This window comes from Vibrio sp. CUB2 (assembly GCF_001557945.1).
Lineage (GTDB): Bacteria > Pseudomonadota > Gammaproteobacteria > Enterobacterales > Vibrionaceae > Vibrio > Vibrio owensii.
On the sequence record NZ_LNRB01000007.1, the window covers coordinates 173014 to 230684 of the forward strand.

The window sequence follows — 57671 nt, forward strand, 5'->3', positions numbered from 1 at the left end:
GCTTATTGGTAACCACTGACAGGTGCACTTTTTCATCTGGAGAAACCACCAACGCAACTGGTTTTGAGACATCACGGTGGTCATCGAATAGGTAGCTATGGTCATACCCTTTGGCGGCAATCTGCTGATCATCTTGCAAGAAGTGCTCTGAAACTGGTTTTTCACTTCTAAAGTCAAATCCAGTTCCTTTCACATCTTGCAATTCACCAAGCGGAATACCGACCTCAGAGGTTGGTAAGTATTGGCTTGCAACGATGGTTAAGCGATGCGAACGACAATCTAAGTCCGCTTCTGCCCCCAACAAATTAAAGTAGGCATGGTTGGTCAAGTTTATCGGTGTCGCTTTATCTGTCTTAGCAAAGTACGCAATGCTCACTTGGTTATCATCAGTCAGCGTATACGTCACTTGCACTTCTAGATTGCCCGGAAAGCCTTGGTCGCCATCTTCAGACAACAAAGAGAACGTCACTTGCTGATTCGAGTGAGACTCAATCTTCCACCGACGTTTATCGAAACCTTCTTCACCACCATGCAGACAGTTACCCGCTTGGTTAGTAGACACTTGAAATACTTCGCCATTCACTTCAAAAAGACCATTGGCGATGCGGTTTGCGTAGCGACCAACAGTGACACCCATGTAACACTGTTGCTGCATGAAACTCCCCATCGTCCCCACTCCGAGAAGCACTTCACGCAACTCCCCATTCGCCAAAGGTAAACGACAACTCAGCCATGTCGCGCCAATATCCATAAAGGTAACGCTCATGCCTGTGTTATTTTTCAGTTCGACCACGTTGGCAGGCGCACCATCAAAGGCGGCCTGCTGTGTCATCGTGATAGTTAATGGCTCAGTCATCTCTCGCTCCTACTGCGTCTTAAAGCACTTTGAACTTAAAGCAATTTTGCACTTAAAGTACTTCGACTAAACCAGCGCCGTTTTTCGCTTGGCACACGTAGATGGATTCTTTTAGACCCGTTGCTGCTTGGTACTTCGCTTCTACCGTTGCTTTCACTTCGTCAACCAATGCTGGCGGTACAATTGCAACGATACAACCACCAAAACCACCGCCCGTCATGCGCACGCCACCTTGCTCACCAATCACTTCTTTCACCATCTCAACTAACGTATCGATTTCTTTAACTGTGATTTCGAAATCATCACGCATAGAAGCATGAGACTCGGCCATCAGTTCACCCATACGCTTCATGTCGTGTGCACGAAGTGCTTGCGCCGCTTCTACCGTGCGGTCGTTTTCTGTGATGACGTGACGAGCACGTTTTGCGACCATTTCGTCTAGTTCAGAGACTTTCTCGTTAAACTGTTCAATGGTCACATCACGCAGTGCTTTCACACCGAAGATGCGCGCCGCTTCTTCACACTGCTCACGGCGCGTGTTGTATTCGCTGTCTACCAAACCACGTTTTTTGTTTGAGTTGATGATCACCACGGCCATGTCTTCAGGCATTGATACCGCTTCGGTCTCTAGGCTGCGACAATCCAACAGCATCGCGTGGTTTTCACGACCTTCTGCCGAAATCATTTGGTCCATAATGCCGCAGTTACAACCAACGAATTCGTTCTCAGCTTGTTGGCCGTTTAGCGCGATTTCTGCTTGGCTAATTTCTAGGTTGAACAGCACTTTGAACGTTTGTCCGATCACGACTTCCAACGCTGCCGACGAGCTTAAACCCGCACCTTGAGGCACGTTACCGCTAACAGAAATATCCGCACCAGAGAATTGGTAACCACGAGCAAGAAGACACTTCACCACACCGCGAATGTAGTTCGCCCACATTTTGTCTTGTTGGAATGTGATTTCTTGCGTGATGTCGAATTCATCAACTGCGTTGCCGTAATCCACAGAAACTACACGCACTAGGTTGTCTTCACGCTTCGCTGCCGCCACAACGGTTTGGTAGTTGATCGCACATGGCAGTACAAAACCGTCGTTGTAGTCAGTGTGCTCACCAATCAGGTTTACACGACCAGGCGCTTGAATAATGTGGCTTGGCGCGTAACCCAGCACTTGTTCAAAAGAGGTTTTCACATTTTGGATTAGATCAGACATAGGGGCGTTCTCTTAAATTATAAATTTGGCATTGGTGTAACCGGTGTTAAGTCCTGATTTCCAGTTTCGTATTCGCTCGGTCTAGTCCTCCCCCTTAATAAGGGGGAGTTAGAGGGGGTTAGCCCTCCACTCACAAATAAAAGAGAATTTGACCGAGTTTTAGCTAAAACCAGCGATAACTCCGGCTATTCATTAATTGGTTTATTGCTCTTTGTAATGCACATCGCTTAGGTCACGCAGACGCTGCGCCGCTTGTTCTGCGGTTAGGTCGCGTTGGCTTTCTGCCAACATTTCATAACCAACCATGAACTTACGAACCGTTGCACTACGTAGCAGTGGCGGATAGAACAATGCATGCAGTTGCCAATGGTCGATATCGGTACCTTCTTCAAAGAACGGCGCGTAATGCCAGCCCATTGAGTAAGGGAAAGAGCATTGGAATAGGTTGTCGTAACGGCTGGTTAGCTTTTTGATTGCAACCGCAAGGTCATCACGTTGCTCATGGGTTAGCTCACTCATTCGACGAATGTGCGTTTTAGGCAGTAGCATGGTTTCGAATGGCCACGCCGCCCAGTAAGGAACAACAGCAACCCAGTGTTCGGTCTCAACCACGGTGCGTGAACCATCTTTAAGTTCAGCTTGCACGTAATCCACCAGCAAGTTGCTGCCATGCTCTTGGTAGTAAGCTTTTAAGTTGTGTTCTTTGCGCTCGATTTCGTTTGGCAAAAAGCTGTTTGCCCAGATTTGACCGTGTGGGTGAGGCTGAGAACAACCCATGGTCTCACCTTTGTTCTCGAATGCTTGAACCCAAACGTAGTCTTTACCCAACTCTTCGATTTGATCATTCCACGTGTCAATCACGCCACGGATTTTGTCGACCGGTAGCTCAGGCAAAGTTTTGCTGTGATCAGGCGAGAAACAGATCACTCGGCTCAACCCGCGTACACCTTGCGTTTTGAACAGTGGGTTGTCTGATTCAGGCGCATCTGGAGAGTCCACCATCAGTGCTGCGAAGTCATTTTGGAACACGTACGTGCCTTGGTAGTCTGGGTTTACATCACCAGAAATACGCTCGTTGGTTGGGCAAAGGAAACACTTCTCGTCGTAGCTTGGTAGCTCATCAATCGCAGGTTTCTCATCAGCGCCACTCCAAGGACGTTTTGCACGATGCGGTGACACCAAAATCCACTGACCCGTTAGTGGGTTGTAACGACGGTGTGGGTGATCCACTGGGTTAAATTCAACATTCGACATCTTACTTACTCAACTTTTAAAATTTCTTTCATCTGCTTTCCCCAATGAAATTGGAAAGTGCAGGCAACAACGTTGCAGCTTCAATTACGCAGGGGAATAGCCTTGCGGGTTATTTGACTGCCATTTCCACGTATCAGCTGTCATTTCCGCAACACTGCGCGTCGCTTTCCAGCCAAGGTCTCGCTCCGCTTTATCTGTACTTGCCCAGCATTCTGCAATGTCACCCAGGCGACGAGGACAAAGTTCGTAAGGCACTGGGTTACCGCAAGCCGCTGCGAACGCTTCTACCATTTCAAGCACGCTAGAGCCTTTGCCCGTGCCTAGGTTGTAAATGTGCAAACCAGCTTTTTCACCTACCGATTTCAGCGCTGCGATATGACCGTCTGCCAAGTCCATCACATGGATGTAATCACGCACGCCCGTACCATCTGGTGTTGGGTAGTCATTGCCAAATACCGACAGTTTTTCGCGGCGGCCTACTGCCACTTGCGCGATAAATGGCATCAAATTGTTCGGGATGCCCTGAGGGTCTTCACCCATAGTGCCCGATGGATGCGCACCAACTGGGTTGAAGTAGCGCAGCAAAGTCACGCTCCAGTCGTTTTCAGCATTGAACAGGTCGCTTAAGCACTCTTCCACCATGTACTTGCTGCGACCGTATGGGTTCGTAGTCGCCCCCGTTGGAGAGTCTTCCGTAATCGGCACAATGTCAGGATCGCCGTAAACCGTTGCCGATGAGCTAAATACAATACTTTTCACGCCCGCCTTACGCATGCTGCGCGCCAACACCAATGAGCCATTCACATTGTTGTCGTAGTATTCCAATGGTTTCGCGACAGATTCGCCCACCGCTTTCAGGCCAGCAAAGTGAATCACAGCTTGAATGTCATGCTTGGCAAATACTGAGTCCAAAAAGGCTTCATCGCGAATGTCGCCTTGGTAGAAAGCCGGTTGCTTACCGGTTAGCGCTTCAATGCGGCTTAACACTTCCACTTTGGCATTACACAAGTTGTCGACAATGATTGGCTCCATACCTGCTTCAATCATCTGGACACATGTGTGACTGCCGATGTACCCCATACCGCCTGTGACAAGAACTTTCACTTTTGCTTCTCCACTTTTGCTGCTCGATGCTTGGAAATTGGTTGAGCCTGCTCACCAAGCAAATTCGCTCATCTCTTAACTGGCTAAAAGTCTACCAATCAAAACCGATCCAGATCCGTGATCAAACTCAAATAGTGTAAACGTTTCCACAAAATTACATCACGATTTAAAATCAATAAAAATAAAGAAAGTTGTGTTGAACTAGAAGAATGAGAAAGATTTATGACACTTACATGTATAAACGTTTACACAATGTAAGAAAAACACGGTGATTCACGCAAACCAGAAAGATGATTTTCCGCAATCGATACCTGACATTGCTCTTACAAAACGAGAGATAAAGCCCGCTACAGTAGCCCCGCCCCAAATGTAACCTTTTGTAACAAGACTCGAATCGCGTCTTTTCCTTTTATCGGGGCATGCAAAGAACAAAAACAAATCTGAAGGGCCCTCATGCTACGCAAGCGAAACGAATTTCGAGACCACAACCAAGAAGTGCGGTTGTTTAAGAACCGTGCCATCGTTGCCTTCCTCGGCATGGTTATTTTGCTGGGTGGATTGGTCGCGAACCTGTACAACTTGCAGGTTAACCACTTTAAAGATTATCAGACTCGCTCTAACGACAACCGAATCAAAATCCTGCCTATCGCGCCAACACGTGGCTTGATCTACGACCGAAATGGCGTATTGCTGGCGGAGAACCGCCCGGTTTACAACCTTGACATGATCCCAGAGCAAGCAGGCGATCCGGATGCTCTGATTGAAAAGTTGCGTCATTACGTCGACATCACTCCAGAGCAAGTCGACGCTTTTAAAAAACGCTACAAGCACACACGTCGATTTCGCTCTGTCACCATCATGAATGAGCTGAATGACGAACAAGTCGCGCGCTTTTCTGTTCATCAGCATGAGTTCAATGGCGTGTTTGTCACTGCCGACCTCAAGCGTTTTTATCCTTACGGCGAAAAACTGACGCACGTACTAGGTTACGTTTCGCACATCAACGACCGAGATTTGCGTCGCCTTGATGAAGAAGGCAAAGCGCAGAACTATCAAGCAACGCAAAACATCGGCAAGTTGGGCGTTGAGCGCTACTACGAAGACCTTCTCCATGGCACCAAGGGCTACGAAGAAGTCGAAGTAAACAGCCGCGGCCGTGTCATTCGCACCATCAAATACGTACCGCCGATTCCGGGTAAAGACATCGTGCTAAACCTTGATATCGAGTTACAAGAATACGTCTACAAAGAGCTCGACCATCGCCAAGGTAGTGCTGTGGTGCTCGACCCACGAGACAACAGCGTACTCGCGATGGCATCTAGCCCAAGTTATGATCCCAACCCATTTGTGAACGGCATTTCCAGCAAAGCGTACCGTTCACTATTGAACGATCCTGCTCACCCCTTGGTTAACCGCACTACGCTTGGTGTTTACCCTCCGGCATCCACCGTGAAACCATTTATGGCAGTGGCGGGGCTTGAGGAACATGTGATTACGCCAACGACGGTGCGTAACGATCACGGTTCTTGGCGTATTCCGGGCTCGAAACCGAATTCAAAAGCATGGCGAGATTGGAAACGTTGGGGCCACGGTAATGTTGATGTCACCAAAGCGATTGAAGAATCCGTGGACTCCTTCTTCTACCAAACTGCCTTTGACCTTGGCATCGACCGCATCTCGAAATGGATGAACAAGTTCGGCTTTGGCTTGCCAACCGGCATCGATATTTATGAAGAGAGCAGTGCGAACATGCCGACCCGCGAGTGGAAAGTCGCACGCCACCGCACGCCTTGGTATCAGGGTGATACTGTGCCTATCGGTATAGGTCAAGGCTATTGGACAGCGACGCCAATGCAGATCGCCAAAGCGACTTCATTCCTTATCAACCATGGTGAAATGAAAGCACCTCACCTACTTAAAGCCGTGATTGAACATGGTGAAGAGTTTGAAAACCAAGTCGACGTTGCACCGAAAGATCTGCCGCCAATTGAAGGTGTGCCTGATAAATACTGGGACATTCCAATCAACGCGATGCGCTTGGTAAACAATGGCGCACATGGTTCTGGCCGCCGCGCATTCAAAGGCGCAGAGTACAGCAGCGGTGGTAAATCGGGGACGGCGCAGGTATTTGGCTTGCGTAAAGACGAAGTCTACAACTCGAAAAAGCTTGCTAACCACCTGCTTGACCATGCGTTGTTCACTGCCTTTGCACCGTACGACCATCCAAAATACGTAGCGACCGTTGTGATTGAGCACGGTAACGGTGGTTCAAAAGTCGGGGCACCATTCATTCGCCATGTGTTTGATCACTTGCTTGTCGACCCAGATAAAACCAAAGGTAAAAAGTCTTAGGTTTAACCTTATCGCCTTACCACTCGTGTTAAGTGGTAATGATAAATTACAAAGTCCGAACGGATTGTCCTAGCCGTTCGGGCTTTTGTTTGCTTAAAAATTCCGCTTCTCGCGGTGATCGCTTCATTTCATTCCTCGCACAGTTTTACTAAAAATTTGTGCATCCATAAGTAGCTGTTTACAATGGTGGGATTATTGCTTATCTCACTGGGACAGTGAGCTTTGCCAACGGGAAGTGAACATGGCAACACTAAAAGATATCGCTACAGAAGCGGGCGTCTCACTTGCAACCGTCTCACGCGTGTTGAATGACGATCCGACTCTGAGCGTAAAAGAAGAAACCAAACACCGCATCTTAGAGATTGCTGAAAAGCTGGAGTACCGCACCAGCAGTTCGAAAAAAGCCACCAAAGAAGCGAAACAAAAACACCACTTTTTAGCTTTGTATAACTACAAGCAAGAAGCAGAGGTGAATGACCCCTACTACCTGTCGATTCGTCACGGGATTGAAACCCAGTGCGACAGGTTGGGCATTACATTAACCAACTGCTACGACAGCGTCATTGATGTCGAAACGCAAAAGATCACCGGTATCCTTTTGGTTGGTAAGACCGATAAAGCGATCATCAATAAACTACCTAAGCGCCTCGCAGACAGCATTTGTTATATCGACTTCTCAGACAGCGACAGCGTGTACGACAGTGTTGATATCGATCTGGCTCGCATCAGTAAGCAAGTCGTCGATTTCTTCGTCGAACAAGGTTATCAGCGCATTGGTTTCATTGGCGGACAAGACGAGCCCAACACGGCGGACATTCGTGAAAACGCGTTTGTGGAATACGGCAACCTAAAAGGTGTCGTATCAGAGAACGACATTTACCGCGGCGATTTTTCTAGCCTCTCGGGTTATGACTTAGCCAAAGCGATGTTAGCAAAAGGCGACTTTCCGACAGCACTCTTTATCGCATCAGACTCGATTGCAATTGGGGTTTTACGTGCCATCCATGAGTTCGGTTTGAACATTCCACAAGACATTGCTCTTATCAGTGTGAATGACATTCCAACCGCTCGCTTTACCTTCCCACCGCTCTCTACTGTGCGAATTCACTCAGAGATGATGGGCATACAAGGGGTAAACTTATTGGTAGAAAAATACCGCGATGGTCGTGCGCTGCCATTGCAAGTTCACGTACCAAGCAAACTCAAACTGCGCGGCACGACTAAGTAATTCTCCCTCTTAACTCCTATTTTATAAAGCACTGAATCCTCAGTGCTTTTTTATTTCCTTTCTCTAAATCCCCGTCACTTTTTACTCGTTTTACCCAGCAAATAAGCTTGGGATGCTATTCCTTTACGCTGATCACATCTTGCTCACCAATCACGTATTAAAACGTGATCAAGTTAAAGTTAAACGTTTTCACCAATTTATTTTAGTAAAGCTTTTACTAATATCTTTCCCAGATAACTCATAAGCCTTTTCACAATACATCGGCTGCATTTCTTTTGGGCAGATTCGACGCTGACGATACCGCGTCGAAATGACCAAGCTAAGCCGAGGGGAGAACAAACGTGAACAACTGGGAAAACTTCCTCCACCTACATGAGAACCGTATGGCACCACGTGCTTACTTCTTCTCATACGATTCAGTTAAAAACGCACAAACGTTCCAACGCGAGCTAAGCAGCCGCTTTAAACTGCTGAGTGGTCAATGGACATTCAACTACTTCACTAACCCGCTTTTGGTGCCTGAAGCGTTTTACTCTCAAAAAATGGAAGACTGGGGACGCATTACCGTTCCAAACATGTGGCAAATGGAAGGCCACGGTGACCTTCAATACACTGACGAAGGTTTCCCATTCCCTATCGACGTACCGTTTGTCCCAACCGACAACCCAACTGGCGCATACCAACGTACTTTCACGCTTGGCCAGCAATGGGACAACAAACAAACCATCATCAAATTTGATGGCGTTGAAACTTACTTCGAAGTTTATGTAAACGGTCATTACGTTGGCTTTAGCAAAGGCAGTCGCTTAACTGCTGAGTTCGACATTTCTTCTTACGTTCAACAAGGTGAGAACTTATTGTCTGTGCGCGTCATGCAATGGGCAGATTCGACTTACATTGAAGACCAAGATATGTGGTGGACGGCGGGTATATTCCGTGATGTTTACCTTGTCGGAAAAGAGCACGTTCACGTCCAAGATCTGACTGTTCGTACTGATTTCGCCGACGATTACCAAAGTGCTACTTTAAGCTGCCAAGTTGAGCTAGAAAACCTGTCTACTACGGCTGTATCTGGTTACACGCTGGAATACGCACTACAAGACAAAGGTAAAGTGATTGCCAGTGGTCAATGTGATGCACTGACTATCCAAGACAACAGCCAAACAAGCTTTGCCATTGATGTAGTGAACCCAACCCATTGGACAGCGGAAAATCCATACCTATACCAACTGTTCATCACACTGAAAGATGCACAAGGCAATGCGATTGAGGTGATCCCACAGCGCGTTGGCTTCCGCGACATCAAAGTACGTGATGGTCTGTTCTACATCAACAACCAATACGTGATGCTGCACGGTGTGAACCGCCACGATAACGACCACCTAAAAGGTCGTGCAGTTGGCATGGAGCGCATCGAGAAAGATCTGATCTTGATGAAGCAACACAACATCAACTCAGTTCGCACCGCGCACTACCCTAATGACCCACGCTTCTACGAACTGTGTGACATTTACGGTTTGTTCGTAATGGCAGAAACCGACGTAGAAACCCACGGCTTCGCGAACGTTGGCGATCTAAGCCGCATCACCAACGATGCAGCATGGGAAAGTGTGTTTGTAGACCGCGCAGAACGCCACGTTCACGCCCAAAAGAACCACCCTTCCATCATCATGTGGTCACTAGGTAACGAGTCCGGTTACGGCTGCAACATCCGCGCAATGTACGACGCAACCAAAGCGATTGATGACACCCGTTTGGTGCATTACGAAGAAGACCGCGATGCAGAAGTCGTCGACGTAATTTCTACCATGTACTCACGTGCGCAGCTCATGAATCACTTTGGGGAGCACCCACACGAGAAACCACGCATCATTTGTGAATACGCACACGCAATGGGTAATGGCCCTGGCGGTCTAACGGAATACCAAAACGTGTTCTATGCGCACGACCACATTCAAGGTCACTACGTATGGGAATGGTGTGATCACGGCGTATTAACACGTGATGAAAACGGCCAAGAGTTTTACAAATACGGCGGTGATTACGGCGATTACCCGAATAACTACAACTTCTGTATGGATGGTTTGATTTACCCAGATCAAACACCAGGACCGGGCTTGAAAGAGTACAAACAAGTCATCGCTCCAGTGAAAATTCAAGCCGTAGAAGGTACGACAAACACCTTCACCGTAGAGAACAAATTGTGGTTTACCAACCTTGATGATTACACCATCACGGCAGATGTCCGAGCGGAAGGTGAAACGCTGCGCAGCGTGCAGTTTAAGGTCGAAGAACTTGCTGCAAACAGCGCGCGTGAAATCACAATTAATCTGCCAGAACTGGACGAGCGTGAAGCCTTTATCAACTTCACCGTGCGTAAAGACAGCCGCACTTTGTACAGCGAAGCGAACCACGACATCGCGGTGTACCAATTCCAACTGAAAGAGAACACAGCAAGCGAAGCCGAATTTGTTAGCCACAATGCACAAGCGTTAGTCACCACGGAAAGCCGCTTGGAACATGTGATTGAAGGCCACAACTTCACTCTGACCTTCTCTAAAGTCAACGGTAAACTGACCTCTTGGCGCGTCAATGGTGAAGAGCTGATTCAATCAGAACCTAGATTGAACTTCTTCAAACCAATGATTGATAACCACAAACAAGAGTACGAAGGTTTGTGGCACCCAGCGCACTTACAAATCATGCAAGAGCACTTCCGCACGCTACAAATCGAAGCAACGGATGATTCGGTTTCGATTACGACCACCAGCATCATCGCGCCACCGGTGTTCGATTTTGGCATGCACTGTACCTACCGCTACCAAATCAACGCACAAGGTCATTTGAATGTGGAACTGAGCGGCGAGCGCTATGGCGATTACCCGCACGTTATCCCTGTGATTGGCTTGGATTTGGGCATCAATGGCAACTTTGACCAAGTGAGTTACTACGGTCGTGGCCCTGAAGAAAACTACCAAGACAGCCGCCAGGCGAACTTGATTGATGTCTACCACAGCACAGTAGCCGACATGTTTGAGAACTACCCGTTCCCACAAAACAACGGCAACCGCCAACACGTTCGTTGGGCGTCACTGACGAATCGCCACGGCACGGGGGTGTTGGTGAAACCACAGCAAGAAATCAACTTCAGTGCTTGGTTCTACACCAACCAAAACCTGCACGAAGCGCAACACACCATTGAGCTAGAAAAGAGCGGCTACATCACGCTCAACCTTGACCATCAAGTGATGGGACTGGGCTCAAACTCATGGGGCAGCGAAGTGCTTGATTCATACCGCGTGTACATGGACGAGTTCCGTTATGGCCTAACACTGATGCCACTTCAAGCGGGCGATTGCAGTGCGCAAGCCATGGCAAACCATGATTTCGACAATGCATTCTTCACTCAACCAAATACTCAAACAGCAAACGAGGCGTAATCCATGATCGTGTTAGACAACTTAGAACAATTCAAAGTCGTGTACCGCGACGGTCGTAAATGGAACCGCTGCGTGGAAGCGATTGAGAACATCGCCAACATCAAAGACGGCGTGATGTATTCGATTGGTGACTCTCTGGTTTACATGATTGAAGACGACACAAAACAAACCGACCTGTTTGAAGGTAACCGCCGCTACTTCGACGTGCATTACTACCTAGAAGGTCGCGAAACAGTGGAGTTCGCCGACAAATCCGATTTACGCCTAGAGCAAACATATCGAGATGAAACTGACCGCGAATTTCTCTCCGGTCAAGGTGAGACTCGTGAGCTTTGTGAAGGCCAAGTTGCAATTTTTGATAACGATAAAGCGTACCGCTTCCACGGTGACAACCGAGTAAGAAAAGTGGTGCTCAAAGTGACCATCGAAGATGGCTATTTCCTAAATAAATAACGGCTTACAGGCAAGGCCAGACAACGCGTCTGGCCTAACAACAAAATAATTAAATAAACCCAAAGTAATTCAGATCACAGATCAGTTGTAGACCTCAGCATTCCGACGCGATTACGAATAGTATTCGCCCAAGGATGATAAAACGGTCAATAGCACTATTACTGAGTTACGAAGGGAATTGACGTGATTCATCGGAGGACTCTATGTCTGAATCTATGCGCGGCACCATTGGCAAATTCGCCTTGCTGTCGATGACATTTGCGGCGGTATTTAACGTCCGTAACATCGTGAACAACAACATTGAGCTTGGCCTTAGCTCTGCCCCTATCTTCCTTTTCGCGACGATCGTTTACTTCATTCCATTTGTATTCATCATTGCAGAGTTCGTTTCGGCGAACAAAAACTCTGAGTCAGGCATGTACGACTGGCTTAAACAACCGCTTGGTTCTAAAGCCGCTTACCTCGGTTCGTTCCTATACTGGTTCGTGAACCTATTCTGGTTTGTGTCTCTGCTACCAAACGTGATTGCTTACGCGTCTTACGCGATGCTTGGTTACGAATACACTTTCTCACCAATGGTGACGTCGATTATTTCGATCGTTCTGTTCGCAGCGGCGACCCACATTTCAACCAAAGGCGCATCTTGGTTGGGCAAAATTTCTGAGCTGGTTGCTTACGGTGTGTTTGCCCTATTCGGCATTTACGTTCTCGGTGCGCTAATGGCATTAGGCGGCGACACCTACACGCCAGCAGAACCAATCACGCTAGAAGCAATGAGCCCAACCATTAACTGGGCGACGCTAGGCATTATGTGTTGGATCTTCCAAGCAGCAGGCGGTGCAGAAACCGCAGCGGCTTACCTGAAAGATGTAAAAGGCGGCCAAAAAGCCTTCATCAAAGTGATCATCATGGCAGGCGTCTTGATTGGTGCGATGTACGCTATTGGCTCACTTTTGGTGAACGTGTTCGTTCCGCGTGAAGACTTAACATACGCTGGCGGCATGGTAGAAATCTTTACCGGTATGGCGCAATACTTCGACATTTCAACAGCATTGGTTGGCCGCTTCGTTGGTATCATCTTGTTCATGGCGATGTTTGGCTCAATGATGATGTGGACTGCAGCACCAGTAAAAATTCACTTCTCTGAAATTCCAAAAGGTGTGTACGGCGAGAAAACCACAGAGCTAAACGAACATGGTGTGCCAGTACGTGCAGCATGGTGGCAATTCGCGTTCGTTGTGGTGATGCTGATCGTCAACGGCTTTGGTTCAGAATCCGTGCAAGACATGATGAACCAAGCGATCAACCTAACGGCAGGTACGGCGATGCTACCACCAATCTTCATCATGATCGCGTACTTTGTATTCCGTCTAAAACACGACGATACACCGCGCGACTTCCGTATGGGTTCACGCAAAGTGGGCATGAGTGTGGTGTCGGTACTGATTGTAATCTTTGTGGTGAGCATGACCGCATCGGCATTCCCAACAGGCGTTGACTTGGTACGTGCGTTCTTCATCAACGTGTTTATGACTGCCGTCTTCTCTGCTCTGGCTTGGTGGTGGATCTCTCGCTTTGAAAAGAAGCAAGCTATCAAACAACAAGCAACGCAAGAAAAGGTACAAGAACCAGTAACGCAATCATAAATAAGCATTAATTCCCCTATTATTCAAAGAGCATCCTCGTGATGCTCTTTTTGCTTTTGTCCTGCTTCCCCTGCAAACCACCGCTCTTCAAACACGTTCTAGGGCGTAATCACATAGCAAAAACCATCATTCCCTCTTCCTATATAAACGCTCTCAATCCATAAAAACAACAAGTAAAGCTTTACTAAATATCGATCACAATTTAACTATAGAGCATTTAATCAAATACCATTTGATCGATAAAATTGATCCCAAGTTTGCACACGAGCTGATCCTAAAGCCTTTAGAGCACCCCCATATAAATTCAGCCACGTCAGCAAACCATAAATCCTACTCAATTAAGAAGTGATTAAAATGAAGACTTGTTTTACTAAAACTGTTTTGTCCGGATTGATTCTTACCGCTGTCAATGTCCATGCATCTGAAAGCCAAGCTGACCATAGCCCTACTCAACCTCCAAAATCCGACGCAGAAGTCAGCTTCGACTTTTACGGCGAATTAGGCGTTGGTGGCCATATCGCGTTAGAAGGCGAAAACAAAGGCCGCTACGCAGACGGCACTTACATCGAGGGTGGCCTCGCGGTCCAATACGGTAACTGGTTCGGCCTTGCGTATATGGAAGGTTGGACGGTTCAAGCCGATGATGATGGCAATGCTTGGGCGACAGGCCATGGTTGGGGAGGCTTCGAGGGCGGCTTCAACCGTTTCTATGCTGGCTACCGCACCAATGGCAACACCGAGTTTATGATTGGCCGTATGGACTCTTCTCTGGATGACGTTCAATGGTGGGGCGATGCGACGGTCGAATATGGCTACGTGATCTCCAATACAAGGGACGTGTTCTTGGGCGCTAAGATCCAAAACCTTGAAGGTAAATTCCGCTACAGCATTTCAGCCGCTCCTGAGTCGGACTTCTCTGAAGATGATTCTTGGGTCAACTTTGGTAAATACGACCGCTTTGCTGATCAATGGATCGATAAGAACGCCATGGTCAATGGTTACATCCAATACGACATTGCCGAGCACTTAACACTTATGGGCGGCGCAGAAGTCCGTAACAACGACGGTGGTGAACTGTTCCTCATTGGCGCGGAATACAAAAACGTTGCCGCGCGTGTATGGCACGACACCGATAAAGGTAACCAAGTTTCAGACGGCAGCGAATCAGGCTTTATGACCAGTGCATGGTATGAAGCCGCTCCGGGCGTCTATCTATCAGCGGCCTACAACTACGCCAATTTTGAATCAGACACCGCTGAGGATGAAATCACTTCTTACATCAACGCCGGCGTGTGGTGGGAATACGCCAACGGCACATGGGCAACCGCATTTGATAGTCGCTTTGCTGTCGGGGATGACAACGTGACGGGCGATGCTCAAGTTTTCGCAATGCAATATTTCTACTGGTAAACCGAGGAACCAAACATGACTTTACGTAAAACCCTAATTGCTTTAGCCGTTGGTTCAGCGGTGACACTCTCTGGTTGTAATACCGTCACAACTTCTGAAGCACCGTTGCAAGCGAGCGAGTTTAAGAATGTGATTGACCGTACTGGCTCTCCAGAATACATGCGCGATTACGACTTTGATGACCACCAGCGTTTTAATCCATTTTTCGATATGGGCGCATGGCACGGACACCTATTGCCTGACAATGCAGAAGGTATGGGTGGCTTTCCTGGTACGGCGCTTCTGACCGAAGAATACATCAACTTTATGGCCAATAATTTTGATCGCTTAAGCGTGTACAAAGATGGCAAAAAAGTCGCCTTCGAAATGGAAGCGTACAGCTTGCCGGGCGCATTGGTGCAAAAGCTAACCTCTGATGATGTCACTGTGGAGATGACGCTGCGCTTTGCTTCTGACCGCACTTCTCTGTTGGAAACCAACATCACCACAGACGCCCCAGTTGAGCTTGTATGGGATGGTCAACTGCTTGAGAAGTACCACGCAAAAGAAGGCAAATCCCAATCAGATAAAACCATTGATGAGCAATATCCTGATTACACCCGCACTATCGTCGCGACGGATGACGGTTTAAAAGTAACATTCGGCAAAGTGCGTTCAACATGGGATCTGCTGACCTCTGGCGAGTCTGAATACCAAATCCATAAGTCCATCAACATGAATACTCAGGTGGATGGTCATCAGTTTACTTCGACAGCGAAGATTGACGGTTCAACCAAGATTTACACCACCTATTCTCATGTCCTGACAACAAAAGAAAGCCAAGCTGAACAAACGAAGATTCAAGACATTTTGGCAAACCCAGAGGCTTATCTTTCGGCTTCTGAGCAGCGTTGGGAAGACTATCTAACCAAAGGCTTAACCAACCCACACGCCACACCAGAGCAAGAACGCGTGGCGGTGAAATCGATGGAAACCTTGAACGGTAACTGGCGCGGTGTCGCAGGTGCGATGAAGTTTGATTCGGTAACCCCATCCGTGACCGCTCGTTGGTTCTCAGGTAACCAAACTTGGCCTTGGGATACATGGAAGCAAGCTTATGCGATGGCGCACTTCAATCCAGATGTCGCGAAAGACAACATTCGTGCGATGTTCGCTTATCAAATTCAAGCAGACGATCCTGTTCGCCCTTGGGATGAGGGTTATGTACCGGATCTATTAGCTTACAACTTAAGCCCAGAACGTGGCGGCGACGGAGGCAACTGGAACGAACGTAATACCAAACCAAGCCTTGCTGCGTGGGCGGTCATGGAAGTGTACAAAACCACAGGCGATAAAGCATGGATCGAAGAGATGTATCCGAAGCTTGTGGCGTATCACAACTGGTGGCTGCGTAACCGCGATAACAACGGCAACGGCGTTCCTGAATACGGCGCTGCGGTAGACAAAGCGCACAACACGCTAGAAGGTGAAATGTACTTTACGGTGGTTCGCGGCGAAGAGCATGAAGCGGTGGTGGGTAAGAAAGCACTGGCGAAAGTGATGGCAGAGGGTAATTACGATTACATCGAAAGCCCAGCACAAACCGCCGCTTCTTGGGAGTCTGGACGCGATGACGCAGCGGTATTTGGCTTCATCGATAAAGAACAGCTGGATACTTACGTTGCCAAAGGCGGTAAGCGCAGCGATTGGGATGTGGAATTTGCGCAGAACCGCGCAGAAGACGGCACCTTACTGGGTTACTCACTGCTACAAGAATCCGTCGACCAAGCGAGCTACATGTACAGCGATAACCAATATCTGGCCGAAATGGCGGACATGTTAGACAAAGAAGACGAAGCACAAGACTTCCGAGCGAAGGCAAAACATCTGGCGAACTACATCAACACTTGTATGTTCGATGAGTCCACGGGCTTCTTCTACGACATTCGCATCGAAGACAAACCACTAGCAAATGGCTGTGCGGGCAAGCCGATTGTCGAACGCGGTATGGGACCAGAGGGTTGGTCCCCTCTATTTAATGGTGCGGCGACTCAAGCTCATGCCGATTCCGTCGTGAAAGTGATGAAAGACAGTAATGAGTTCAACACGTATGTGCCACTGGGTACGGCTGCGCTATCGAACCCAGCCTTCGGCCCTGATATTTACTGGCGCGGACGCGTATGGGTCGATCAGTTCTACTTCGGCTTGAAAGGTATGGACAGATACGGCTATCGTGACGACGCCATTGAGATGGCAACGGCCTTCTTCCAGCATGCGGACGGCCTAGTGCAAGATGGCCCGATTCGTGAGAACTACAACCCACTGACGGGCGATCAACAAGGCGCACCAAACTTCTCATGGAGCGCGGCGCACCTATACATGCTGTACAACGACTTCTTCACTGAGTAGAAATTACTCGCCAACTACAGGGAGTCTTCGTTGCTCCCTGTAATCAATTCTGCCACCAGCTGACGCAGCCAAACCCCTTTATCCTCGTTGTTACGGCTGGTATGCCACAACATGGCGATATCAAAATCCGCTACCGCAATCGGCGGCTGGACGCTCACCAAGTCGTCCGAAAACCCTTCCGCTTGCGCCATTTTCTCCGGCACTATCGCAACCAACTCACGCTGTTTAAGCAAGTTTCGAATCGTAAGGAAGTTACGTGAAGCAACGGTGACTTTTCGCTTCAAGCCATGCTCAGCAAGCTTTTTGTCTACTTGTGTACTCAAGCTACCATCAGGGCTCACGAGGGCTTGTTCAATATTGGCAAAAGCGTGAATCGACAATTGTGTTTCGCCTTTCAACACTCGCTTATCACACAGACATACGTGCTTTTCTGTGTAGAGGAACTGGCTCTCAAAGTTATCGTCGAGTACCGGCATACTGCCGATGATGACATCTAACTTATCGTGCTCCGTGATCGCCACGTAATTGCTGCGGTTGACGTTAATAAAGCTGATTTGGGCTTCTGGCGCACGCTTGCGGATTTCATCATAAAGCAATGGGGCGAAGATGAATTCGGCGTAGTCGGTTAAACCAATGCGACACACGCCAGCGTAGTTTTCTGGTTGGAAAGCGGACTTAGTTAGTAGGTCTTTGGCAATCGAGTCCAATAAATGATGCACCGTCGGCGCAATATGATGCGCGTGCTCGGTTGGATCCATCTTATGGCCTTTACGCTCAAACAATGGATCATCAAACAACACGCGCAAACGCGACAAGCTGTGGCTCATGGCAGACTGACTGACAAAGCTTTTCTCGGCCGCCAAACTCACACTGCGATAGCGATATAGGTAAGAAAAGGTCACCAACAGATTTAAGTCGATATTGCGCCACTGGATGTCATCTTTCACAGAACAAACCTCATCCCATTTCATTCATAGATGAAATTAAAACTATTAATTTGAGTCATCTTAGTACATTTCTTACAGTAGATGCAGTTTTATTGGAGATTTAACAGGCTCAACATGTTTACCATTTTTAAAACCTTTTTTTGGCTTGGTTGGATCAGTTTCGGTGGCCCTGCGGCGCACATCGGTTACTTCCGCCAAACGTTCGTTGAAAAGCTCAAATGGATTGATGACAGCGAATACGCACAGATCGTGGCTTTGAGCCAATTCTTACCGGGCCCTGGTTCTAGCCAAGTTGGCTTTGCTCTGGGTTACAAACGCGGAGGCTTAGGCGGCGCATGCATGGCGTTTCTTGGCTTCACGCTGCCTTCCGTGATCATCATGTTGGCGCTTGCGATGGTAAGCAGCCAGATCACCGATACGGCGCTGTTCCAAAACATCGTTCACGGCTTGAAGTTGCTTGCGGTCGTTGTGGTGGCGGATGCGACTTGGGGAATGTACAAAAACTTCTGCCAAAGCAAACTAACAGCCGGCTTGTGTGTGGCAACCGCGATTGCGTTATTGGTTGCACCGAGCATCGCAACTCAAATGCTGGTACTTGTAGTAGCGGGCTTGATTGGTACTCAATATCTAAAGAAAGAATCCTCAGCACCTGCCGAACCATTTAAACCAACCATTGCACCATTGGCACTGTTCGCAGTACTTCTGATTGGTTTGCCGTTTGTGGCTCATTCCCTGCCAATGCTTGGATTGTTTAGCGACTTCTTCCAAGCGGGTAGCTTAGTGTTCGGTGGCGGTCACGTGGTACTGCCGCTATTGCAAAACATCGTTGGCGATCAACTCAGCCAAGACGCGTTCCTAACGGGCTACGCCGCAGCGCAAGCAGTACCGGGACCGATGTTTACCTTCGCGACTTACATTGGTTACGAGCTATCTGATACACCTATCCTAGGTGCGCTAGTCGCAACATTGGGTGTGTTCTTACCGGGCTTCTTATTGCTGCTTGGCGTGCTAAAGAACTGGCAAGCGCTGGCTGGTAAACCTGCAGTGTCAGGCGCAATCAACGGCGTAAACGCATCGGTCGTTGGTTTGCTACTAGCTGCACTTTACCAACCGGTATTCAGCAGCGCTGTGGTTGCACCAATTGATATCTCTCTTGTGATAGCTGGCTTCTACTTACATAAGAAACTTAACTTGTCGGTGCTTTGGATGATTGTGTTCTTTGTCGCGGCAGGCATTGTGACTGGCATGATGTAATCACATCGCTAAAACAAAGACAAAAAAACAACGCCCGCTTCCAATTGGAGGCGGGCGTTTTTAATTCCATCGAGTCAGTAGTTAACACCTATTCCGTTGCTGATGCTTTTTCCTGTTCATCCGCTGGAATGTAAACATCTGCTCTACGGTTTTTAGAACGACCCGAAGAAGTATTGTTGGTGGCAATCGGCTCAGATTCACCAAAGGATTTAAGCGTGGTTTTCTGTTCGCTCACCCCGTAATAGTGCAGCTCACGAGCGGTGCTTTTGGCTCGATTATGACCCAAGGTTTGGTTATAGGCTTTGGTGCCTATCCAGTCAGTATGCCCTTCCACGGTGACTTGATAGTTCGTTTGAGCAAGCTGACGAGCAACACTGCTCAAGACATCTCTCGCGAGCGGTGTGAGGTTAAAACGATCGAACGCGAAGTGAACCCGTGCAATCAATTTACCCTTATCCGTGACTTCACCACTGAATTGCGCTATACCCAAATTAGAAATATACGTCAGGCAATCATTCGGGTTAGTGAGCAGTGATGAGTTCTTCATCAGCGCCCACTTCAGTGCGGGGTCATTGCTGGTATCGGTGACTTGCCAGTAGCCATCCCGATGCGATGCCACCCCCGTCACCTCGCCAACCTGAATAGAGTGCGAGTATTCATAATAAGACGTTCCGCAGTATTCGGTCACTTTTGAACTGACTTCACTGGCATTCGCACTAACGGCCGTGAAACCTGCCACCAGCATCCCTGTTATTAGTATTGCTTTGGTCATATCTATCACCCATATAGTCTCGATACACCATTACCACGAGAGCCTTTCTTGATTAGTTCTTCGATTTTCTTAATAAAATCTTCCGTCTCTGTTACATCGATGATGTCTTCATCCGGATTCAACACACAATCTTGGAAGCCACTTTGCGAAGATGCGCTGAAGTTCACGCCAATGACGCCAATGTACAAATTGCCATTCTCAGTTTGGAAGTGTTCACGCGCCTTATCGCACATACCTTGATTGACTAATCCCGGAAGGATTTGTGTATAAGGAAACTCCATCCCATCACTGATCACAATCAGCATTTTGAGGCGATCGTTGTACTGTTGAGTCTCTTCGGCATCATTGCCATTTGGTCGTCCACCTTCCATGATTTGCAAGCCACGCAGCATGCCTTGGTAGGCGGCAGTGTTACCACCTGAGTTCATGGTTTGCACTTTCTCAAGCTGTGTCTTATCAGCCGTTAGAGGAATAGTGAAGAAACCGTTGTTCCCCGTCATCGTCATGCTACCGTTGTACAAAGAATTGTTATTGGAACGGAAATGGAAGTTGAAACTTGGATTAGAAACCTTATTGTCGAACATATGATTAACTGACTTGGTGTAACCAATGTACTCCGGAATCTCTAAGCGGTTATTGTTGAAATTCACCACGTGAGACACACGTTTAGCGTGATTGCTTTCCGAATTTAACTGGTTTGGACAATTCGTCACATCTGCCGCGCAGTTTTCAACATAAGTTTCAGAATAAGGAGACCAAAACGACCAGTCCACCTGCTCATATTTGATGGGCGACACGCTACTTTGATAATCATCTTTGTATCGCAGTTGACTCGTTGCGTATAAGTTATCGTTAATCTTTTCTTGTACACGAAGATTAAATGGAATGACGGCTATTCGATTGAGTACTTCCGTATCCCCCTCTCTAGGAACCAAAATCCGGTTAGCAATTTCCTCTACCGCGTCCTTCAATAAATCGATTTTGACTTGTCCTTGCCAGTTGTTGTTCATCGATCCTGAGAAATCGGTTACCAAAACCAAATCAATGATTTTGTCGCCCAAGTAGAATGGATATTTTGCAGCAATGGCTTCACCAGCTAGGTTTTCAGTAGATTCAAATGACGGAATAAAATTATTGGAAAACCATGAGTTATGTGTCGTCACCGCTTGTACTGAATACTGGATTTTCTCCGTATTGTCGTTTGCTTCTGTTGGCTCTTCATAGGTTCTGACCGTCGTGATATCGACATGGGTCGCATCACGAACATAGGCGTTAACGTATAGAGTCGCTAAAGCGTCAGCTTGGTGTGATTTATCATCAATTGTGACAGCCAAAGCAGCCGCTTGCGCAGAGTCTCTCAGTCGACTGGTTTCTTGAATATATCTCGTCCCTTCGACAGAGAAATACGTCATCCCAACAACAGGAATCAAAGAAAGAGCAAACCAAATCGCTGCAACGCCTTGGTTTTTACGTGGGCTAGAATATTGTGTTTTAGGGCCTTTCATACTTACCTCCCTATCACAACAGAACTGGAAGTGATGGTGATTGTCGGTGAACTCGAGTCTCCCCAAACCTGCGCAAACCAAGAGTCATTCTCTTCACAGAGCGTGACTTGATATAAAGAGAAAATATTGCCGTTTTCGACGGGCGCAAGATCACTTCTGGTGGTGATACTTGGCGCATTACAACTCAAATTAGTGTATTCATCACTCGTGAACTCATTTAAAACAGCACGATCGTGTAAGGCTTCTATTTTTATCGCCACACTGTTGGCTGTTGTGTTCATCAATCTAGCTGCGAGTGTTGTCATATCACTGGCATCATTCGCATTTAACTCAAAGCGTTCATCGTAATAACGAGTTCGCTCTTTTAAGATATTGGCGAGTGAAAAACTGGTTCTATCCAAATCAGCACGCACTAGTAACTTATGGCTAAGGTCGGTCATGAAATAGAAAATCATGATTAGCCCGACTAATACAAAAGCTAATTCAATAGCAAAAGCCCCTGTTTGACGGCGACGAAAGTTTGGAGTTTTCATTACTCTTCCTCCCACCCTTCATGCTCTAAATTCAACATGGTACTTCGTGTGATTGCCGTTGGGTCTGAACCAAACAGATTTAAAACCGGCGTGTAGTTGTACGTGAGCGTAATTTCTGCAACAGCGTACCCTATCCCACTTTGTGCCATTTGGTCGTCATCGAAACTCACATCAGAGATCAGATCGGCATATGTTAAGTAGTATTTCCCTGAGAGCTGGAAGTTCTCCGCTGGCGTTAAAAAGCCCCACAGTCGATCAGGCTCCTCCATCGCAGTATTGAGCGTTTGGTTGTACTGATCGTATGAGCTTTGCCCCTCGAAAACCGTGGTATTTCGAACCGTTTCACGAAGTGCATACTCAACCATGTTGGTCACATAAATGCGGAACCCCATTTCGAATATCATCAACGTTGTGATGATAAGAACAAGCGATCCCAACGCAAATTCTACACTTGTCACCCCTTGGCATTTTGAATGTCCGTACTTCATATCAATTACCTACTTACTGGTAGAGCGTCCTTGATATTTCCATCATTTGAGCATCAGTAAACGAGCCCTCAAGTACCGCTCTGGCTTGATGAACATCCCCAAGTTTAAATAGCGCGATGGCGAGATTAGCTTTGACTTTTTCATTGCTCGGGTTTTCTCTGTAAACAGGAGCTAGCAAAGTCACGACTTCCATATAATTGCTCTGCGCTAAATCCACCACTGCTAAATTGTTCTTAATGACAACATCGTTGTAGCCTTTAAGACGGGCTTTGTTGAACGCTCCTTTCGCTTGTTCAAATTGGTCAAGCATGCAATACGAAACCCCAAGCATCACATAGATGTCCGCACTAGAGTTGCCAAGCTCTATAGAGCGCTGATAACGATTCACCGCTAATTTATCTTCGCCATCTTTATTGTGAATCTGGCCTCTGAGCTGAAGCAATTGCCAATTTCTTACACCGCTATCAAGCAAATGGTCGGCATAAAACTTTGCCGATTCTAAGTCCCCTTTATCGAAGTACACCTTGGCAAGTTGCTGTGTAATCTCTTCGCTTTCAGGCGCCTCTTTTAAGTTGTCTTTGTAGTGCGCAATCAAACCATCATGGTTATCAACACGCTCCATATTCGCTACCATGTTTTCTTCGCTGGCTTGATTCGAAGTACAACCAGACAAGACAGCAGTTAACGACGCGAGGACCAGAGTTATTGTTTTCATTTAGCTTCCTCCAACATTCCATTCGAGCTGCATAATGCCCGGTGCGAGGATAAGAATAACGATAGGGAACATGATGAGAAGAATGAGAGGAACACTCATTTTGGCGGACAGTTTCCCCATTTTCTCTTCAATAGTAAGAAGTTGAATACGACGCATATCCTCTGCTAAATCACTGAGAATATTCGCGACAGATGTACCATAGTGAATGTTCTGAATAATCGTCAGGACAAAACTTGATACTTCAGGCGCAGGAAGCCGCTCTGATAAGTCATGAAGTGCTTTTTCTATCCCATGAACTTTCCCTGATTCAGAGGTTTTTTTAATCTGGTAACACAAATCTGCGTCGAACGTTTGCAACTCTTTTGCTAAATATGCAAAGGATGCTTCAATCGTCATACCGGTTTGAACGCATACGGACATCATGTCGAGAAGGTATGGTAGGTTGCGTGAAATCTTTCTCACCACCCATTTCTTACGAAGAGCCAACACCGCATCAGGCACAATAATCGCGCCCACAACAGCAAGCACAAAATATGCGACTTTATTGCCCTGAGTCGTATCCATTAACATGATAAGGAAGAAAGCAACGGCGATAATGGCGATCTTCATTGGGAAGTAATACTTAGCAAAATCCTTGTTGTAATAGCCCGCATTTTGTAATTTTTGCTCTAAGTCTTTGCGGTGCTCTTTACCAAACTTAACTAAGAAAGAATTGAACTTGGTTTTTACTTTTCGCTCTTCTTTGTCGATCAGAAAACGGTCAAGACGTTTGTTTTTCTTGTGGTCGCGATACATTTCCCCTACGAGAAATACGAGTGCTACAAAAATGAGGCCGATACTGGTCATAAAGGTCATCACTTCACCCCCTTCACCAATAGCCAAATGATCAACAAACCAAGCACTTCACTGCCGACTACGTAGTAAAGAATGAGGTTACCTTCAGGATCATGCAGGATGTAGTCGATATTGGCTGGTGACACTTGGCTCAATATCACCGCAAAAGTAAGCGGGATTGCGGCAACGACTTTGGCTGAAATCCGCGCTTCCGCGGTCATCGCCATTTTCTTCGTTTCCATTGTCCTTGCATCCACAAGAATTCGAATGAGTCTTGCTAACACGCCTTTTAATTGGCCACCACGATTTAAGTTGGCTCGAATGGTCACTGTAAAAAAGATGTACTCTGGGTATGGGAAAGCTTTACAAGAACGAAGTAGAACCTGCTCTGCATTTTCACCAAGCTTCAAACGTTCACCCATCTCCCTGAACTCACGTCCAACTTCTCCATCCATATTGTCACCAACAAAGCTGAATGCCTGCATGAGACTTTCACCCGCAGTAACCGCACTCATCAAAATGTTCAACGCATCAGGGAAAGTTCGCTCGAAGTTCTTTCTACGACGATTTTTCAGCATCAAATAGCCCCAAAATAGCAGCAAAACAAACATGATTGCGGCCAGCGTGAAGGAGCCTAAGAATAGGAATTTAAAAACGACGTAATAAGAGAGATAGGCAGATAAGCCAATAAAAATAGCAATAATGATGTTTGCTCTAGGCCCAAGAACTTGAAGTGTTGGAGAAAGCGTATGCTTGAATCTCTGCCATCTTTTTTGCTCAATCAAAGAACTAAAGCGAATAGCACTTACAGCCTCGTCTTCTACTTCCGCTTCAGGGAAGAATTGATTGATCTTACTCTTCTTATCACTAACAAAGAGTAACAACGCAACACCGAAAAGAAGCAAAGAGAACCACAACATTATTCCATCACTCCCTTAAACGACAGCATCAACTCATCGTAGAGGCCATAGAAGTGTGCTTTTTTAACCAACTCCGAGCGCTGCATGATCCCTTCAGTAACGAACTTGCCTCGAACACTCTCCCCGTACCCCACTTCGTCATATTGAAAACGGAAAATCTCTTCCATCACCACACTATCGCCCTCAAGACCAACGATTTCCGAGATACTGGTTATTTTTCTTGAGCCATCACGAAGTCGACTCACTTGCACAACAAGCTCTATTGCACTCACAATCGCTCGTCGAATCGCATCTAGCGGCTGATTTAAGTTCGCCATCATCACCATAGATTCGACACGTGAAATAGCATCGCGGGGTGAGTTAGCGTGAAGTGTCGACATCGACCCTTCGTGACCCGTATTCATTGCCTGAAGCATCTCAAACGCTTCGGCGCCACGACACTCACCGAGTATGATTCGATCTGGGCGCATACGAAGGGCGTTTATAACTAAGTCACGTTGGGTAACTAAGCCCGTATGCTCCACACTTTCTGCACGGGTTTCGAGACGGACAATATTCGGTTGTTGTAAACGAAGCTCAGCAGCATCCTCAATGGTCACAATACGTTCATCATCACTGATGTATTGAGAGAGCGCATTGAGCAAGGTGGTTTTACCTGAGCCCGTACCACCAGAGATCAGGATATTCATTCGGCAGCGAGAGGCGATGGAAAGGACTCGACCAATATCCATAGACATCGAACCGAACTCCACCAGCTCTTCTAGGCCAATGTTTTGTTCACGGAATTTACGAATAGAAATTGAAGTGCCATCTAACGCGATAGGAGGGATAACGATGTTTACACGACTACCATCTTGCAAACGGGCATCAACCGTTGGTGACAACTCATCAACACGACGTCCAATTCTTGCTGCGATTTGCTTAGCAATGCTGAGAACTTGAGCCTCATCGACAAACGTGATTTCAGATTTTTCGAGCTTACCGTGCTTCTCAAAAAATACATTATTGGCACCGTTCACCATAATATCTGTAATTGCTTGGTCATCGACCAATGACTGAATCGGCCCTAATCCAAACAACTCATCGAGCATGCTTTTTACTAAGCTCGATTTCATCATAGAGGTAATAGGACGCTCAAAATTGCTAGCTAACACATCAACAGCATTACGAATCTGCCCCTCTAGATCCTGACGACTCAAACTTTGGATAGCCTCAACATCCAAAGCTTCGAAGATCTGGGTTCGGAATGTGATGTATAAATCTTTATTAGAACTCATCCTGCCCCCATCCTTGCAAACCAACTAGTCGAACGATTGGTAGTCTGTCCGTTTATCAAGCGAGTCAATTTTTCAATCGTGGTGTTTACACTTTTGTCATGCTTGTGAGCTCGTTTTCCTTCGATAATCAAGTGCGATAGGGAGCGGCAATAAGGCATGTTTAGATTCACCTCCGAGCCCAAGTATTTCTGTAAGTCTCCCTGATCAATAACAAAGGTACTCTCTGGTCGGTGATGATTCGCCAGCGTAATCATGCGAACACGCTTACTCATGGAGATCTGCTTGTTCTCTAGTTGTGTGATAAACGCTTTCGCATTTCGTACAGAGGACACTGATGGCTCAAACACCACCACGACTACATCAAAGTTTTCAATCAACATATGAGGGTCAACTTTGAAATCAACGCTGCCTGAAAAGTCTTCGACGATGAAGTTCGTATTGCGGCTCAGCAACTCGCAGAGCGTGAGGTTATAACTGAGGATGTCCTCTTGACTTCGATCTCCTCTAAGAGCAAGTAGACGAAGGTTTTTTCTGATCTTGGTGAGATAGCTGATCGCGCCATCTGTATCTAGCTCATGGATGGGTACGGAGTATTCATCAATCGCTCTGGAACGAAACTCCTCCAATGCGAGTAAGACATCAATGTTGCTATCGTTGTATTGATGATCGACCAAGATCGTATCGATCTCTTGTGATGAAAGTTTTGAGCTCAGCTCGGTAGAGATCAGTGAAGTACCAATCCCACCTTTACTGCCAACCACCGCGACTCTCTTGGCTTTACGCTGCTTGCTCACACCAGAGTAGGTTTGCAAATTACGATGCACATTCATCACAAAGTCAGCAAACTCGTGTTTGTTAATTGGCCAGAAGAGATAGTAAAAACCCATATCCTTGAGCTTTCTTAAGGTGGAGATGGAATCTTCTTGTCCAATGACAATGATGCCTTTGTGCGTTGGTAAGTGACTGGCAAATTCTTGTGCATCAGCAACGATATCGGTTGACTGGTTGAGCTCTAAAATCACAATATTGCCGCTTTGCTCGGAATAAAAAGTCGATGATACAGCAGACTGCTTGATACATTTTGGCTCATTCCAGCCTTCAAACTGGAACATTTCCCTGACCAAAGAGGCGCAGTCTTCCGATTGATAAAGCAATGCACATCCCGTTGGGCCATCGGTAGTATCAATAAGGTTTGGTTTGTTCGCTTTGAGCGATTTTCCTAAGTCAAACATTTACAAACCCTCCACGATTCTTTCTTTGTGAGCGATTTGCTTACTTCTCGCGACTTCTGAGAAACAGTTACGACTCATGTTTTCTTGCTCGATTTGAGAAGGAAGACATGTCTGAGTGACTAAGTCGTGATAAGTAATGGTCATTTTAATATCACTGCCAATCGCAGAGCTTTTGTTGAGTGAGAAATGCTCTGCGCTTAATGGTAATGTCGGCCTTGTTGCTAATACTTTATCAAGCACCTTTTTCGACTTAGCGTTGCGGTATTCAATGGTGTAAGAGGCTCCAGAATCAATCTCTTCTACCGCATCAAACAGTTGGTTAAGTTTCTCTTCGCTCTGCTGACTTGTTTTAACTGTAAATTCATAGACGTGCGTTTCTGGGTAGACAAGCATTTCAGCCCCTTTACCATTAAGAAAACGTTCCGCACATCCCATCAATAACGCGCTCAAAAAGAGCATCACTAATAGCTTACTCATTGAATAAACCCTCCTTGTGATAGCAACTTAATGGTTGGATCATTCCCACTATTGGCATCCTCTCCTTCCGAAATTTTCAGCCAACGGCGTAGAGTAGAAGTCTTATTCATGTAAGGTAGTTGAATGTCTTTTCGCTTCATTGGTTTCACCAAATTCACGGTTGCGACGATAATAAGTTCCGTTCTGCGTCGGTCAGTTGATGATTTTCGGAAAGCGGCACCAAGCACTGGTATATCGCCAAGCAACGGAATTTTTTGTAGTTCCTCAAGATCAGAACTACTCATCAAACCACCAAGCACAAAGCTATCCCCATCACCCAACTCGATCGTGGTCAATGCTCGTCTTGTTGCAAATTGAGGTACTTCAATACCAGCCGCTCGGATATACCGTTCAACCTCACTCACTTCAGGCATGAGTTGCATGCGTATTTTCTCTTCATGCAGTACTTTGGCGGTTAGATCGAGTTTGATACCAAACTCTCGAAAGGTAATGTTGACATTATTGTTGGTGGTAACAATCACAGGGACTTCACCACCAACCAAGAAGCTGGCTGACTCACCAGAAATAACGGTAAGGTTTGGCTCGGCAAGGACTTGGGCTACATTTTCATTGCCCAAAGCGGTGATTAAGGTTGTCAGATCTGCCGCATCAAATTGTTGGAACAAAAACTCACCAACGTCAGCACCAACACTGGACCAATCAACACCCACAGTTTGAGCAAAGGTTTCTGTCACTTGAGCGACAGAGATTTTCACGTTGACTTGCTGAACAGTCGCCACCTCCAGCATTTCGATAATTCCTTCCCACGTCATATTGCGGTGGAAGATCATGCTTTGTGGTTCGTCAATATCATATGCTTCGTTAGTGAAAGTGAGCACTTGTGGCTCATCCCACTTTTCGATTTTGTCACGCCCTAACAGCGTCGCAACCAAACGGTAAATCTCGTCTCTCTGTTCCTCTGAATCAACCACACCGCTCACCGCGACTTGCTCACCAACAGATTCAACTTTGATATTTAATTCAGGATAGAAAAGCTTGAGTTGTCTTCGAACGAGAGAGAGATCGATATCGACAATAACGCGATCGGAAAGTAAAACTTTTTTCGATTCGCCATAGATGATGAACCGTGCTTGACCCACACCTTTAGCAAAAACCACAACCGTGTTTTCATTTATTACGTTGTAATCGACAACCTCAGGATCGCTTACAAACACAGTGGTAATAGGCTCTTTGACTTCGATATGTTGGCCATCATTGACCGTAATATAGCGGTCTCCAGCAAATGAATAGCCTGCAACTATTAGAAGCAGTACGCCCCATAAAGTCCCTAAGTAACGTTGAATAAACAAATAATGTTTCACAGCTCTTCTCCCTGTTTTGATTGTCGAGAAGAACCTCTTAGCTCAGATACACCCGTATAATTGTCGATAACATTTCTAACTTCAGCGTAAATGGGCTTGTCATATTTATGGCTACGATAGACTTCCAAATGCATGGTTTTTTGTGCAATGGAGATTCTCGCAATATCGGCAGGATCAACCTCAACAACAACTAGAACATGCTGTTCGTCATCGGCAGAAGAACGAGCTTGTAACTTAGCATCTTCTTCTGTTACTAAATCACTAACACTTAGTACCTTAACGTTTTGCAAAAGCAGGTTCGCTTTTAAGCCATTGAACTCAATGCTCCCCGTCCTCTCTGAAGAGAGGTTTTCATTGGGAGAACTGATTGCCAACACATCCACGACCGTTCCTGGTCGGATATAACCTTTCACTAAATTGGCGCTACTGACCAACATTGGATAAGGCTCCATCCCTTCTGTGATGAGGAGGTCAATGTAACCAGGATCATTTTCTGAAGTTTGATGCTCTGGCAGCACTAACTGCCCTTTCTCAATATTGGTATTAAGTAAGGTAGATGGAGAGAAATCGAGTTGAATGTCGGTACTAATTCCTTCATCCAAAGCGATATTGATGGGAAGTTGTTCTCGTTTGACACTTTCAACCGAGATAGGCTCTCCGCGAGCAAGATCTCCATTCGCTCGCCATGTTGTAACGTACACAACATCCTCTCGTGTCGGAGAAGATTCCTTTTGTTGCGATACAACTGATTGCCCTGATTTATTCTGATTTAATGCGTTGTTATAAATACCAAACCCACCAACCAACAACGCAAATATAGCTACGATCATGGCTAATCGATATCTCATAGCTTGCCCCCTTAAGCTATATTCGAGAAAGCGGTGAAGCAAAATCCTACGCAGATAGCTAAACCGTAGGGTACCCCCCTCTCCTTCTCTTTATCGATTCGTAAAATGAGCCTGTCTTTCACTAGGTAAAAAATGGATAAGAGCCCGCCAAATGCTACTGTAAGTACGACAGCAAATAGATAGTCAGATGGAGGCAAAGCAAGTGAAAAAGCAGCGATTAACTTTACGTCTCCGCCACCTATCGCTCGTGAGAAATAAACTAAAAAAAGTATGACCCATAGGGCGATGAGGTAGAGAAAGTTTGCCTGTGTCAGATATTCCCACCCTAGAATTGCAGACAAAAACGCGATGATAAGCACATGCCAGTTTCTTATTATCCGCTTTCGGATATCGGAAATAGAAACGACAACGCTTGATCCAAATAAAGCAATTAAGGCGAGTCCTGACACAGACATAAAGATCTAATTTAATCTAAATTGATTCCTCAAAAATCAAGGAACAAAAATTAAACTAGAGCTGGTTTCTGAATGCGTTGATTTCTGATGCGATATCATTAAATGCTTGTTCCAAACGTTGCACGATATCACCACCAGTACCATCGAACGCAGCAATCAAAAGCACTGCCATCGCGATAGCAATCAAACCATATTCAATAGCGGTAACGCCTCTTTCATCGCCTTTTAGCTCATGTAGGCGAGTCACGATAGATACATAAACTTTAGTCAACATAATTTAATCCCTTGTCCCTTGTTGATAGTGCTAATTGCTTAGCCCTTTTATCGTAGACACCGGATCACCGTCTCAAAAATGAACAATATCGGTGAGACCGATTCTGCCAAGCGTGCCGTTTCACTTAGGGATTATCCTTAATAGGTAGCAAAAATTTTTTATATCTACAGTTCAGTCAATTATCGCTCCCCCTTCTTCTTTTAGTGGTAAAAATAAGATTTTGTACCGTAAATTTAAAATGTGACACAGATCACACTTGGCTGGATTATTAATTCAACCTTCTTCATACCCATTAAGCTAAAACTTATGGACTAGAGACCAGAGGAAGCACCGCGATGAAACTTCCCTTCGACAATCTCATCTCTTTTCATGCCGTGATCACTCATGGTTCTTTTAGTAGTGGAGCAAGAAAATTAGGTAAGTCTCAGTCTACGGTGAGCGGTGCGGTGAAGAGCTTAGAAGAGGAGTTAGGTTACTTACTTATCGACAGGAGCAATAAGCAAGTCGAACCAACAGAACGGGGAAAGAAGATTTATCAACTGGCGACGCCCATCATCAACAAATACAACGAGCTGAGCCAAATCGCCGAATCCCTTTTGAGAACGGATCTGTACCATATGCGAGTTGGCATTGATTCTCTGGTGTTTAACAATGAAGTCAAAAGTGCCCTCATTGAGTTCTCAGAAGCCTTTCCAGAAATAGAATTAACTGTTGTCACCAAACCTAGTCAAATCCTTGGCCAATACATCAATAACAACCAAATCGACATTGCCATCTGTAATCCTTACCACCGCACGAAACTCGACTTTAATATTGATGAGCTTTTTACCGTCAACTGTAATTGGGTGGTACATCATGACCTTATTCAACAAGGAAAACCCACCGAGTCTCGCCTACTCTTATTAGACGGGTGTGAGGATTTGATCGACTTGTCTAATGTCGCCAAAAACAATATGTGGATACTCGATGATATCAGTACCATCATGGAGTTATGCATTGCGAAGAAAGGCATGGCGTTCCTACCACAACATACGATTGATAACTCGATGCATCGTGATGTCTTGGCCAAAGCACCAAGTGAGACTGCCTTGTTTGGCAAGCAGTTGTACGCCTCTTTGATCTGGCCCATTCACTCGGATTACAGTAAGTATCACCAGTGGCTACACGATAAGCTGAGAAAAGGGCACAAGCATTTTTAGTCACTGGAGCGGTTATGGCTGCGGCTTTCAAACGAATCAAACGCGCGCTTGCTCAGAAAGGTCTCATCTGGATTCTGACTTCGATGGCTCTGGCTGTGTACCCTCAAGCCAATGCAAAAATGACCAAGATCGATCAACAAACACTCAACCAGCAAAACCGCCACTCTCTCCAAGAGAAAAAGCTCAAACTGAAAACATTGCCAAGCGTATCTCGGCATTCAGGAACGCAAGTGGTGGAGCTAAGAGGCACAACCGAGCCGACAAAAGCCAAAGCTTACAATAAGGTGACCAAACCCACCTCTCCTGCCGCCTTACAATATTTACCCATGATTTCTGAAGCTGCTACGCAATGGAAAATAGAAACCGCCTTGCTGCTGGCCATTATTCATACTGAAAGCGCCTTTAACCCCAATGCAGTCTCACACAAAGATGCCATTGGCTTAATGCAAGTCATGCAAAATGGCGGAGCGTTGGAAGTCTCCCAAAAACTGTACTTCGGAAGAAAAATTTCACGTAATGAGTTGTTCGAGCCGAACTTTAATATAGATACAGGGGCGGCGTACTTACATATTCTCAAAACCGATTACTTACACTCGGTGCGATCCGAACAAAACAAAATGCTTTTGGCCATTGCGGCTTACAACTGTGGGTTGTCGAACCTAATGCGTTATCTATCTTACACTCAGTCACTGCCTCAATTTTCTTCAGAAATGAACCGACTCACAGAAGACGAACTTTACTTTCGACTAACCCAAACTCTGCCTATTGAAGAGACTCGAAACTACGTAGAAAAAGTCATGCGTCTCTATCACCACTATCAAAAGCGAGTGATTGATACACTTTGATAATCAATTAAACCGTACTTTAGCCCATTGAGGTCATAAGCTGTGATCCCTAACAACAAGTTGTTACTTTTTCTTTCCCCAAACAACCTTACCCATGCTATTGTTAACATTACATTAACAACAACAAACCCTGCGATTAACATGGAGTTAGAGAATGATTCAGCCTAACGAGTTAAGTGAGCAGACTTGCGCTCTCCCACCACCAAATGAAATGATTCTCAAATGGGCAGCGGAACGCCCAGATGAAGTCTACTTAAAACAAATCATCAACCGACAGTTCGTTGAGTTCACTTATGCGGAAGTTGCCGATCAAGCGTTAAGGCTTGTCAGCGCTTTACGTAACCTTGGTGTACAGCCAGGCGATAAAGTGGCTTTAGTCTCGAAAAACTGTGCAGAATGGTTCATCTGTGATTTAGCCATGATGCTTGGCGATTACGTTAGTGTGCCTATTTTCCCGACAGCGGGTGCCGATACCATTGAGTACTGCCTCACCCACAGTGAGAGTAAAGCACTGATCGGCGGTAAGCTTGATGATCCTGCTGCAACGCAACAAGTGATAGACGCGATGCCAGATATCATTAGCATCGCACTGCCTTACGATACCGCGCCAAACTGCCAGCATCAGTTTAAAGAGCTGATCGCTAACGCTAAGCCGAGTGAAGAACGCCCGCAGCATTACGACGACAAACTGATGTCTCTGGTTTACACATCAGGTACGTCCGGCCTACCCAAGGGAGCAATGCTCACCTATGGTGCGTTCAGTTGGTCAGTTCAACAACTCATCAACCATATCGGCATTCAAGAAAACGACCGATTGTTCTCGTACTTACCACTTGCGCACATCACCGAGCGTGTCTACATCTTCGGTTCATCCATCATGGGTGGTGTGACGACGGCGTTCCCAGAATCGCTCGATACCTTCATCGAAGATGTGAAGATGCATCGTCCGACGCTGTTTATCTCTGTACCTCGCTTGTGGACGTTGTTCCAACAACGTATCCAAGACAAACTTCCTCAGAAAAAGCTCAACATTCTGTTGAAGATTCCTTTCGTCAATTCTTTGATCAAGAAAAAGCTTGCCGATGGTCTTGGCTTAGACCAAGCACGAGTCCTTGGTTGTGGCTCTGCACCTGTCTCACCAGCATTGTTGGAATGGTATCGAAGCGTTGGCTTGAACATCACCGAAGCATGGGGCATGACAGAGTCCTTCGCCTATAGCACACTGAACTATCCGTTCCGCGCAGATAAGATTGGCTCGGTCGGTAATGCAGGCCCTGGCATTGAACTTAAAATCGCTGACGATGATGAGATCATGGTGCGTGGTAGAGGCTTGTTCTCTGGCTACTACAAGAATGATATTGCTACCCAAGAGTCGTTTGACGCAGATGGGTGGCTGCATACTGGTGATATCGGCTCGATCGATGCCGACGGTTACCTCACCATTCAAGGTCGTAAGAAAGACACCTTCAAAACATCGAAAGGTAAGTTCGTCGCTCCTGTGCCTATCGAAAAGAAACTGTTCGAATACAGTCGCGTAGAGATGATGTGTTTGATCGGTTTAGGTCTACCCGGTCCAATCTTGTTGGTTGTGCCACATGACTTCCCGAACTTCGACAAAGAGCGTTACGCAAAAACCACACGTAAAGTGATCGATCGGATGAACCAAGAGCTTGAATCTCACGAACAGATCAAAGGGGTATTGATGATCAAAGACCCATGGAGCATCGAGAATGGCGTGTTAACTCCAACCTTGAAGATTAAGCGTCATGTGCTTGAGCAGAAATACCACGAGATCGGCCACAACTGGCCAAAAGGCGATTTAGTGGTGTGGGAGGAAGACTTGTAACCCCTCAGTTTGATGCCAGTTCACCCTAACTTCACCCCAGAGACTGACTTTTCAGTTCTTCTGGGGTGACTTGTCTCATACCTTTTCATACTTATCTTTTTCAAGAATTTCTGCAAATTTCCCTAACCGATTGTCTTCTCGACATTTGTATTCTAGTCATATGGTACTAATCTTTTCTAATACAAGTGCACATGATTTATGAGCGCATTCATGCTCAACAAATTATGAATACAAATGAATCGTGTACTGCAGTCTATTCAATAAATACTTTATACATCAACGCGTTGAGAACTAGGTTAATAACAATTTTAAAATCTAGACCTAAGGGAATATTTGCCATGGAATTCAGTACTCAGCATTTTGTTGTCCACCTATTGAGTCGTGATAATTCATACTCAAGGGTGATTCGCGACTTGATCAAAGTTTCTTTTCCATATGTCAATTTCGTCAATAGCGATCGCTTCACCCAAATGGATGAAGACACCATCAATACCATTGTCTTATTCGACGTACAGACCATGCCTTGTCCAAAACGCTATGGTATCGCCCCTAATGAAAGAGATGAGAAATGGATAGCAGTCAACGTTAGTTCACAAACATCACTAGAATGGCTTGAGAAAGGTTACTCTGGCCAAATCTGTCATGGGCTAGAACTCTTACCCAAAGCCGTCTCTGCAGTTGCGAATGGTGATGTTTGGTTCCCACGTCACATCTTAAATAAAGCCATTCATCACTATCAGCAGGGCACAGAAAACCCAGTCGTCGCAGCTGAAGAGCTCAGCTCTAAATTCTTACTCACTAAAAGAGAGAGTGAAGTGTGCAAACTCATGCTCCAAGGCCTCTCCAATACGCAGATAGCTAGGCACTCAAATGTGAGCGTGAATACCGTCAAGACGCATGCGTCCAACGTATTGCATAAATTGGATGTACATTCTCGCTACGAGTTAATGGCAATGGCAAAAGAACAGTTCTAAGCTAACTATAAGAAATCAAAAAGGATTATTGATTAATTCAACATTAGTCAGGGTGAAATCAAATTGAGTTGAACCAAGTTCACCCCTTTTTCACCCTAACTAATAACATCATCTCACCTTTGTCGGTGAGGTTGAGAGACTCCTCCCCTCATAAGCTAGTAGAGCGATGCAACGATATGCATTCATTACTAACGAGGGATTGAGTTATGAAAAAGTTACTTCTAGCTTCAGCAGTAGCTGCAGCAGCCGCTTCACTTTCTTTTGGCGCTTCTGCGGTTCAGTTTAACAACCCAGTGGACTTTACAACGCTGAGTAAAACTGACCAAAAAACCATTCGAATCGAAGGTCGAGTGCCAAAACGCTGTCTACTACGAATTGGTAAGAAAGATGTTAAGAACAACGTTCTGCGTAAAGCAAACAAAGTGCATTCTGATTCGTGGGATAACGGTTTCAATAACAAGAAAGTGCTAGTAGGTAACTTACGAGCTTGGTGTAACTACGGTACTGATCTGGACTTCTCAGTAACCGCTTACAAACTACGCGGCGTAACCAAGCACAACATGGGTGAGAAAATTAACTACAAAGTAAAAATTGGTTCAGAAACGGTTGCGAACACCAAAAACCACCATGGTATGGAACAAATGGCATCGCCAATCCCATCAGTGGGCGAGCATTTGGTGAACAAAATCAACAAACATCCAATTTATGTGAAACCTGAAGACTCAGGCTTTGCACGAGCAGGTAAATATAAAGGTCGTATCAAAGTGAGCCTTGCTGCGTCAGGTCCAGTAATGCCATAGCCGAACGACACTTTATGGACAATGTCTTTATAGACAATTAAAACTTGGCTCGGTTATCGAGCCAAGTTTGTTTTAGGGAGAAATATCTATGGCTAGGATCACCACTCTTCTATTTTCTTTACTGTTCAGTTCTCTACTTTTCGCATATGAAGTGAGCCCGATCTATCTCGAACTCGATGATGTTGGTCGGAACTCACAAGGTTTGTACAAAGTGACCAATGTAGAAGAAGAACCGATTCTTCTTGAAGTAAATGTCTATCAAGCTGACTTCTCTACAGGCGAAGAAATTCTGACGCCATCAGAAGACGAATTTCTTATTCTTCCTCCTCAAGCCAAAATTGCAGGGCAAAAATCTCAAACTTTCCGTGTACGCCACATGCCAAAAGGTCCGATTAAACAAACGGTCACCTACCGCATCGTCTTTACCCAAATCGAATTAGAAAACCAAGTCGAAGAAAATGACGATGACAGTTCAATTTCTATGCTGTTAGAGTTTGCCACCCTAGCCTTTGTTTCTCCTGCCTCTAGCAAGTCGATTCCAACCGCTACCATCCAAAACAATCAGGTTTCGATCAGAAACGACGGTAAACGTGTACTAAACATGAACGGTATGGAGTTTAACTTCTCTGGTGGCAAAGCAAACAAAACCGTCGATTGGGAAGTGCTAAGCAAAAAGACAAGCGCTTACCTAATGCCGGGCACAACAGTGAAATACACTTTGCCAAGTGATTTAGGGCAACCAAAAAAAGTTTCTGTTAAAACAATAGACTAATGAGGTTTTTATGAAAAATCTCATTCTATGCCTCACCTTAGTCACGGCCATGCAAACAGCGATTGCACAGAGTTGGTTGTTCCCATTTCCCGTTACTTGGGGTGAGAATACCATCGGCGAAGTAGACGCCTATTCTGATGGCATGACCGTAGGCTCAATCAACGTAGAGCAACTCGCTCAATCAGTAGAGAAGCTGATAAATGGTGAGACACTTACCGCACTACGAGCCTTCTCTGGAGAGTACATTACGGTTGAGCAGTTGGATCGTATGGGCATTAATGCCACTTTCGACTCTTCCGAACAAAGCATTAATCTGGTCATTGATGAATCTGCGGCGGCAGAGTTTTTGCTGTCTTTTGGCAGTAAATATGAACCCGCCCAGTATTCGGAAAGTGCTTTCTGGACAATGCAAAATACGCTGAACGCCAGCACAGATTACACGTTATTCAGCGATTCTAACGCCGAAGATACTCAAACTTGGCTTGGAGAGTGGTTAGTTCGAGCCAATATTGGTGGCGTTCGAGGCGCAAATATTGATGTCTCTGGTTTCGTCACTGGCGGCAACGATGTTGACTCTGATGTGTATCGCGGTGAGGCTCGCCTTTTCTTTGATGAACCTAGCACTCCTTGGCGACTAACCTTTGGTGATGTCACCCAAACAAGCGCAGGGCACCTTCCTAGTACCCCTATGGGCGGGGTCGCATTTGAACGTTTGTATCAAGACTTGCAACCAACTCGAAACATCCAAAATGGTGGCACACAGCCTTTGGTGCTAAATGAAAGTGCCGATGTCGAAATCTATATCAATGATATTTTTCTTACTGAAATCAGATTGCCGCCAGGTCGATACACACTTGATGATTTGCCTCTCGTTTCCGGTACGAATGATGTCCGCTTAGACATTAGCTATCAATCAGGCAGAACGGATACCATCGTTTACAGTCAATTTTTTAATTCCCGTTTACTGCGTGAAGGCATTTCTGACTTTGGTTTTTACTCAGGATTGGCTTCGACAATTGATGACAACAACTTTAAATACGATGACGAGCAGTGGATCACATCTGGATACTATGACTATGGTATCAGCGATACGTTAACACTTGGTGTAAATGGCCTTTATCACCCTGAGGGACAACAACTCGGAGTGATCGCGACTATCGGCTCGGATTGGGGGAATTTAGGCGTTCGAGCTTCTGCACAAAACAACAATCCTAATGACGAAACAGGCAGTATCTACAGTTTGGATTATTCCCATCAATTGTGGGGAACGGACAGTTATGGCTCACCTAACTTCCGCCTTGGTGTTGAGTACCAAGATAAGTATTTTGCCTTACCTTGGCAGATTGCAGATCCAAGCACTGGCTTACGCGTATTTTCGAATTATGTGTTCACCATTACGGATGATCTCAATCTAATATTGAGCGGAGATTATCGTGACTTTGAAGAAGAAGAGGTTGAATGGTTGGCTTCTTCCGAGATTGCTTGGCAGATTTTCAGTCTCTCGCTCTCTGCTGGTGTAGAAAAAGAAGAAAACCCAAATGACAACATTGATGAAACTCGCTTCATCTTCTCTGCTGACTGGGACTGGAACTCTATTGATGGCCAATACAATGCGAACGTCTCCTACTCAAACGAACCCGATACTTACCGAGCGCAATTCCAACGCCCATCCGACGATTACACTGGCAGTTATGGTTATGCGCTTACAGCGGAAGGCGATGCGGACTCTCAAACGTATTCGGTCGAGGGCAATTATGTTGCTAACCGCTTTATCACCGATGCCAAAGTCTCACATCTAGAATTTGATAATGCGGACAGCTATCAAACGGCGTCTTTACGAGCCAGTACAGCACTGACCGTAGCTGATGGAAACTTAGCTTGGTCACGTCCGATCAATGGTCCAGTGGCCATCGTCGCGGTTCATGACTCGTTAGATGCAGACGTAGAAATAAATGCGGTCGCTGATGATCCTGCAGAAGCAATCTCAACTTCTACAATTAATAATGCCGTTCAATTATCAGGTGGGCATCAGTTATCCAGCATTTACATCAACGTACCGGATGCTCCTGTCGGCTATGACTTTGGCGACCACGAGTACAACATCACGCCAGGGTCACAGACTGGTCATCTAATAAAAATAGGGTCAGCAGCGTCGAAAACCATTATTGGCACGATTGAACTCGGACCTAAAAAGCCATTAAAACTTTTCCAAGGTCAGTTAGTTGGACAACAAAAAACGTATGACTTTTTCACTAACCGATCAGGTAGATTTGTTGTGGAAGGCGTTGCACCGGGTAGCTACACCATCATGATTGATGGCTTTAGCCCAGCCAAATTGAACGTCCCAGAAACCAATGAAAATCTGATTTATCTACCCACTTTACTTATTAAAGAGGGATAAACCATGAAACACTTATTCAAACTCTCAGTGTTCGGTTTAGCCATGTTATCTCAACCAGTTTGGGCCGAATGCAGTGGCAAATGGACACTAAACGTTGACCGAAGTAACGTTGAATTTAAACGTGACTTAGGCGCTTACATTCCGGTTTATCTGGAGTTATCACGCGATATTCAGAGCTGTCGATTTCCTATGGCAATGGTCTCGGTCAACAACAAGCAATCGAGCTACTTAAGCTCCATTGGAACGAACTTGCCTCTGACCATTCTGGACAAAAACTTTCGGCAATTGAGTCACTTTCCAAATAAAGGGTTTCAACTGCCCTTGGATAATAGCCAAAGAACCAAGTTCTGGATAAAGGCTCCAGAGGCTAAAGTAGCAGCATCTGGCAACTACAACGGACTTCTTGAAGCATCTATTTCTTTAGACAGAAAACAAGAGACAAAAAATGCGAAAGTAAAACTCAAAGTGCCAGCGTTTGTGGCTTTCAACTCTGTACCAAACGCGCCAAATCTACAGCGTTCTGGCAACTCAGGTTATCGTTTTCAGCTTGGTGATTTGGAATCTAACCGAACCTACCGCTCTGATTTCGATCTTCTTTCAAACTCAAATGTCAGGCTTGTGGTGAAACAAAAATATGGTGAACTGAAGCAGAAGTCGGAGCCCAACATTACCATCCCATATACGTTGCGATTCAACAACGCTCTAGTAAACCAGCAATCGGTTTATACCTTCTCTAATAATGAGAATACCAAACGCTGGGGAGTGCCACTTGAAGTGACATTAGGCAATATCGACTTTGCCCGAGCCGGTAAATACCAAGATACGATAACGGTTGAAGTAAAAGCCATGCCTTAAAGGTGACACTATCGAATACTAAGCCAGCGTTAGATTACTCGCTGGCTTTTTATTTAGCTAAAGTTCAATCTCGCCAAAACGGTTTCTGAATTTCCTTTTGGACTTCAGTTTCGTTGTAACCGATATCATCCAAAAGGTGGCGAGGTAACTCAGACAAATGACGTCGTGTACGGTAGTTCTTTCTCCATACAGCTAACTTGGAAAAGATATACTGAACTAAACTCTTGCGTGGCTTCGACGCTAACTGGCCACAGGTTTGCGTTGCATTGTTCATATATCCTCCTCGATTCATTCATATTGACCACTTAATAATCAGTGAGTACCCTGCTATTCTCAAACGATAGAATCTGACACTGAGTTAAGGAAAACTAACGTGAAAGAACGTATGCCTCCGTTACAAGGGCTGTACTACTTCTACATCGCGGCAAAGGAAGGCAGTTTTAAAGCCGCTGCCAAATACCTATTTGTCACACCAGCCGCGATTAGTCAGCAGATACGTCAGTTGGAAGAGTTTCTCGGTACCGACTTATTTGTCCGCCAACACCGAAAGATACTCCTTACCGCAGAGGGCGATTTACTGTTTGCCCAAGCTGAGCGGGGGTTCAACCACCTTCAGCAAGGTGTACGGCTGATTAATCAAGATCCCAACCCGAATCACCTCTCCATCTCTACGCTTCCCTCTTTTGCACACCATTGGTTAGTACCAAGAATCACCGCTTTTCGGCAACGTCATCCGGATATCTCTTTACTGATGGAACCAACCAACGAGTTGGTGTCATTTCAAGACAGTCAGATAGACCTTTGCGTTCGCTATGGGCATGGCGATTATCCGAACCTTGAATCACAGTGGTTGATGGATGAAGTTTTCTACCCTGCTTGCCATCCCATTTACCAAAAAGAACACGGCATCTACGGTGTTGAAGATTTAGATAAAGCAGAATTAATCGAAGACCTCTGGCCGGACTTAGACTGGAACTTGTGGCTCAATACACTAGGTCATAAAGCGGCGAAGCCAACCCTCAAATACAGTGGTTCGCACTTAGTCCTAGAAGGCGCTTTGTCACTGCAAGGCGTAGCTTTGGTCAAGCACAGTTTGGCTTATCGATATATCCAAGAAGGAAAACTGGTAAGAATTGGAGACATAGGCATTCAACCGAAATACGCCTATTACCTCTGTGCACCGACCGGTTACTTAAAGCGCCAAAAAGCACAGTTGTTTAGCCAGTGGATAAAAGAAGAGATTGCTGATTTCGAACGTAGCACTGTCCGAGATTTTGAAACGATTCAGTTAAAAGAAGAATAAAGTCAGTAATAGATGCAGCAAGGCCGCATAGATGAGTTTACCGACAGAAAGTAAAAAGCCCCGCACTAGGCGGGGCTTTGATGTCTTACAGAGTTAACTTAAGAATTACTTCTTAGCGTTACGCTCTTTAACGTCAGCAATTACTTGCTCAGCAACGTTGTTTGGACATGGCGAGTAGTGTGAGAACTCCATAGAGAACTGACCACGGCCAGAAGTCATAGTACGTAGAGTACCGATGTAACCGAACATTTCTGATAGAGGTACATCACCCTTGATACGTACGCCAGTAGTACCAGCTTGTTGGTCTTTGATCATACCACGACGACGGTTAAGGTCACCGATTACGTCACCAACGTGATCTTCTGGAGTGAACACGTCAACTTTCATGATTGGCTCAAGAAGTTGCGCGCCAGCTTTAGGCATAGACTGACGGAATGCGCCTTTAGCAGCGATTTCGTAAGCGATAGCTGAAGAGTCAACTGCGTGGAAACCACCGTCGAATAGTTCAACTTCTACGTCTAGAGTTGGGAAGCCAGCTAGAACACCAGTTTCCATCATAGATGCGAAACCTTTCTCAACTGCAGGCCAGAATTCTTTAGGTACGTTACCACCAACAACTGTTGATTTGAACGTGAAGCCTGAACCAGTTTCGCCTGGTTTGATACGGTAGTCGATCTTACCGAACTGACCAGAACCACCAGACTGCTTCTTGTGCGTGTAGCTGTCTTCGATTGCTTGAGTGATTGTTTCACGGTAAGCAACTTGAGGAGCACCTACTTCTAGCTCAACGCCGTAAGTACGTTTTAGGATATCTACTTTGATATCTAGGTGAAGTTCACCCATACCACGTAGGATAGTTTCGCCAGATTCTTCATCAGTCTCTACTTGGAATGATGGATCTTCTGCAACCATCTTACCGATCGCGATACCCATCTTCTCAGAACCGCCTTTATCTTTAGGCTTAACTGCGATAGAGATTACTGGATCTGGGAAGATCATTGGTTCTAGAGTACATTCGTGCTTAGGATCACATAGAGTGTGACCAGTTTGAACGTTCTTCATACCAACTACAGCGATGATGTCACCAGCTTGAGCTGAATCGATTTCGTTACGCTCGTCTGCGTGCATCTCAACCATACGGCCGATACGCTCAGTTTTACCAGTTGCAGAGTTAAGGATTGTGTCACCCTTCTTCATGCGGCCTGAGTAAACGCGGATAAACGTTAGAGCACCGAAACGGTCGTCCATGATCTTAAATGCAAGCGCTTTTAGCGGCTCGTTTTCAGATACAAGTGCAACTTCGCCAGTTGGTTCGCCAGTCTCTGGGTTAGTTAGAGGCTGAGGATCAACTTCTGTTGGTGATGGTAGGTAATCTACTACCGCGTCAAGAATAAGTTGGATACCTTTGTTCTTGTACGCTGAACCACAGTAAGTTGGGAAGAATGCTAGGTCACGTGTACCTTTACGGATACAACGTTTGATGTCTTCTAGAGATGGCTCTTCGCCTTCTTCTAGGTAAGCCATCATTAGATCTTCGTCTTGCTCTAGAGCAGTTTCGATTAGCATTTCACGGTATTCAGCCGCTTTCTCAACTAGATCAGCTGGGATGTCTTGAACTTCGTAGTTCTCTGGCTGGCCAGACTCGTCCCATACGTAAGCTTGTTGGCTTAGTACGTCAACAACACCTACGAAATCTTCTTCGATACCGATAGGTAGAGTCATTACTAGTGGAGTAGCACCTAGAACGTTTTGTACTTGGTCAACAACTTTGTAGAAGTCAGCGCCCATACGGTCTAGTTTGTTAACGAAGATCAGACGAGATACGTGTGATTCGTCAGCGTAACGCCAGTTAGTTTCTGACTGAGGCTCAACACCACCAGAACCACAGAATACACCGATACCACCGTCAAGTACTTTTAGAGAACGGTAAACTTCGATAGTGAAGTCAACGTGTCCAGGAGTATCGATGATGTTTAGACGGTGATCGTTCCAGAAACAAGTTGTTGCTGCAGACTGGATTGTGATACCACGCTCAGCTTCCTGCTCCATGAAGTCAGTAGTAGTTGAACCGTCGTGAGTGTCACCGATCTTATGGATCTTACCAGTTAGCTTTAGGATACGCTCTGTAGAGGTAGTTTTACCCGCGTCTACGTGAGCAAAAATACCAATGTTTCTGTATTTTGATAAATCAGTCATTGTCTTACTCTGTTAATAAGGTATAAAGTGCGCGCAGAGTATATCACATTCTGTCAATACTGATACCCTTGCGTGCGGATGGAAGAAAAAAAATTTTAACGTAAATTTTCCGTCCTCAAATAATAGTCAAACTTAGCAATTTGTGTGCTCTATTCGATAATAATGAGGACAGATTCAACATTATTGTTACCCCTTAAATTGGGGCACAAAGTGGCGTTTACAACTCATCAAATGCTTCAATTGCTTCTGATAATTTTTTCACGCCGTGGATTTGCATACCAGGAATGCCACCTTTAGGCATGTTTGCCGCAGGGACGATTGCTTTCTTAAAGCCATGCTTGAATGCTTCATTTAAGCGTTCTTGTCCACTTGGTACAGGGCGAATCTCACCCGCCAAGCCAACCTCACCAAATACGACCACATCTTTCGGTAATGGGCGATCGCGGAAGCTCGACAAAAGCGCCATAACTAACGCAAGGTCAGCACTGGTTTCTGTCACTTTAACGCCACCGACGACATTCACAAATACGTCTTGGTCAGCCATTTGAAGGCCACCGTGCTTATGCAGGACAGCGAGTAATAAAGAGAGGCGGTTTTGTTCCAAACCAACGGCAACACGACGAGGGTTGGCCAGTTGCGAATAATCCACCAGCGCTTGAATCTCTACTAATAGAGGGCGCGTGCCTTCCCATACCACCATAACAGAGGAACCCGAAGTTTCTTCTTCACCGCGGGAAAGGAAGATAGCCGATGGGTTATTGACCTCTTTCAGTCCCTGCCCCGTCATGGCAAATACACCTAACTCATTCACTGCACCGAAACGGTTTTTGTGACTGCGAAGTGTACGGAAGCGACTATCGGTGCCGCCATCGAGCAGCACAGAACAGTCAATAATATGCTCAAGCACTTTCGGACCTGCAAGGGTACCATCTTTTGTTACGTGACCAACAATAAAGACAGCAACATTGTTTTGCTTTGCGTAGCGCGTCAAAGCGGTCGCTGATTCACGCACCTGCGCCACACTGCCCGGAGAAGACTGAACATCCGAGACGTGCATTACCTGAATCGAGTCGATAACCATAATTCGAGGCTGTTCTTTCTCTGCGATTTGGCAGATTTTATCGACATTGGTCTCCGACAGCATCTTTAGATGCTCTTTTGGTAAACCAAGACGAGAAGCACGCATCGCTACCTGCTGAAGGGATTCTTCACCAGTTACATAAAGTGTTGGCATTTGCGCTGAGAGTAAACACATGGTTTGCAATAGCAAGGTCGATTTACCTGCACCTGGGTTACCACCGATCAGAATGGCAGCACCAGGCACCACGCCCCCACCAAGCACACGGTCGAGCTCTTTAAAGCCACTGGTGAATCGCGGAACTTCTTGCAGATCAATCTCAGACAGAGTTTGAACTTTTGATTCCGTTGCAGATCCTGCATAACCTGATAAGCGCTCGTTGCGCGCGACAGTTGGCGATGCCGCTATGCGAACTTCGGTAATCGTATTCCATGCACCACACGCATTACACTGCCCCTGCCAACGTGGGAAATCCGCGCCACAATCATTACAAACATACGCTCGTTTTGCTTTCGCCATGATGCCTCGATTTTTCTACACTCGGTTTTTTCAACAAATGTGACCAAACACAGCCATGTCTGACCTTATCGGACATGAACTATTGATATACTTAAGTTTTGCTTTGCTTAGCCGATATAATTCGAATAACGACATACTTTAACAGAAATAATGCAGCAATCTGAAATTCTCTCGCTCGCAGAACGACTCATCCCTGTTTATGGCACTGATGACTTTGACTTTGTCCTTGGTCAATTGACCGAGGGTGAGCCGCCGTCAGCCAAAATCCTAGTTAAGATGGAACTCAACCGTGTCATGGCACCTTGTAAAAAGAGCATTGATTTACGAGGTCGAGTAAAAGGTGAATGTCGTGAATACCTATTAGATGGCATCCCACATTGGTTGGATGACGTTGCTTTTAATGCTTACCACAAGAACCTAAAGAAGTTTGGCGCTTATACCGAAGGTATGTGGGAAGCCTTAGTCAACACGCGCAATAACTTTCGCGTGATGAGTAAAAACAATGGTAAGAGTGAAGAACAATCACTGACCGACCCGAAAAGCCCATTTCTGGCAGAACCTGTCCATCTTGGTTATGACCTAAAACGCCAAGAAAAACGCTTAAAAGTACAATCTCAAGTCGAAATCATCCGCCCTAAAGGGCAAGTGATTCACGGTTTGAGTATCGATCTTTCCAGCTCTGGTGCGAAATTCAAAGTTCCAAGCGCTTTCAAATACAGCTTAGGCGAAGTCATCCAAGTCACTTTTACTGAGTTTGCTAGCAAATCTCAGGTTGCAGGCGTAGAAAAGCCAATCACTTATCGCGTCTTAGCCGTGGACGATTGCTACGAAAATGATGCCGTTCGTTACCTAAGAACCATTCGTTTAACGGAAACTAATGTCGTTGCACGTGTGATTGACGAAGCACTCAACAGCGCTGCAAAACGCGCTCGCCATGACAACCAAGATAAAATCATCCGTGCCCGCACGCGTGGTTATGAGCACATTGCACTCAAGCACACCAGTAACCTGCCGCTGTTTTTCGAAGGCAGTGAACTCAAACTGGCAATGCTAACGCCAAACAACCAAAAGCTTTGGCAATACTGGCATGATGAACGCAACCAACAAGTGTTTGGTTCGCTATTCAATCCAAAGAGAATGGCTTCCCTGATTGCTCCCGGCGTGAAAGGCGCAACGAACGTGTTGTATTCATTCACTCATGAACATGAGAGCAAAACCTACTTCTATTCAATGCTGCGCCCAGAGGCAACCAGAGAACAGCGTCAATTGTTCTGGCACCTAGGAGCAAAACGAGCAAGTTGGCGTGCTTTCCGTATCTCTATTTTCGAACTGTCTCAACAGGAGAAAGAAGACCTTGCTGCGTTTTCTTCTGAGTTGGCCGAAAGCTCGCAAAAGCTGACTCACGTGGGTATCTTACAAGAAATTGCCGATGAGAAATCAGGCCAAGATTACTTGCTGACCGAAAAGCCTCGTGTACCTGCAAACACCTTAAATGAGTTTAGGCAACCAAGAAAAATTCTTGGTAACCCAAAAGGGATTTACTTCGATGCCCAGTCTCGCCGTAAAGAACCACGCTACCGTTTTAAAACCCCTTTGGTTCTAGATACTGGCAACGCTAAAGCTGCTGGCTTTACCGCGGATATTTCTAAGCGAGGTTTAGGCCTCAGATTGGATGAGCCTACCGCACTGCGCTCAGGACAAGAGGTTCGAATTAACTTTCGCGAGTTACAGCTTTACGATAAGAAGTTACCACTTTCAGATGTGCCTTACCGTGTCATTCGCGTTAGCCCTGATGGTCGAAGTGTCCAACTAGTTATTGATGAACAAAGCAAGACCATGAAAGTGATCGCTTTCTTCAACAGTATTATCGAGCACAACCAAGACAAGCTTATCCCGCAGAAAGAAATGCTACCAAGCAATGCGCTATTAGAAAGATTGCACAGTGTGTTACTGTCACGAACGCTGAGCACTCCAATTTTCATCAGCAAAAGTGCCGCTTCTTCAGTGAAGACCCCCGTAATTGGGGTGAACTTACCGTTGGCAAAACATATCGAGTTGTATGCTCGCCTTGGTCACAATCAGCAGTATTCGTTAGAGCCCCTTTTTAAAGGACGCTCAAACACATTAATTGCCGACCCAATAAAGCGTATTGATGGAGCACAGGCTCGACACCAAGACATTTATATCAGCGTAAGTAAAGTCGGCAATAAGATCACCGCTATTGAATCGAAAATGCAACAAGACTTCACCAGCGTCAAAGAGCGTATTCAGTTCATTAAGAAAGCGCGCATGATGGGCGAGTTTTACGCGACACGCATTTCAACGGCGCCGATCTTCGATCCGATGACATCATTGCTACGCCAAGACTTGAGCGACTTAACTCAATTTGGTGTTCACCAGGCAAGTAAGTTAGAAAAAGAGCTGACCGCCCTAGTTGGTTACAGCGAATTTGAAGACATTACGGAAGAAGTGATTGTTCGCTTAGAGCTAACTGAATAACAAAACACCGCCGAGATGGCGGTGTTTTTCTATGTTAATTTGGAAGAAGCTCCAGCTAAGGTTTCGCTTTCCAGCTAATTTTTTGCTGCTTAACCAAAGCGCCAGAAAGGATACACAGCACACCACCTAGACCTGCAAATCGAACAGCGGTTTGCGCTTGCTCTTCAACTTTAGGTTTAGCGTGATAAGCCACACCTAGCCCTGCCGCAGCCATCATCACCAAATCGTTCGCACCATCACCGACGGCAACCGTATTGTGTTGTTCGATTTCGTATTCTTCCGCAAGCTCAACCAAGATATCCGCTTTTGTCTGAGCTGATACAACCTCACCCAGCACTTCACCGGTCAATTTACCATCCACGATTTCCAGTTGGTTAGACTGCGCGAAGTCCAATCCCACTTTGTCTTTGATGAAATCAGAGAAGTAAGTAAAACCTCCCGAGGCAATGGCAGTCTTCCAGCCAAGCGCTTTAAACGTTGCAATCAGCGCTTCGAAATCTGGCATAAATGGCAGTTGACCACGTACCTGTTCAAGAATGGCTTCATCGGCACCTTTCAGTTTACCCACACGTTGACGTAAGCTTTGTTCGAAATCCAACTCACCTTGCATGGCGCGCTCAGTCACTTCTGCAACTTCTTCGCCGACACCGGCCAGTTTGGCGATTTCATCAATACACTCGATTTGAATAGCGGTTGAATCCATATCGAACACGACCAAACCCGGCGCAGAAAGATCCGGCACTTCCTGCAGAGAGGCGTAATCCAGATTTAGACCTTTCAGAATGGTTTCGTGCTCTGGTGTCAGGTTGCCCGCCATGAGAGCCACCTCATATTGACCAACTTTCCAAGTGTCTAAAATCGGGTTGTAGAAGCCAGTAAAGAAATCGATGTCTTCGAAGTTTCGGGGCTCAAGATGTTCACCAAACACAATCCAATTCGCCTTGGCTTTATCAAGCTGTGTCGCGAAGCGAGTTTCGGGTAGTCGTTTTAAAAGAGTCGTATGCCTTCTGATAGGCAAGCTTTTTGGCGCGTCCATGTATATAATCCCTTGTGACTTTGCTAAAACGTTACCTTAACAAGCTAAAAAGGCAAGTCTTTGTTTTGATTTGAATGGACGAGTAAAGAGCATGAGTGAATCCTTGTTCTCAGTAAGGAATGCCCTACGAATTCTGGCTCTGATCCTGTTATGTGTGATGCTTTTTGTCACCATCAAAAACAGTGTCGTGATCAGTAAGGGTAATGAGAAAATACAAGCACAACAGCTTGAAACCCTGACCAAAGTTTTGATTTCGCAGGCGTCCTTATCAGCCGGCGAGATGATCATCAATAAAGACCAAGAACGTCTACTCAAGCTCACTAACCAGCTTGCTCAAGACCGCTTGGTATTTGATGCAACCATTTATGATGCACAAGGTGTGCGTTTGGCTTCTAGTGAAGAGGCATTATCAGTACGTGAGGTGTTGGGATTAGATACCCCACTCGCGACCGCATCGATTGGCCGCCAACAGCTCGTAGAGCCAGTGTTGTCGGATGGAGCTGTGATTGGCTTTGTGCGAGTGACCTTTGAAACTGGTCGAGTCACCGCTATTTCTGATCACCACTACCGCAAGAGTGATCGCTACATGTACATGATGGTACTAATGAGCTTCGCGTGTGGCATGTTGTTCATCATGATTTTACGCAGACAGCCGATCCGTCGTAAGAAAGGCGAAAACTTGTTGCTAACCAAGTAACTCGAAAAGCAAATTCCGAAAACAAAACAGCCCGCGACATGCGGGCTGTTTTTTTATGCTGATAAGCAAAAGAATAGAAGACTGTTCGTCCTTATTCTTCGTCACCTAGCAATACTGAATCTAGTGCGATTAGCATCATGTCGTTGAACGTAGTTTGACGCTCTTCAGATGTCGTTTGCTCGCCAGTTTTGATGTGGTCAGAAACAGTACAGATAGTCAGAGCTTTCGCACCGTACTCTGCTGCAACGCCGTAGATACCAGCTGCTTCCATTTCAACACCCACAATACCGTACTTGTCCATTACGTCGAACATTTCTGGATCTGGCGTGTAGAACAACTCAGCAGAGAATAGGTTACCTACTTTCACATCTACGCCGCGAGCTTTTGCTGCTTCTTCTGCTGCGCGAACCATTTTGTAGTCAGCGATAGCAGCAAAGTCATGACCTTTGAAGCGAATGCGGTTCACTTTAGAGTCTGTACATGCGCCCATACCGATAACAACATCACGTACTTTGATGTCTTCGTTCACAGCGCCACAGCTACCTACACGGATCACTTTCTTCACGCCGAAGTCTTTGATCAGTTCAGTCACGTAGATTGAACAAGATGGGATACCCATACCGTGGCCCATTACTGAAATCTTACGACCTTTGTAAGTGCCTGTGTAGCCAAACATATTACGAACGTCACACACTTGAACTACATCTTCAAGGAAAGTCTCTACGATGTATTTTGCACGTAGCGGGTCACCCGGCATTAGAACGACGTCTGCGAAAGCACCCATTTCTGCGTTGATATGTGGAGTTGCCATGTTTCTTTTCCTTAACCTGTCTCTAGCGATCCGCACTGCTATCGGCGGCTTAAGCTAGAATATTCTCATTTCCGACAAGCAACATTTTCATGCTGCGAACATAAAACTAGGAGCAATCAAGCTCCTAGTTTTCAAAAACCTATCTAATTATAGGAAGTTCTTACCGTAATCCATTGGCGAAATACCGAAGTAAGTTGCCAATGTTTGACCGATATCTGCAAAGCTATCACGAAGACCTAGTGAGCCTGCTGGTACTTTCTTACCGTAAACAATCACTGGGATGTGCTCACGAGTATGATCAGTACCTGGCCATGTTGGGTCACAGCCGTGGTCTGCCGTTAGGATCAGCACATCGTCTTCTTCCATAATATCCAGCACTTCGTTGATGCGACCATCGAAGTACTCAAGTGCAGCAGCGTAACCCGCTACGTCACGGCGGTGACCATAAGCTGAGGCGAAATCTACAAAGGTAGTGAATACGATGGTGTTGTCACCCGCTTCTTTGATTTGCTCTAGCGTTGCTTCGAACAGTGCAGGGATACCTGTCGCTTTCACTTTCTTAGTGATGCCACAGTTTGCGTAGATATCAGCAATCTTACCGATAGAAACCACGTTGCCTTGCTTCTCTTCAACAAGCTTCTGTAGAACCGTTGCTGATGGTGGCTCAACAGAAAGGTCACGACGGTTACCGGTACGCTCAAATTGACCTTTACCAGCACCAACGAATGGACGCGCGATAACACGACCAATGTTGTAATCTTCTAGCTCTTCACGTGCGATTTGGCAAAGCTCTAGTAGACGATCTAGACCGAAAGTTTCTTCGTGACATGCGATTTGGAATACAGAGTCAGCAGACGTGTAGAAGATTGGTTTGCCAGTCTTCATGTGCTCTTCACCAAGATCGTCAAGAACTTGAGTACCAGACGCGTGGCAGTTACCTAGGAAACCGTCAAGACCTGCACGCTCAAGGATGCGGTCAGTCAGTTCTTTCGGGAAGCTGTTTGCTTTGTCAGTGAAGTAACCCCAATCAAACAGAACAGGCACACCTGCGATTTCCCAGTGACCAGACGGAGTGTCTTTACCTGAAGAAAGCTCTGCAGCGTGACCGTATGCACCGATGATTTCAGCGTCTGCGTCTAGGCCAGGTGCGAAACGACCTGTTGACTCTTTATGTGCCATTGCCAGACCAAGCTTAGATAGGTTTGGAAGACGAAGTGCGCCTTTACGCTGATCGTTATCCGCTAAGCCTTGCTCACACTGGTCAGCGATATGACCTAGTGTGTCTGAACCTACATCACCAAATTGCTCTGCATCTGCAGCTGCGCCGATGCCGAATGAGTCTAGTACTAAAATAAATGCTCTTTTCATTGCTCGTTCCTTAGGCCCACTCGGCTTCTTATTATGGTTGAGTAGGCCTTGTGTAATTACTTATTCGATTAAAGATCTTCTGCACGGATTTGACGGTAAACCTCTGGAGTTGGTGTGTACTCACCACCTACAGTGATTGCACTGCGAAGTGCTTTTGCTGCTTCTTCCCACTGCTCTTCAGTGCGAGCGTGGATAACCGCAAGAGGTTTGTCGCTATCTGCTACTTCACCAAGACGGATGAAGTTATCGAAACCAACCGCGTAGTCGATTTCATCTGTCGCAACGCGACGACCGCCGCCCATTGAAACCACAGCCATACCGATAGCGCGAGTATCCATCGCAGATACAACGCCCGTTTCTGTTGCGTATACTGATTTGATGATTTCCGCTTTCTCTAGGTAATTATCGTAGTTTTCTACGAAGTCCGCAGGACCACCTAGACCAGCAACCATCTTACCGAAGCACTCAGCCGCTTTACCGTTATCTAATGCTTCCATTAGTTTCGCACGCGCGTCTTCTGTGTTCTCAGCCAGTTTGCCAAGTACTAACATTTCAGCACATGACGCCATGGTTACTTCAAGTAGACGAGGGTTACGGTATTCACCTGTTAGGAAACGAACCGCTTCGCGTACTTCCACTGCGTTACCCGCAGAAGATGCCAATACTTGGTTCATATCCGTTAGGATAGCGGTTGTCTTAGTGCCAGCACCGTTTGCTACCGCAACGATTGATTTTGCTAGCTCTTCAGACGCTTCGTAAGTTGGCATGAATGCACCAGAACCTACTTTTACGTCCATTACTAGAGATTCAAGACCTGCAGCAAGCTTCTTCGATAAAATCGACGCCGTGATCAGTGAAATGTTATCTACTGTCGCTGTGATGTCGCGAGTCGCGTAAACGCGCTTATCCGCTGGAGCGAGATCACCAGTTTGACCGATGATTGCCACACCTGCGTCTTTGGTTACTTGACCAAATACGTCGTTTGTCGGAGTGATGTTGTAGCCAGGAATAGACTCAAGCTTATCCAGCGTACCGCCAGTGTGGCCAAGACCACGACCAGAGATCATAGGTACGAAACCACCACATGCTGCCACCATTGGACCAAGCATTAGAGAAGTCACGTCACCCACACCACCTGTAGAGTGTTTATCGACAATTGGACCACCAAAGTTCATGTGGCTCCAATCGATAACCATACCTGAATCACGCATTGCACACGTTAGTGCGATACGTTCTGGCATCGTCATTTCATTGAAGAAGATTGTCATAGCAAAAGCGGCGATCTGACCTTCAGACACACTGTTGTTTGCTACGCCTTGAATAAAGAAGTTGATTTCGTCGGCTGTTAGAACTTCGCCGTCACGTTTTTTACGGATAATTTCTTGTGGTAAATACATTAGTGCCTCCCAAGCTCATTTTGAGCCATGGTATAAGTAGGATAGAAGAGGGTTGGTAGCACCAAAGCTGGTGCTACCGTTCAGACGTATTGTTGGAATTAGTACGCTGTTGGATCAGCGACTTCGTCCGATACTTCTAATGTATTTAGTAGGCTTGTTAGCAGGCTAGACGCACCAAAACGGTAGTGACGAGCATCAACCCAGTTGTCACCTAGGATTTCGTCAGCCATTGCTAGGTATGCCGCTGCATCTTCAGCAGTACGCACACCACCTGCTGGTTTGAAACCAACAGATTCTGCAACACCCATGTCACGAATAACTTCAAGCATCATGCGAGCGTATTCTGGTGTTGCGTTTACTGGCACTTTACCAGTTGAAGTTTTAATGAAGTCAGCACCCGCTTCGATACAGATTTGAGATGCTTTCTTGATTAGTGCTTCTTCTTTAAGTTCACCTGTTTCGATGATTACTTTAAGAAGAATGTCACCACAAGCTTCTTTACATTGCTTAACTAGTTCGAAGCCAACTTTCTCATCACCCGCCATTAGAGCGCGGTATGGGAAAACTACGTCTACTTCGTCTGCACCGTAAGCAACCGCCGCTTTTGTTTCAGCAACTGCGATTTCAATATCGTCGTTACCGTGTGGGAAGTTCGTTACCGTTGCGATACGAACTTCTGGCGTACCTTGCTCACGAAGTGTCTTCTTAGCAATAGGAATAAAGCGAGGGTAAATACAGATTGCAGCTGTGTTGCCTACTGCTGATTTCGCGTCATGACATAGTGAGATCACTTTTGCATCAGTGTCATCATCATTTAGCGTAGTAAGGTCCATAAGTTTCAGTGCACGTAGCGCTGCTGCTTTTAAATCGCTCATTTCTATCTCCGATCAATATTCAAAAAATTCACTACTCAGCTTCACATCGCTTCTCTAACTATAATCAACAAGTAGAGACAGCGTGAGATTTTAGCTAAGCAGTCTATTAATGAACGGACTTGGTTCCCTGAAGACTCGGCATATACTGCGAAAAATCATATACCAATTGCTATCCTTGTCACCGCACAGTACCAGTTTGGCCTATGGCACAACAATCTATGATTGCGGTGTCTTTAATATCACATCAAACAATAAAACGCTTGTGAGATTTGATATTGCAGGGCAATTCATTTGCCCATCGAGTATGTAGTATTCACTCTGTGATTAAGTGGTCATCATAACCACGAATTCGTGATTACTACATTATAGAGTTTCACCGCAAAACTGTAGCACCAAATAGAGCGCAAACGGTTTGTATCTCAAAATTTCCCAGCCCCTATTCCACCGACTGCGTAAGCTACTCACGTAGACCTACGTGCGGTTAATTTTTTAGGCCCGAAAAACGAAAAATGCCCCGCAGCAATCTCTTGCTACAGGGCATGATTTAAAACGGCGTCTATATATTAAGAACCGATTCTAATTAAAGTGCTGCAAGGCTAAGGCAGAAGCCTGCAATAGTCGCTGCCATTAGGTTAGACAACGTACCAGCAAGAACTGCTTTAATACCCATGCGAGCGATATCTGAACGACGGTTTGGTGCAAGGCTACCTAGACCACCAAGTAGAATCGCGATAGAAGAAAGGTTCGCGAAGCCACATAGTGCGAATGAGATGATAGCTGTTGTCTTCTCAGACATTACTTCACCAGTTGCCGCAACTACTTGAGCGCCTTCACCTAGGTAAGGTGTGAAGTTCAAGTATGCAACGAATTCGTTGATTACTAGTTTCTGACCGATGAATGAACCAGCAACAACTGCTTCGTCCCATGGAACACCGATTAGGAATGCTAGTGGAGAGAACGCGTAACCTAGGATAAGTTCTAGTGTTAGTTCAGGCATACCGAACCAACCACCGATGCCACCTAGCATACCGTTAACAAGAGCAATAAGACCTACGAACGCGATTAGCATTGCACCAACGTTTAGTGCTAGTTGTAGACCAGAAGCCGCACCGCCCGCTGCTGCGTCGATTACGTTAGCTGGCTTGTCGTCGCCACCGTCCATTGCTTCTTCGATGTCTTCGTGAGGCTGGTCAGTCTCTGGGTGAAGAATCTTAGCGAATAGTAGACCACCTGGTGCTGCCATGAATGATGCAGCTACTAGGTACTCTAGAGGAACACCCATTGAAGCGTAACCTGCTAGTACACCACCAGCTACAGATGCTAGACCACCACACATTACCGCGAATAGCTCAGATTGAGTCATTTTTGGTACGAATGGACGAACAACTAGAGGTGCTTCAGTTTGACCTACGAAAATGTTAGCTGCTGCAGACATTGATTCCGCACGAGAAGTGCCAAGCGCTTTTTGTAGTGCACCACCAAGAATCTTGATAACCCACTGCATTACGCCAATGTAGTAAAGAACTGAAATCAGTGCAGAGAAGAAGATCAGTGTAGGAAGAACGCGGAATGCGAAGATGAAGCCGCCGCCGCCGAATACTTCGAACATCTTGTCAGAAACAAGACCACCGAATAGGAAAGATGAACCATCGTTACCGTAGTTGATAACGTTAGAAACACCAGTAGAGAAACCGTTTAGTAGATCACGGCCCCAAGGTACGTAAAGAACAAATGCACCAAGGATGAATTGGATAGCAAATGCGCCACCCACAGTTCTAAAGTTGATAGCTTTGCGGTTAGATGAGAATGCAAATGCAATAGCAAGAAGCACTACCATACCGACTAGGCTCATAAACAGGCTCATAGTTTATGACTTCCTTATAAGTTATTTATTGGCGTGTTACAAAATGGAGCTATAAAGCGGGGGCAATTATACTCATGCAGAATCAATTAAAGTAATGCCACCCTCACACTTTCTTATAAGATTCATCATTGATTCACTCCCGTTTGTGAGTTATCTCACAATAAGCAGGAAAACGTTTTCGCTTTTAAACACCATCTTTAGATTTTATTCACATATAAAGAAGGCCGAATTGCTATTTTCCCATAGCTGAGAGGCAATCGATTGCTTACTTTCTGTGCGCAACAGAGCCAGCTCATTCAATACATGAATCAGTTTTGAAGGGTGATTAGGCTCGCCCTGATAGCCAATTATAGGCATATCCGGAGCGTCTGTTTCTAAAACGATATTCTCAAGTGATAATATTTGAATCGCGTCGCGAGTTTTATTCGCTCGTGGGTAGGTAATTGTGCCGCCAACTCCGATAAGAAAACCTAATCGAACCCATTCCATCGCTTGCTGATAACTGCCAGAGAACGCGTGCAATACGCCACCTTTAGGAAGCTTGGCAGCTTTGACTAGTTGGATGAGACGATTATGCGCTTTTCGGCTGTGTAAAATAACGGGAAGATCGAACCGTCTTGCCAGTTCGAATTGCAACTCAAGCGCCTGCTCTTGAAGCTCGACAGGCACATCTATTGCGAAGTCCAAACCGCACTCCCCTATCGCGACGCATTGTCGATTGGGTGAGGAAAGTAACGATTCCAGCTCTGGGGCAAACTGCTCAAATTCTGGTTGTAGAAAATAGGGGTGAAAACCCAGCGCGTAATAAAGGTGAGAGTATTGATTGGCCAGCTCTTGAATACGAGCCCAATTACTCGGCCCGACAGAAGGAATCAAGAGACGCTCGACCCCTTGCTCACAAGCGAGGTCAACTTGGTGAGCAAAATCCTCTTGAAACACATCAAAGTCGAAATGGCAGTGGGTATCAAACAGTTTCATTATTTGCTTTCCCGTGCTCTGCTTTTTTAGCAGGCTCGTCTTCATGAACTGGGTCTTGTTTATACGGCACACAACTGCGCTTTTGATCAGGCGTCAGCCCCATCTCTTTACACCAATCGTCG

The 57671-nt window shown here is 45.9% G+C and carries 49 protein-coding genes (2 of these 49 only partly in view); 19 read left to right on the plus strand and 30 right to left on the minus strand.

The window, feature by feature from the left end:
* The 4 genes from galM to galE all read right to left on the minus strand — a co-directional run.
* Positions 1-856, minus strand: partial view of a galactose-1-epimerase gene (gene galM, locus ATB78_RS13445; RefSeq protein ID WP_061008901.1) — the 5' portion only. 203 nt of this gene lie to the left of the window's left edge; only the first 856 of its 1059 coding nucleotides appear in the window; the start codon lies at positions 854-856; its stop codon lies off the left edge, out of view.
* Between the two features lie 52 nt (positions 857-908).
* Entirely contained in the window at positions 909-2069 is a 1161-nt protein-coding gene (galK, locus tag ATB78_RS13450) for a galactokinase (RefSeq protein WP_012128763.1), read from the minus strand.
* A 201-nt stretch (positions 2070-2270) separates the two neighbouring features.
* Positions 2271-3323, minus strand: a complete 1053-nt coding sequence (locus tag ATB78_RS13455; RefSeq protein ID WP_061008902.1) for a UDP-glucose--hexose-1-phosphate uridylyltransferase — start codon at positions 3321-3323, stop codon at positions 2271-2273.
* A gap of 84 nt (positions 3324-3407) precedes the next feature.
* Positions 3408-4427 carry a UDP-glucose 4-epimerase GalE gene (galE, locus tag ATB78_RS13460; RefSeq protein ID WP_061008903.1) on the minus strand — a complete coding sequence of 340 codons (1020 nt, stop codon included), beginning with the start codon at positions 4425-4427 and terminating at the stop codon, positions 3408-3410.
* Between the two features lie 453 nt (positions 4428-4880).
* Here galE and mrdA point away from each other — a divergent pair, with 453 nt between their 5' ends.
* The 7 genes from mrdA to ygjK all read left to right on the plus strand — a co-directional run bounded on the left by mrdA (position 4881) and on the right by ygjK (position 17344).
* Complete coding sequence (mrdA, locus tag ATB78_RS13465) at positions 4881-6779, plus strand: penicillin-binding protein 2 (RefSeq protein ID WP_020193936.1); 1899 nt, start codon at positions 4881-4883, stop codon at positions 6777-6779.
* 241 nt (positions 6780-7020) lie between these two features.
* Positions 7021-8007, plus strand: a complete 987-nt coding sequence (ebgR, locus tag ATB78_RS13470) for a transcriptional regulator EbgR (protein WP_005436560.1) — start codon at positions 7021-7023, stop codon at positions 8005-8007.
* A 341-nt stretch (positions 8008-8348) separates the two neighbouring features.
* The gene (ebgA, locus tag ATB78_RS13475; RefSeq protein WP_061008904.1) at positions 8349-11447 is read left to right on the plus strand and encodes a beta-galactosidase subunit alpha; all 3099 of its coding nucleotides are present in this window, start codon (positions 8349-8351) and stop codon (positions 11445-11447) included.
* A 3-nt stretch (positions 11448-11450) separates the two neighbouring features.
* Positions 11451-11900 (plus strand): beta-galactosidase subunit beta, encoded by a 450-nt coding sequence (locus ATB78_RS13480; protein ID WP_061008905.1) that lies wholly within the window; start codon positions 11451-11453, stop codon positions 11898-11900.
* A 203-nt stretch (positions 11901-12103) separates the two neighbouring features.
* Positions 12104-13546 carry an amino acid permease gene (locus tag ATB78_RS13485; protein ID WP_061008906.1) on the plus strand — a complete coding sequence of 481 codons (1443 nt, stop codon included), beginning with the start codon at positions 12104-12106 and terminating at the stop codon, positions 13544-13546.
* Positions 13547-13900: 354 nt separating this feature from the next.
* Positions 13901-14956, plus strand: coding sequence for a protein YgjJ (gene ygjJ / locus ATB78_RS13490; RefSeq protein WP_061008907.1), 1056 nt, complete (start codon positions 13901-13903; stop codon positions 14954-14956).
* A gap of 15 nt (positions 14957-14971) precedes the next feature.
* Complete coding sequence (gene ygjK, locus ATB78_RS13495; protein WP_061008908.1) at positions 14972-17344, plus strand: alpha-glucosidase; 2373 nt, start codon at positions 14972-14974, stop codon at positions 17342-17344.
* Positions 17345-17358: 14 nt separating this feature from the next.
* On the opposite strand, the gene ATB78_RS13500 is transcribed toward ygjK, so the two are convergent.
* Positions 17359-18315: a LysR family transcriptional regulator gene (locus ATB78_RS13500; RefSeq protein WP_179947003.1), complete on the minus strand. Its 957-nt coding sequence runs from the start codon at positions 18313-18315 to the stop codon at positions 17359-17361.
* Between the two features lie 90 nt (positions 18316-18405).
* Between ATB78_RS13500 and chrA the strand changes: the two genes are divergently transcribed.
* On the plus strand, positions 18406-19545 hold the full coding sequence (gene chrA / locus ATB78_RS13505) for a chromate efflux transporter (protein WP_061008909.1): 1140 nt from the start codon (positions 18406-18408) through the stop codon (positions 19543-19545).
* An 88-nt stretch (positions 19546-19633) separates the two neighbouring features.
* Here the strand turns inward: chrA and ATB78_RS13510 are convergent, their stop codons facing one another.
* The 14 genes from ATB78_RS13510 to ATB78_RS13575 are packed head-to-tail and all read right to left on the minus strand — an operon-like array spanning position 19634 to position 31236.
* Complete coding sequence (locus ATB78_RS13510; protein ID WP_240537400.1) at positions 19634-20290, minus strand: OmpA family protein; 657 nt, start codon at positions 20288-20290, stop codon at positions 19634-19636.
* A 32-nt stretch (positions 20291-20322) separates the two neighbouring features.
* Positions 20323-21822, minus strand: coding sequence for a TadE/TadG family type IV pilus assembly protein (locus ATB78_RS13515; RefSeq protein WP_061008911.1), 1500 nt, complete (start codon positions 21820-21822; stop codon positions 20323-20325).
* A 2-nt stretch (positions 21823-21824) separates the two neighbouring features.
* Positions 21825-22355: a tight adherence pilus pseudopilin TadF gene (tadF, locus tag ATB78_RS13520; protein WP_041058798.1), complete on the minus strand. Its 531-nt coding sequence runs from the start codon at positions 22353-22355 to the stop codon at positions 21825-21827.
* Positions 22355-22843: a TadE/TadG family type IV pilus assembly protein gene (locus tag ATB78_RS13525; RefSeq protein WP_041058795.1), complete on the minus strand. Its 489-nt coding sequence runs from the start codon at positions 22841-22843 to the stop codon at positions 22355-22357. The genes tadF and ATB78_RS13525 overlap by 1 nt, the downstream gene beginning before the upstream one ends.
* A 13-nt stretch (positions 22844-22856) precedes the next feature.
* The gene (locus ATB78_RS13530; RefSeq protein WP_061008912.1) at positions 22857-23558 is read right to left on the minus strand and encodes a tetratricopeptide repeat protein; all 702 of its coding nucleotides are present in this window, start codon (positions 23556-23558) and stop codon (positions 22857-22859) included.
* A complete protein-coding gene (locus ATB78_RS13535) occupies positions 23559-24413 on the minus strand; it encodes a type II secretion system F family protein (RefSeq protein WP_041058789.1) in 855 nt (284 codons plus the stop codon).
* The gene (locus ATB78_RS13540; RefSeq protein ID WP_041058786.1) at positions 24413-25312 is read right to left on the minus strand and encodes a type II secretion system F family protein; all 900 of its coding nucleotides are present in this window, start codon (positions 25310-25312) and stop codon (positions 24413-24415) included. Before ATB78_RS13540 ends, ATB78_RS13535 begins: the two co-directional genes overlap by 1 nt.
* A complete protein-coding gene (locus tag ATB78_RS13545) occupies positions 25312-26589 on the minus strand; it encodes a CpaF family protein (protein WP_041058784.1) in 1278 nt (425 codons plus the stop codon). The genes ATB78_RS13540 and ATB78_RS13545 overlap by 1 nt, the downstream gene beginning before the upstream one ends.
* The gene (locus ATB78_RS13550; protein WP_061008913.1) at positions 26586-27821 is read right to left on the minus strand and encodes a chromosome partitioning protein ParA; all 1236 of its coding nucleotides are present in this window, start codon (positions 27819-27821) and stop codon (positions 26586-26588) included. Before ATB78_RS13550 ends, ATB78_RS13545 begins: the two co-directional genes overlap by 4 nt.
* Positions 27822-28298: a hypothetical protein gene (locus ATB78_RS13555; protein WP_061008914.1), complete on the minus strand. Its 477-nt coding sequence runs from the start codon at positions 28296-28298 to the stop codon at positions 27822-27824.
* Positions 28295-29641, minus strand: a complete 1347-nt coding sequence (locus ATB78_RS13560; RefSeq protein WP_041059051.1) for a pilus assembly protein N-terminal domain-containing protein — start codon at positions 29639-29641, stop codon at positions 28295-28297. Before ATB78_RS13560 ends, ATB78_RS13555 begins: the two co-directional genes overlap by 4 nt.
* A 14-nt stretch (positions 29642-29655) precedes the next feature.
* The gene (cpaB, locus tag ATB78_RS13565; RefSeq protein ID WP_081096596.1) at positions 29656-30507 is read right to left on the minus strand and encodes a Flp pilus assembly protein CpaB; all 852 of its coding nucleotides are present in this window, start codon (positions 30505-30507) and stop codon (positions 29656-29658) included.
* An 11-nt stretch (positions 30508-30518) separates the two neighbouring features.
* Positions 30519-30962: a prepilin peptidase gene (locus ATB78_RS13570; RefSeq protein WP_045414505.1), complete on the minus strand. Its 444-nt coding sequence runs from the start codon at positions 30960-30962 to the stop codon at positions 30519-30521.
* A gap of 55 nt (positions 30963-31017) precedes the next feature.
* On the minus strand, positions 31018-31236 hold the full coding sequence (locus ATB78_RS13575) for a Flp family type IVb pilin (protein ID WP_061008916.1): 219 nt from the start codon (positions 31234-31236) through the stop codon (positions 31018-31020).
* A 335-nt stretch (positions 31237-31571) separates the two neighbouring features.
* Here ATB78_RS13575 and ATB78_RS13580 point away from each other — a divergent pair, with 335 nt between their 5' ends.
* From ATB78_RS13580 to ATB78_RS13615, 8 genes are all read left to right on the plus strand, one after another.
* Positions 31572-32435 (plus strand): LysR family transcriptional regulator, encoded by an 864-nt coding sequence (locus tag ATB78_RS13580; protein WP_020193913.1) that lies wholly within the window; start codon positions 31572-31574, stop codon positions 32433-32435.
* Between the two features lie 14 nt (positions 32436-32449).
* Positions 32450-33280 carry a transglycosylase SLT domain-containing protein gene (locus ATB78_RS13585; RefSeq protein ID WP_061008917.1) on the plus strand — a complete coding sequence of 277 codons (831 nt, stop codon included), beginning with the start codon at positions 32450-32452 and terminating at the stop codon, positions 33278-33280.
* Between the two features lie 154 nt (positions 33281-33434).
* On the plus strand, positions 33435-35126 hold the full coding sequence (locus ATB78_RS13590; RefSeq protein WP_061008918.1) for an AMP-binding protein: 1692 nt from the start codon (positions 33435-33437) through the stop codon (positions 35124-35126).
* A gap of 338 nt (positions 35127-35464) precedes the next feature.
* Positions 35465-36100: a response regulator transcription factor gene (locus tag ATB78_RS13595; RefSeq protein WP_038894250.1), complete on the plus strand. Its 636-nt coding sequence runs from the start codon at positions 35465-35467 to the stop codon at positions 36098-36100.
* Between the two features lie 206 nt (positions 36101-36306).
* Positions 36307-36900, plus strand: a complete 594-nt coding sequence (locus ATB78_RS13600) for a hypothetical protein (protein WP_042603848.1) — start codon at positions 36307-36309, stop codon at positions 36898-36900.
* 88 nt (positions 36901-36988) lie between these two features.
* Entirely contained in the window at positions 36989-37672 is a 684-nt protein-coding gene (locus tag ATB78_RS13605; protein WP_045414511.1) for a fimbria/pilus periplasmic chaperone, read from the plus strand.
* A 10-nt stretch (positions 37673-37682) separates the two neighbouring features.
* Positions 37683-40073, plus strand: a complete 2391-nt coding sequence (locus tag ATB78_RS13610; RefSeq protein WP_061008919.1) for a fimbria/pilus outer membrane usher protein — start codon at positions 37683-37685, stop codon at positions 40071-40073.
* Positions 40074-40076: 3 nt separating this feature from the next.
* Positions 40077-40928: a hypothetical protein gene (locus ATB78_RS13615; RefSeq protein WP_061008920.1), complete on the plus strand. Its 852-nt coding sequence runs from the start codon at positions 40077-40079 to the stop codon at positions 40926-40928.
* Positions 40929-40992: 64 nt separating this feature from the next.
* Here ATB78_RS13615 and ATB78_RS13620 read toward each other — a convergent pair whose 3' ends face one another.
* Positions 40993-41202, minus strand: a complete 210-nt coding sequence (locus ATB78_RS13620; protein WP_005439528.1) for a DUF1127 domain-containing protein — start codon at positions 41200-41202, stop codon at positions 40993-40995.
* 99 nt (positions 41203-41301) lie between these two features.
* On the opposite strand from ATB78_RS13620, the gene ATB78_RS13625 reads away from it, so the two are divergent.
* The gene (locus ATB78_RS13625; RefSeq protein ID WP_041058754.1) at positions 41302-42231 is read left to right on the plus strand and encodes a LysR substrate-binding domain-containing protein; all 930 of its coding nucleotides are present in this window, start codon (positions 41302-41304) and stop codon (positions 42229-42231) included.
* Between the two features lie 105 nt (positions 42232-42336).
* Here the strand turns inward: ATB78_RS13625 and fusA are convergent, their stop codons facing one another.
* Entirely contained in the window at positions 42337-44427 is a 2091-nt protein-coding gene (gene fusA / locus ATB78_RS13630) for an elongation factor G (RefSeq protein ID WP_005439525.1), read from the minus strand.
* A 217-nt stretch (positions 44428-44644) separates the two neighbouring features.
* A complete protein-coding gene (gene radA / locus ATB78_RS13635) occupies positions 44645-46024 on the minus strand; it encodes a DNA repair protein RadA (RefSeq protein ID WP_005439523.1) in 1380 nt (459 codons plus the stop codon).
* Between the two features lie 150 nt (positions 46025-46174).
* Between radA and ATB78_RS13640 the strand changes: the two genes are divergently transcribed.
* The gene (locus ATB78_RS13640) at positions 46175-48523 is read left to right on the plus strand and encodes a PilZ domain-containing protein (RefSeq protein ID WP_061008921.1); all 2349 of its coding nucleotides are present in this window, start codon (positions 46175-46177) and stop codon (positions 48521-48523) included.
* A gap of 55 nt (positions 48524-48578) precedes the next feature.
* Here ATB78_RS13640 and serB read toward each other — a convergent pair whose 3' ends face one another.
* Positions 48579-49559, minus strand: a complete 981-nt coding sequence (serB, locus tag ATB78_RS13645; protein ID WP_045414517.1) for a phosphoserine phosphatase — start codon at positions 49557-49559, stop codon at positions 48579-48581.
* Positions 49560-49650: 91 nt separating this feature from the next.
* Between serB and ATB78_RS13650 the strand changes: the two genes are divergently transcribed.
* Entirely contained in the window at positions 49651-50256 is a 606-nt protein-coding gene (locus ATB78_RS13650) for a YtjB family periplasmic protein (RefSeq protein WP_027726522.1), read from the plus strand.
* A 91-nt stretch (positions 50257-50347) separates the two neighbouring features.
* Here the strand turns inward: ATB78_RS13650 and deoD are convergent, their stop codons facing one another.
* From deoD to ATB78_RS29850, 7 genes are all read right to left on the minus strand, one after another.
* Positions 50348-51067, minus strand: coding sequence for a purine-nucleoside phosphorylase (deoD, locus tag ATB78_RS13655; RefSeq protein ID WP_061008922.1), 720 nt, complete (start codon positions 51065-51067; stop codon positions 50348-50350).
* A 147-nt stretch (positions 51068-51214) separates the two neighbouring features.
* Positions 51215-52435, minus strand: a complete 1221-nt coding sequence (locus ATB78_RS13660; protein ID WP_061008923.1) for a phosphopentomutase — start codon at positions 52433-52435, stop codon at positions 51215-51217.
* Positions 52436-52503: 68 nt separating this feature from the next.
* On the minus strand, positions 52504-53832 hold the full coding sequence (gene deoA, locus ATB78_RS13665; RefSeq protein WP_061008924.1) for a thymidine phosphorylase: 1329 nt from the start codon (positions 53830-53832) through the stop codon (positions 52504-52506).
* Between the two features lie 98 nt (positions 53833-53930).
* Positions 53931-54707, minus strand: a complete 777-nt coding sequence (deoC, locus tag ATB78_RS13670) for a deoxyribose-phosphate aldolase (protein ID WP_038894261.1) — start codon at positions 54705-54707, stop codon at positions 53931-53933.
* Between the two features lie 580 nt (positions 54708-55287).
* On the minus strand, positions 55288-56571 hold the full coding sequence (locus ATB78_RS13675; protein WP_005439507.1) for a NupC/NupG family nucleoside CNT transporter: 1284 nt from the start codon (positions 56569-56571) through the stop codon (positions 55288-55290).
* Positions 56572-56775: 204 nt separating this feature from the next.
* A complete protein-coding gene (locus tag ATB78_RS13680) occupies positions 56776-57549 on the minus strand; it encodes a TatD family hydrolase (protein ID WP_061008925.1) in 774 nt (257 codons plus the stop codon).
* Positions 57536-57671: the 3' portion of a DUF5363 family protein gene (locus ATB78_RS29850; RefSeq protein ID WP_179947004.1), read on the minus strand. It continues 32 nt past the right edge of the window; the window shows 136 of its 168 coding nt (coding positions 33-168); its start codon lies off the right edge, out of view; its stop codon occupies positions 57536-57538. Before ATB78_RS29850 ends, ATB78_RS13680 begins: the two co-directional genes overlap by 14 nt.

Excerpts from the sequence above, each read along its gene's own strand:
- ATB78_RS13620 (WP_005439528.1), bottom strand. The coding sequence starts at position 41,202 with ATGAACAATGCAACGCAAACCTGTGGCCAGTTAGCGTCGAAGCCACGC.
- ATB78_RS13580 (WP_020193913.1), top strand. The coding sequence starts at position 31,572 with ATGAAACTTCCCTTCGACAATCTCATCTCTTTTCATGCCGTGATCACT.
- ATB78_RS13640 (WP_061008921.1), top strand. The coding sequence starts at position 46,175 with ATGCAGCAATCTGAAATTCTCTCGCTCGCAGAACGACTCATCCCTGTT.
- ATB78_RS13570 (WP_045414505.1), bottom strand. The coding sequence starts at position 30,962 with ATGTCTGTGTCAGGACTCGCCTTAATTGCTTTATTTGGATCAAGCGTT.
- ATB78_RS13540 (WP_041058786.1), bottom strand. The coding sequence starts at position 25,312 with ATGTTGTGGTTCTCTTTGCTTCTTTTCGGTGTTGCGTTGTTACTCTTT.
- ATB78_RS13545 (WP_041058784.1), bottom strand. The coding sequence starts at position 26,589 with ATGAGTTCTAATAAAGATTTATACATCACATTCCGAACCCAGATCTTC.
- serB (WP_045414517.1), bottom strand. The coding sequence starts at position 49,559 with ATGGACGCGCCAAAAAGCTTGCCTATCAGAAGGCATACGACTCTTTTA.
- ATB78_RS13535 (WP_041058789.1), bottom strand. The coding sequence starts at position 24,413 with ATGACCTTTATGACCAGTATCGGCCTCATTTTTGTAGCACTCGTATTT.
- radA (WP_005439523.1), bottom strand. The coding sequence starts at position 46,024 with ATGGCGAAAGCAAAACGAGCGTATGTTTGTAATGATTGTGGCGCGGAT.
- cpaB (WP_081096596.1), bottom strand. The coding sequence starts at position 30,507 with ATGAGATATCGATTAGCCATGATCGTAGCTATATTTGCGTTGTTGGTT.
- ATB78_RS13605 (WP_045414511.1), top strand. The coding sequence starts at position 36,989 with ATGGCTAGGATCACCACTCTTCTATTTTCTTTACTGTTCAGTTCTCTA.
- fusA (WP_005439525.1), bottom strand. The coding sequence starts at position 44,427 with ATGACTGATTTATCAAAATACAGAAACATTGGTATTTTTGCTCACGTA.
- chrA (WP_061008909.1), top strand. The coding sequence starts at position 18,406 with ATGTTTACCATTTTTAAAACCTTTTTTTGGCTTGGTTGGATCAGTTTC.
- ATB78_RS13555 (WP_061008914.1), bottom strand. The coding sequence starts at position 28,298 with ATGAGTAAGCTATTAGTGATGCTCTTTTTGAGCGCGTTATTGATGGGA.
- deoD (WP_061008922.1), bottom strand. The coding sequence starts at position 51,067 with ATGGCAACTCCACATATCAACGCAGAAATGGGTGCTTTCGCAGACGTC.
- tadF (WP_041058798.1), bottom strand. The coding sequence starts at position 22,355 with ATGAAAACTCCAAACTTTCGTCGCCGTCAAACAGGGGCTTTTGCTATT.
- ATB78_RS13590 (WP_061008918.1), top strand. The coding sequence starts at position 33,435 with ATGATTCAGCCTAACGAGTTAAGTGAGCAGACTTGCGCTCTCCCACCA.
- ebgR (WP_005436560.1), top strand. The coding sequence starts at position 7,021 with ATGGCAACACTAAAAGATATCGCTACAGAAGCGGGCGTCTCACTTGCA.
- ATB78_RS13680 (WP_061008925.1), bottom strand. The coding sequence starts at position 57,549 with ATGAAACTGTTTGATACCCACTGCCATTTCGACTTTGATGTGTTTCAA.
- ATB78_RS13480 (WP_061008905.1), top strand. The coding sequence starts at position 11,451 with ATGATCGTGTTAGACAACTTAGAACAATTCAAAGTCGTGTACCGCGAC.
- galK (WP_012128763.1), bottom strand. The coding sequence starts at position 2,069 with ATGTCTGATCTAATCCAAAATGTGAAAACCTCTTTTGAACAAGTGCTG.
- deoC (WP_038894261.1), bottom strand. The coding sequence starts at position 54,707 with ATGAGCGATTTAAAAGCAGCAGCGCTACGTGCACTGAAACTTATGGAC.
- ATB78_RS13575 (WP_061008916.1), bottom strand. The coding sequence starts at position 31,236 with ATGTTGACTAAAGTTTATGTATCTATCGTGACTCGCCTACATGAGCTA.
- ATB78_RS13615 (WP_061008920.1), top strand. The coding sequence starts at position 40,077 with ATGAAACACTTATTCAAACTCTCAGTGTTCGGTTTAGCCATGTTATCT.
- ATB78_RS13550 (WP_061008913.1), bottom strand. The coding sequence starts at position 27,821 with ATGTTTGACTTAGGAAAATCGCTCAAAGCGAACAAACCAAACCTTATT.
- ATB78_RS13610 (WP_061008919.1), top strand. The coding sequence starts at position 37,683 with ATGAAAAATCTCATTCTATGCCTCACCTTAGTCACGGCCATGCAAACA.
- ATB78_RS13485 (WP_061008906.1), top strand. The coding sequence starts at position 12,104 with ATGTCTGAATCTATGCGCGGCACCATTGGCAAATTCGCCTTGCTGTCG.
- ygjK (WP_061008908.1), top strand. The coding sequence starts at position 14,972 with ATGACTTTACGTAAAACCCTAATTGCTTTAGCCGTTGGTTCAGCGGTG.
- ATB78_RS13530 (WP_061008912.1), bottom strand. The coding sequence starts at position 23,558 with ATGAAAACAATAACTCTGGTCCTCGCGTCGTTAACTGCTGTCTTGTCT.
- ATB78_RS13595 (WP_038894250.1), top strand. The coding sequence starts at position 35,465 with ATGGAATTCAGTACTCAGCATTTTGTTGTCCACCTATTGAGTCGTGAT.
- ATB78_RS13455 (WP_061008902.1), bottom strand. The coding sequence starts at position 3,323 with ATGTCGAATGTTGAATTTAACCCAGTGGATCACCCACACCGTCGTTAC.
- ATB78_RS13515 (WP_061008911.1), bottom strand. The coding sequence starts at position 21,822 with ATGAAAGGCCCTAAAACACAATATTCTAGCCCACGTAAAAACCAAGGC.
- mrdA (WP_020193936.1), top strand. The coding sequence starts at position 4,881 with ATGCTACGCAAGCGAAACGAATTTCGAGACCACAACCAAGAAGTGCGG.
- ATB78_RS13650 (WP_027726522.1), top strand. The coding sequence starts at position 49,651 with ATGAGTGAATCCTTGTTCTCAGTAAGGAATGCCCTACGAATTCTGGCT.
- ATB78_RS13510 (WP_240537400.1), bottom strand. The coding sequence starts at position 20,290 with ATGCTGGTGGCAGGTTTCACGGCCGTTAGTGCGAATGCCAGTGAAGTC.
- ygjJ (WP_061008907.1), top strand. The coding sequence starts at position 13,901 with ATGAAGACTTGTTTTACTAAAACTGTTTTGTCCGGATTGATTCTTACC.
- ATB78_RS13660 (WP_061008923.1), bottom strand. The coding sequence starts at position 52,435 with ATGAAAAGAGCATTTATTTTAGTACTAGACTCATTCGGCATCGGCGCA.
- ATB78_RS13675 (WP_005439507.1), bottom strand. The coding sequence starts at position 56,571 with ATGAGCCTGTTTATGAGCCTAGTCGGTATGGTAGTGCTTCTTGCTATT.
- ATB78_RS13525 (WP_041058795.1), bottom strand. The coding sequence starts at position 22,843 with ATGAAGTACGGACATTCAAAATGCCAAGGGGTGACAAGTGTAGAATTT.
- ATB78_RS13500 (WP_179947003.1), bottom strand. The coding sequence starts at position 18,315 with ATGAAATGGGATGAGGTTTGTTCTGTGAAAGATGACATCCAGTGGCGC.
- deoA (WP_061008924.1), bottom strand. The coding sequence starts at position 53,832 with ATGTATTTACCACAAGAAATTATCCGTAAAAAACGTGACGGCGAAGTT.
- ATB78_RS13585 (WP_061008917.1), top strand. The coding sequence starts at position 32,450 with ATGGCTGCGGCTTTCAAACGAATCAAACGCGCGCTTGCTCAGAAAGGT.
- ATB78_RS13600 (WP_042603848.1), top strand. The coding sequence starts at position 36,307 with ATGAAAAAGTTACTTCTAGCTTCAGCAGTAGCTGCAGCAGCCGCTTCA.